Annotated in this window: 57 protein-coding genes and 1 other RNA gene (2 of these 58 cut by a window edge); 31 read left to right on the top strand and 27 right to left on the bottom strand. The window is 31.7% G+C overall.

Annotated elements, in window-relative coordinates; all coding sequences use genetic code 11:
* The 6 genes in view from AAID94_00490 to traF are tightly spaced (each overlapping or abutting the next) and all read left to right on the top strand, a layout consistent with a single transcriptional unit that may run on beyond the window.
* Positions 1–90, top strand: partial view of a Fe-S-containing protein gene (locus tag AAID94_00490; GenBank protein ID XAK24036.1) — the end only. Its footprint begins 1314 nt before the window's first position; the window shows 90 of its 1404 coding nt (coding positions 1315–1404); the start codon falls outside the window, past its left edge; the stop codon is at positions 88–90.
* Positions 77–1375 (top strand): ABC transporter permease, encoded by a 1299-nt coding sequence (locus AAID94_00485; GenBank protein ID XAK24751.1) that lies wholly within the window; start codon positions 77–79, stop codon positions 1373–1375. Before AAID94_00490 ends, AAID94_00485 begins: the two co-directional genes overlap by 14 nt.
* Complete coding sequence (locus AAID94_00480; protein ID XAK24035.1) at positions 1365–2483, top strand: FtsX-like permease family protein; 1119 nt, start codon at positions 1365–1367, stop codon at positions 2481–2483. The genes AAID94_00485 and AAID94_00480 overlap by 11 nt, the downstream gene beginning before the upstream one ends.
* Entirely contained in the window at positions 2483–3130 is a 648-nt protein-coding gene (locus tag AAID94_00475) for an ABC transporter ATP-binding protein (GenBank protein XAK24034.1), read from the top strand. Before AAID94_00480 ends, AAID94_00475 begins: the two co-directional genes overlap by 1 nt.
* Positions 3127–3615 (top strand): TlpA disulfide reductase family protein, encoded by a 489-nt coding sequence (locus AAID94_00470; GenBank protein XAK24033.1) that lies wholly within the window; start codon positions 3127–3129, stop codon positions 3613–3615. The genes AAID94_00475 and AAID94_00470 overlap by 4 nt, the downstream gene beginning before the upstream one ends.
* On the top strand, positions 3576–4079 hold the full coding sequence (traF, locus tag AAID94_00465; GenBank protein ID XAK24032.1) for a conjugal transfer protein TraF: 504 nt from the start codon (positions 3576–3578) through the stop codon (positions 4077–4079). The genes AAID94_00470 and traF overlap by 40 nt, the downstream gene beginning before the upstream one ends.
* Before the next feature lie 102 nt (positions 4080–4181).
* Here traF and obgE read toward each other — a convergent pair whose 3' ends face one another.
* The 10 genes from obgE to aspA all read right to left on the bottom strand — a co-directional run bounded on the left by obgE (position 4182) and on the right by aspA (position 13978).
* Entirely contained in the window at positions 4182–5228 is a 1047-nt protein-coding gene (obgE, locus tag AAID94_00460) for a GTPase ObgE (protein XAK24031.1), read from the bottom strand.
* A 101-nt stretch (positions 5229–5329) separates the two neighbouring features.
* A complete protein-coding gene (gene rpmA / locus AAID94_00455) occupies positions 5330–5584 on the bottom strand; it encodes a 50S ribosomal protein L27 (GenBank protein XAK24030.1) in 255 nt (84 codons plus the stop codon).
* A gap of 10 nt (positions 5585–5594) precedes the next feature.
* Positions 5595–5903 carry a 50S ribosomal protein L21 gene (rplU, locus tag AAID94_00450; protein ID XAK24029.1) on the bottom strand — a complete coding sequence of 103 codons (309 nt, stop codon included), beginning with the start codon at positions 5901–5903 and terminating at the stop codon, positions 5595–5597.
* 157 nt (positions 5904–6060) lie between these two features.
* Positions 6061–7263 carry a CsgG/HfaB family protein gene (locus AAID94_00445; GenBank protein XAK24028.1) on the bottom strand — a complete coding sequence of 401 codons (1203 nt, stop codon included), beginning with the start codon at positions 7261–7263 and terminating at the stop codon, positions 6061–6063.
* Positions 7264–7272: 9 nt separating this feature from the next.
* Positions 7273–8610 (bottom strand): DUF6844 domain-containing protein, encoded by a 1338-nt coding sequence (locus tag AAID94_00440; GenBank protein ID XAK24027.1) that lies wholly within the window; start codon positions 8608–8610, stop codon positions 7273–7275.
* A gap of 89 nt (positions 8611–8699) precedes the next feature.
* A complete protein-coding gene (lpoB, locus tag AAID94_00435) occupies positions 8700–9323 on the bottom strand; it encodes a penicillin-binding protein activator LpoB (GenBank protein ID XAK24026.1) in 624 nt (207 codons plus the stop codon).
* Positions 9324–9350: 27 nt separating this feature from the next.
* Positions 9351–9722 carry a YcfL family protein gene (locus AAID94_00430; GenBank protein ID XAK24025.1) on the bottom strand — a complete coding sequence of 124 codons (372 nt, stop codon included), beginning with the start codon at positions 9720–9722 and terminating at the stop codon, positions 9351–9353.
* Positions 9723–9734: 12 nt separating this feature from the next.
* Positions 9735–11099 carry a hypothetical protein gene (locus AAID94_00425; protein XAK24024.1) on the bottom strand — a complete coding sequence of 455 codons (1365 nt, stop codon included), beginning with the start codon at positions 11097–11099 and terminating at the stop codon, positions 9735–9737.
* Positions 11100–11215: 116 nt separating this feature from the next.
* Positions 11216–12556 carry an anaerobic C4-dicarboxylate transporter gene (locus tag AAID94_00420; protein ID XAK24023.1) on the bottom strand — a complete coding sequence of 447 codons (1341 nt, stop codon included), beginning with the start codon at positions 12554–12556 and terminating at the stop codon, positions 11216–11218.
* A gap of 15 nt (positions 12557–12571) precedes the next feature.
* Complete coding sequence (gene aspA, locus AAID94_00415) at positions 12572–13978, bottom strand: aspartate ammonia-lyase (GenBank protein ID XAK24022.1); 1407 nt, start codon at positions 13976–13978, stop codon at positions 12572–12574.
* A gap of 262 nt (positions 13979–14240) precedes the next feature.
* On the opposite strand from aspA, the gene ung reads away from it, so the two are divergent.
* Positions 14241–14936 carry a uracil-DNA glycosylase gene (gene ung / locus AAID94_00410; protein XAK24021.1) on the top strand — a complete coding sequence of 232 codons (696 nt, stop codon included), beginning with the start codon at positions 14241–14243 and terminating at the stop codon, positions 14934–14936.
* A 100-nt stretch (positions 14937–15036) separates the two neighbouring features.
* A complete protein-coding gene (locus AAID94_00405) occupies positions 15037–15729 on the top strand; it encodes an aspartate/glutamate racemase family protein (GenBank protein ID XAK24020.1) in 693 nt (230 codons plus the stop codon).
* Here AAID94_00405 and AAID94_00400 read toward each other — a convergent pair.
* Positions 15726–15926: a DUF2892 domain-containing protein gene (locus AAID94_00400; protein ID XAK24019.1), complete on the bottom strand. Its 201-nt coding sequence runs from the start codon at positions 15924–15926 to the stop codon at positions 15726–15728. The two genes, AAID94_00405 and AAID94_00400, sit on opposite strands and share 4 nt — an antisense overlap.
* 131 nt (positions 15927–16057) lie before the next feature.
* On the opposite strand from AAID94_00400, the gene AAID94_00395 reads away from it, so the two are divergent.
* Positions 16058–16681, top strand: coding sequence for a Crp/Fnr family transcriptional regulator (locus tag AAID94_00395; GenBank protein XAK24018.1), 624 nt, complete (start codon positions 16058–16060; stop codon positions 16679–16681).
* Between the two features lie 198 nt (positions 16682–16879).
* Here AAID94_00395 and AAID94_00390 read toward each other — a convergent pair whose 3' ends face one another.
* Genes AAID94_00390 through AAID94_00380 form a run of 3 tightly spaced genes read right to left on the bottom strand, consistent with a single transcriptional unit; the run spans position 16880 to position 19796 of the window.
* Positions 16880–18004 carry a cytochrome d ubiquinol oxidase subunit II gene (locus tag AAID94_00390; GenBank protein ID XAK24017.1) on the bottom strand — a complete coding sequence of 375 codons (1125 nt, stop codon included), beginning with the start codon at positions 18002–18004 and terminating at the stop codon, positions 16880–16882.
* Positions 18004–19566, bottom strand: a complete 1563-nt coding sequence (locus AAID94_00385) for a cytochrome ubiquinol oxidase subunit I (protein ID XAK24016.1) — start codon at positions 19564–19566, stop codon at positions 18004–18006. Before AAID94_00385 ends, AAID94_00390 begins: the two co-directional genes overlap by 1 nt.
* Positions 19566–19796 (bottom strand): DUF4492 domain-containing protein, encoded by a 231-nt coding sequence (locus AAID94_00380; protein ID XAK24015.1) that lies wholly within the window; start codon positions 19794–19796, stop codon positions 19566–19568. The genes AAID94_00385 and AAID94_00380 overlap by 1 nt, the downstream gene beginning before the upstream one ends.
* A gap of 486 nt (positions 19797–20282) precedes the next feature.
* On the opposite strand from AAID94_00380, the gene AAID94_00375 reads away from it, so the two are divergent.
* The 7 genes from AAID94_00375 (at position 20283) to AAID94_00345 (ending at position 26658) form a co-directional block, all read left to right on the top strand.
* The gene (locus AAID94_00375; GenBank protein XAK24014.1) at positions 20283–21950 is read left to right on the top strand and encodes an L-lactate permease; all 1668 of its coding nucleotides are present in this window, start codon (positions 20283–20285) and stop codon (positions 21948–21950) included.
* A 152-nt stretch (positions 21951–22102) separates the two neighbouring features.
* On the top strand, positions 22103–22840 hold the full coding sequence (locus AAID94_00370) for a (Fe-S)-binding protein (GenBank protein XAK24013.1): 738 nt from the start codon (positions 22103–22105) through the stop codon (positions 22838–22840).
* The gene (locus AAID94_00365) at positions 22837–24276 is read left to right on the top strand and encodes a LutB/LldF family L-lactate oxidation iron-sulfur protein (protein ID XAK24012.1); all 1440 of its coding nucleotides are present in this window, start codon (positions 22837–22839) and stop codon (positions 24274–24276) included. The genes AAID94_00370 and AAID94_00365 overlap by 4 nt, the downstream gene beginning before the upstream one ends.
* Positions 24269–24925, top strand: a complete 657-nt coding sequence (locus AAID94_00360) for a lactate utilization protein C (protein XAK24011.1) — start codon at positions 24269–24271, stop codon at positions 24923–24925. The genes AAID94_00365 and AAID94_00360 overlap by 8 nt, the downstream gene beginning before the upstream one ends.
* 219 nt (positions 24926–25144) lie before the next feature.
* Entirely contained in the window at positions 25145–25834 is a 690-nt protein-coding gene (locus tag AAID94_00355) for a bacteriohemerythrin (protein XAK24750.1), read from the top strand.
* Complete coding sequence (locus AAID94_00350) at positions 25815–26426, top strand: bacteriohemerythrin (protein XAK24010.1); 612 nt, start codon at positions 25815–25817, stop codon at positions 26424–26426. Before AAID94_00355 ends, AAID94_00350 begins: the two co-directional genes overlap by 20 nt.
* 46 nt (positions 26427–26472) lie before the next feature.
* On the top strand, positions 26473–26658 hold the full coding sequence (locus tag AAID94_00345; protein XAK24009.1) for a hypothetical protein: 186 nt from the start codon (positions 26473–26475) through the stop codon (positions 26656–26658).
* Here AAID94_00345 and AAID94_00340 read toward each other — a convergent pair.
* From AAID94_00340 to AAID94_00330, 3 genes are all read right to left on the bottom strand, one after another.
* Entirely contained in the window at positions 26655–27686 is a 1032-nt protein-coding gene (locus AAID94_00340) for a Cj0069 family protein (GenBank protein ID XAK24008.1), read from the bottom strand. The genes AAID94_00345 and AAID94_00340 overlap by 4 nt on opposite strands.
* Positions 27687–27794: 108 nt before the next feature.
* Positions 27795–28691 (bottom strand): signal peptide peptidase SppA, encoded by an 897-nt coding sequence (sppA, locus tag AAID94_00335; protein ID XAK24007.1) that lies wholly within the window; start codon positions 28689–28691, stop codon positions 27795–27797.
* Positions 28679–29908: a metal-dependent hydrolase gene (locus AAID94_00330; GenBank protein ID XAK24006.1), complete on the bottom strand. Its 1230-nt coding sequence runs from the start codon at positions 29906–29908 to the stop codon at positions 28679–28681. The genes sppA and AAID94_00330 overlap by 13 nt, the downstream gene beginning before the upstream one ends.
* Positions 29909–30000: 92 nt before the next feature.
* On the opposite strand from AAID94_00330, the gene aroQ reads away from it, so the two are divergent.
* From aroQ to mnmA, 12 genes are all read left to right on the top strand, one after another.
* The gene (gene aroQ / locus AAID94_00325) at positions 30001–30489 is read left to right on the top strand and encodes a type II 3-dehydroquinate dehydratase (GenBank protein ID XAK24005.1); all 489 of its coding nucleotides are present in this window, start codon (positions 30001–30003) and stop codon (positions 30487–30489) included.
* A 2-nt stretch (positions 30490–30491) separates the two neighbouring features.
* Complete coding sequence (gene folK, locus AAID94_00320) at positions 30492–30974, top strand: 2-amino-4-hydroxy-6-hydroxymethyldihydropteridine diphosphokinase (GenBank protein ID XAK24004.1); 483 nt, start codon at positions 30492–30494, stop codon at positions 30972–30974.
* Positions 30975–32405 carry a flagellar biosynthesis protein FlhF gene (gene flhF / locus AAID94_00315; protein XAK24003.1) on the top strand — a complete coding sequence of 477 codons (1431 nt, stop codon included), beginning with the start codon at positions 30975–30977 and terminating at the stop codon, positions 32403–32405. It abuts the gene before it with no gap.
* Positions 32398–33264, top strand: a complete 867-nt coding sequence (gene flhG, locus AAID94_00310) for a flagella biosynthesis ATPase FlhG (protein XAK24002.1) — start codon at positions 32398–32400, stop codon at positions 33262–33264. The genes flhF and flhG overlap by 8 nt, the downstream gene beginning before the upstream one ends.
* A gap of 19 nt (positions 33265–33283) precedes the next feature.
* Positions 33284–33640 carry a hypothetical protein gene (locus AAID94_00305; GenBank protein XAK24001.1) on the top strand — a complete coding sequence of 119 codons (357 nt, stop codon included), beginning with the start codon at positions 33284–33286 and terminating at the stop codon, positions 33638–33640.
* Positions 33621–34313, top strand: coding sequence for an RNA polymerase sigma factor FliA (locus tag AAID94_00300; GenBank protein ID XAK24000.1), 693 nt, complete (start codon positions 33621–33623; stop codon positions 34311–34313). The genes AAID94_00305 and AAID94_00300 overlap by 20 nt, the downstream gene beginning before the upstream one ends.
* Positions 34313–35392: a flagellar motor switch protein FliM gene (fliM, locus tag AAID94_00295; protein XAK23999.1), complete on the top strand. Its 1080-nt coding sequence runs from the start codon at positions 34313–34315 to the stop codon at positions 35390–35392. Before AAID94_00300 ends, fliM begins: the two co-directional genes overlap by 1 nt.
* Positions 35389–36225, top strand: a complete 837-nt coding sequence (gene fliY, locus AAID94_00290; GenBank protein XAK23998.1) for a flagellar motor switch protein FliY — start codon at positions 35389–35391, stop codon at positions 36223–36225. The genes fliM and fliY overlap by 4 nt, the downstream gene beginning before the upstream one ends.
* 67 nt (positions 36226–36292) lie before the next feature.
* Entirely contained in the window at positions 36293–37438 is a 1146-nt protein-coding gene (locus AAID94_00285) for a hypothetical protein (protein ID XAK23997.1), read from the top strand.
* 35 nt (positions 37439–37473) lie between these two features.
* Entirely contained in the window at positions 37474–38544 is a 1071-nt protein-coding gene (locus AAID94_00280) for a hypothetical protein (protein XAK23996.1), read from the top strand.
* Positions 38545–38660: 116 nt separating this feature from the next.
* Positions 38661–39266 (top strand): TIGR00730 family Rossman fold protein, encoded by a 606-nt coding sequence (locus AAID94_00275; GenBank protein ID XAK23995.1) that lies wholly within the window; start codon positions 38661–38663, stop codon positions 39264–39266.
* Positions 39266–40282: a tRNA 2-thiouridine(34) synthase MnmA gene (gene mnmA, locus AAID94_00270; protein XAK23994.1), complete on the top strand. Its 1017-nt coding sequence runs from the start codon at positions 39266–39268 to the stop codon at positions 40280–40282. The genes AAID94_00275 and mnmA overlap by 1 nt, the downstream gene beginning before the upstream one ends.
* A gap of 34 nt (positions 40283–40316) precedes the next feature.
* Here mnmA and AAID94_00265 read toward each other — a convergent pair whose 3' ends face one another.
* From AAID94_00265 to AAID94_00240, 6 genes are all read right to left on the bottom strand, one after another.
* Positions 40317–42125 carry a DASS family sodium-coupled anion symporter gene (locus tag AAID94_00265; GenBank protein ID XAK23993.1) on the bottom strand — a complete coding sequence of 603 codons (1809 nt, stop codon included), beginning with the start codon at positions 42123–42125 and terminating at the stop codon, positions 40317–40319.
* A gap of 148 nt (positions 42126–42273) precedes the next feature.
* An RNA gene (ffs, locus tag AAID94_00260) (signal recognition particle sRNA small type) lies at positions 42274–42371 on the bottom strand.
* A gap of 269 nt (positions 42372–42640) precedes the next feature.
* Positions 42641–44278 (bottom strand): flagellar hook-basal body complex protein, encoded by a 1638-nt coding sequence (locus AAID94_00255; protein XAK23992.1) that lies wholly within the window; start codon positions 44276–44278, stop codon positions 42641–42643.
* 3 nt (positions 44279–44281) lie between these two features.
* Entirely contained in the window at positions 44282–45163 is an 882-nt protein-coding gene (locus tag AAID94_00250) for a flagellar basal body rod modification protein (protein XAK23991.1), read from the bottom strand.
* 57 nt (positions 45164–45220) lie between these two features.
* Positions 45221–47293, bottom strand: coding sequence for a flagellar hook-length control protein FliK (locus AAID94_00245; GenBank protein ID XAK23990.1), 2073 nt, complete (start codon positions 47291–47293; stop codon positions 45221–45223).
* A gap of 13 nt (positions 47294–47306) precedes the next feature.
* Positions 47307–47630: a hypothetical protein gene (locus tag AAID94_00240; GenBank protein XAK23989.1), complete on the bottom strand. Its 324-nt coding sequence runs from the start codon at positions 47628–47630 to the stop codon at positions 47307–47309.
* A gap of 128 nt (positions 47631–47758) precedes the next feature.
* Between AAID94_00240 and typA the strand changes: the two genes are divergently transcribed.
* A complete protein-coding gene (gene typA / locus AAID94_00235) occupies positions 47759–49567 on the top strand; it encodes a translational GTPase TypA (protein ID XAK23988.1) in 1809 nt (602 codons plus the stop codon).
* Positions 49567–50217: a poly(A) polymerase gene (locus tag AAID94_00230; protein XAK23987.1), complete on the top strand. Its 651-nt coding sequence runs from the start codon at positions 49567–49569 to the stop codon at positions 50215–50217. The genes typA and AAID94_00230 overlap by 1 nt, the downstream gene beginning before the upstream one ends.
* Here AAID94_00230 and AAID94_00225 read toward each other — a convergent pair.
* Positions 50214–51563, bottom strand: coding sequence for a DUF2130 domain-containing protein (locus AAID94_00225; protein ID XAK23986.1), 1350 nt, complete (start codon positions 51561–51563; stop codon positions 50214–50216). The genes AAID94_00230 and AAID94_00225 overlap by 4 nt on opposite strands.
* A gap of 105 nt (positions 51564–51668) precedes the next feature.
* On the opposite strand from AAID94_00225, the gene AAID94_00220 reads away from it, so the two are divergent.
* A complete protein-coding gene (locus AAID94_00220) occupies positions 51669–52865 on the top strand; it encodes a multidrug effflux MFS transporter (GenBank protein XAK23985.1) in 1197 nt (398 codons plus the stop codon).
* Between the two features lie 78 nt (positions 52866–52943).
* On the opposite strand, the gene AAID94_00215 is transcribed toward AAID94_00220, so the two are convergent.
* From AAID94_00215 to AAID94_00205, 3 genes are all read right to left on the bottom strand, one after another.
* Positions 52944–54305, bottom strand: coding sequence for a biosynthetic peptidoglycan transglycosylase (locus AAID94_00215; GenBank protein ID XAK23984.1), 1362 nt, complete (start codon positions 54303–54305; stop codon positions 52944–52946).
* A 96-nt stretch (positions 54306–54401) separates the two neighbouring features.
* Positions 54402–55943, bottom strand: a complete 1542-nt coding sequence (locus AAID94_00210; protein ID XAK23983.1) for a pentapeptide repeat-containing protein — start codon at positions 55941–55943, stop codon at positions 54402–54404.
* A 31-nt stretch (positions 55944–55974) separates the two neighbouring features.
* Positions 55975–57671: the 3' portion of a pentapeptide repeat-containing protein gene (locus AAID94_00205; GenBank protein XAK23982.1), read on the bottom strand. It continues 211 nt past the right edge of the window; only the last 1697 of its 1908 coding nucleotides appear in the window; the start codon falls outside the window, past its right edge — the gene reads right to left on this strand; the stop codon is at positions 55975–55977.

Raw genomic sequence — 57671 nt, 5'->3', positions numbered from 1 at the left:
AACTATGAGGAATTTAAGAAAGATCCTATGAAATATGTAGAAGATACAGAAGCCTTATTTTTAATCCAAAGGAGAAATAATGCTAGTTAAAATGATAACTCATTCTATCTTTAGAAATAAAATTCAAAAATTTCTAGCTTTTCTTACTTGTTTTTTGGCTACGCTTTTGCTATGTACAATGTTAAATATCACTCTAAGTATAGGCGATGAAGTGACTAAGCAACTTAAAAGTTATGGATCTAATATACTGGTTTTACCTAAAGGCTCAAGCCTTAGCATAGAAATAGGCAATGAGCTTTACGAACCTTTAAAAAACAAAAACTATTTAGAAGAAAAAAATTTATATATGTTAAAAGATATTTATTGGCGGAACAATATCACAGCCTTTGCTCCTTTTTTAGAAGGAAAAGTAGAAATAAAAAGCAATGATTCTTCAAAAAAAGCACTCCTTTATGGTACTTATTTTCAAAAAGCGATTGAAATAAAAGATGATGACGATTTTATCACAGGTATTAAAAGTCTTTATCCTTATTTAAAAGTACAAGGAGAATGGGCCAAAGATGATAGCAATGAAATCATGCTAGGTGAAGATTTTGCTAAAAATAACGATCTTAAAATCAATGATACGATAAAACTCATAGGAGAGAATAAAATTTCAAAAGAAGTAAAAGTCGTAGGAATTTTACTCCATGCCAATCCTAAAATGTCAAACAAAATCATCGCTCCTTTAAATTTAGCTCAAGAATTATTAGAAAAAAAAGGCTTGTATGCAAGTGCTGAAGTAAGAGCTTTTACTATACCTGAATCAGCTCTTTCTGAAAAGGTACGCCGAATGGGCGAGGAAAAACTCGATCAAATAGAATATGATAAATGGTATTGCTCAGCTTATGTAGGATCAATTGCTAGTCAAATTAGCGATGGCTTGCCAGGAGCGGATGCAAAAGCACTCAATGCCATAAGTGATGCACAAAGCTTGGTTGTTAAAAAAATTCAGTCTTTGATGGCTATTACTTGCATTATTTGTCTTATTGTTGCAAGTATTGCTATATCAAGTTTAATGAGTTCTGAAATTCATCGTAGAAAAAAAGAAATAGGACTTTTGAAAGTACTTGGAGCAAATACATTTCAAATTTACTTACTTTTTGCAGGTGAAAATTTGATCATAGCTTTAGTTTCTGCTGTATTTGGATTTATTTTTGGCATAGGACTTTCAGAGCTTATCAGCCTTGGAATTTTTGGATACTTTATAGACATTGCTTTTATAGCCTTGCCTTTAAGTCTTGTATTTGCAGGTTTGATAGCTATACTTGGATGCTTGCTTCCTATAAAAAATATTGCAAATCTTTCTCCCGCAGGAGTTCTTTATGGTAGATAAGTTTTTTTTAAATGAACTTTTTAAAAGCATTGCTTTTTCTTATCAAAGGCTTTTTATTATTGTCTTAAGTGTTTTTATAGGAGCACTAACTTGCTCGGCTTTTTTAAATATTTATTTTGATATTGATACAAAGCTTTCTAAAGAATTAAAAGCCTATGGAGCAAATGTTATCATCGAACCCAAAAATGATAAAGAGCTTATCTTAAATCAAGACTATAAAGAAGCAAAAAAGAATTTAAAAGCTAGAGCCTTAACTCCTTTTTTGTATACATTTTTAAATTTGGGTAGTACTAGTGGAGTGGTTTTGGGTACAGATTTTAGAGCCTTAAAGATAACTAAGCCTTTTATCGAAGTTAAAGAAGGGAGTTTTTCTCTAAGTGATTTTGATGAAAATTCAGCTTTTTTGGGTATCAATTTATCCAAACAACTAGGACTTAAAGTAGGCAATGAGCTTCAAATTTACAACCCAGAAAATGGCAAAACTACCAAGCTTACGATAAAAGGCATACTCTTAAGCAATGATGAATTAGACAGCATAGTTTTAGCGCCTTTAAGCGTAGTACAAAATTTAAGCGACACTTTTGGCATTCAATATGCCAATGCGGTTGTTTATGGAAATTTTGATGAGATAAATACAAAAACAAAAAATATTAGCAATGAAAGCATTAATGCAAAACCTATTTCATCAGTATCCTTAAGCGAAGGCCTAGTTTTAGATAAAATAAAAGCTTTAATGTTTTTAATCATACTTGTTGTCTTAATCATAGTCACAACAAGCGTAAATACCACTCTAAGTTCGATTATATTTTCGCGTAAAAAAGAAATTGCCTTGCGTTTGGCCTTAGGCGCTAAAAAAAGTGAAATTTTCAAACTTTTTGCTTGTGAATATTTTATCATTAGTCTTTTTGCTAGCATTATAGGAGCTTTTTGTGGGATATTTTTAGCAAATATATTTGGATATTTGATTTTTAATGCAAGTATAGATTTTAGATTTAAGGCTATATTTATGGCTTTAATTATTTCTTTATTTTTTGCTTTTTTAGCTGCCTTTTTTCCTATAAAAAAAGCATTAAAAATCAATGTCTGTGAAAATTTGAAAGGTGAATAATGAAAGAACTTATACAAATTAAAAATTTAAGTAAAGAATTTGGTAAAGTAAAAGCACTAGATAATATAAATTTAAATATTTACAAAGGAGAATGGCTTGCCATCATGGGTCCTTCTGGAAGTGGAAAATCAACGCTTTTAAATATATTATCTCTTATGGATAATCCAAGCAGTGGCAAATACATTTTAGATAATGAAGATTTAGAGCAAATCAATGAAGAGCAAAAAATCACTTTGCGCCGAGAAAAAATCGGGCTTATTTTTCAGCAATTTCATCTTATTCCTTATCTTAGTGCCTTAGAAAATGTTATGCTTTCGCAATACTATCATTCTAGCGTAGATGAAGAGGATGCAAAAGCTGTACTTGAAAAAGTAGGACTTTCACATCGCCTTAGCCATTTACCAAGCCAACTAAGCGGTGGAGAACAACAAAGAGTTTGTATAGCAAGAGCATTGATTAACAATCCTGAAATTTTACTTGCTGACGAGCCTACGGGGAATTTAGATGAAGCCAATGAAAAAATCGTCCTTGAAACCTTGCAAAAATTAAAAAATGAGGGTAAAACCATAGTCTTGATCACACACAATCCCGAATTAGCAAAATTTGCAGATCGCACCCTTATCTTACAGCATGGAGTTTTAAAATGAAAAAAGTATTTTTATTTTTCATAAGTCTTTTTTTGCTCAATGCTTGCTCTTTTGATACAAATCAAAACCAAGGTAAAATTGGCCAAATAGGAGCTGAAATTTCAGCTAAAGATACTTCGGGAAAGGCTGTTAAATTAGCCGATGATAAAAGCGATATAAAGGTTTTGGTTTTCTTTCAAAATGGTTGTCCTTCTTGTTTGCAAGAGCTGCCTTCTTTGGATAAATTTATGCAAGAACACCCAAATAAAATCAGCGTTTATGCTATAAATTCGGTAGATAAAGCTGAAGTCGTTCAGGTTTTAGCTGAACAATTAAATTTTAAAAATATCAAAGTTTTAACCGATGATCTTAAAATCACCAATGATCGCTACGCTGTATTTTCAACCCCGACCACCATTATACTTAAAGATGGGATTATAAAAGAAAGAATTTTAGGAGAAAAACCATGGCAAACTTTCGAATCCAAACTTATCTCTTTGCTTTAATTACAGCTTTATTTTTTATAGCTTGCGATAGTGGAGAAAATTTCAAAGCTTTAAATAGTGATAAAATTTATAATTTTTCTTATAATGGTTTTGAAAAAAGTTTAAAATTAGACGAGCAAACACAAAATTTTGCATTAGTATTTTTTACTAAAGATTGTGGGGTTTGTAAAGAACAAATTCCTATTTTGCAAGATTTAGCTAAAAACTATGATTTTAATATTTTTGTGGTTTTAGGTGATGCTAAAGACGCAAAGGACGCTAAAGCTTGGGCGGATGAAAAGGGTTTATCGCATCTAGCTTTGTTTTATGAAAAAAAAGCAGCTAAATATCTCTCAAGTGCAGTTGGGGAAATATATGGGGTACCTGTACTTAGCTTTTTTAAAGAAAGTAAAATGGATGAAAAATTCATAGGCTTAACGCCTTATAGTGTGCTTGAAAATGAGATTAAAAAACTAAAAATTTGATTTTATATTAAAATATTTTTACCGCAAATACCTAAGACTAGCTAGGTATAGCGATAAATAAATCAAATTTTAAACAAATATCTAAAAAAGGTGATTATCTTATCACCTTTTTTCACGCTTTTCTCTTAATTTTTTAATTTCCTCTAGAAGCATAAATTTAAGCTCTTTAAGCCCTGTTTTTTCAAGGCTTGATACCTTGATTAAAAAGCTTTGTGGATTATCAATACTTTTTAAATATTCTTCTAAATTCGCTATATTTTGGGTGATCTGCTCGGCAAAATCTTCACCCAAATTCACACTATCACTTTTTGAAATCATTATGCCAAACTCACGCCCAAAAAGCTCATTTGAAAATTTCTCAAGCTCATTTCTTAGCACTATAAATTGCTCTTTTAGAGGCATTTCTCTCATAGGATCTAACACAAAAAGTAAAAAACTCGTGCGTTCAATATGTTTTAAAAATGCAAGTCCTAAGCCTTTACCTCCACTTGCACCTTCGATAATCCCTGGAATATCAGCCATCACAAAAGAATTATACTCATCCACATCTATAAGCCCTAATTTTGGTGTGAGCGTGGTAAATTCATAATTTGCGATTTCAGGCTTAGCATTTGAAACTACACTTATAAGGGTGGATTTTCCTACATTTGGAAAGCCTACAAGCCCTACATCGGCGATAAGTTTAAGTTCAAGTCTTACTAAACGACTTTCACCTTTAATACCTGGCTGTGCGTAATCAGGGCGTTGGTTGGTAGCGTGCTTAAAGTGTGTATTCCCAAGCCCTCCTTTGCCACCTTTTAGAAAAAGCTCTCTTTGACCCTCTTTTGTAAGATCTAATAAAACTTCATTGGTTTGTGCATCGATAACTTGAGTTCCCTCAGGGACAATAAGCTCTAAATTTTCACCCTTTTTTCCATTTTTATTGCGTCCCATTCCACCTGCGCCATTTTGCGCACGAAGCTCTCTTTTGCCTTTGAAATTTACAAGTGTATGTGTATTGTTATCACAAACAAAGATGATATCGCCACCATTTCCTCCATCGCCACCATCAGGCCCACCGAGAGGAACATGCTTTTCACGACGAAAACTCACCGCACCCTTGCCGCCATCGCCAGAAGCTAAAGTAATCTTAACACTATCAATAAACATTATAATTGCCTTTGATTTTAAATTTATAAAGCTAAATTAGAATAAAAAGAAGTTAAATTTATAAATTTAAAGTTTCTAAGGCGTAAAAACGCCCTAAAAACTTATGCAGGATATACAGAAACTTTTTTTCTGTCTTTGTCTTTTCTTTCAAATTTCACAAAACCATCAATTAAAGCAAAGATAGTGTGATCTTTTCCTATGCCTACATTATTTCCTGCATGAGTTGCAGTTCCTCTTTGGCGAATGATGATATTTCCTGCTCTAACGAATTCACCACCAAATTTTTTAACACCTAAGCGACGACCTATAGAATCGCGGTTATTTTGAGTTGAACCCTGACCTTTCTTGTGTGCCATTCTTTACTCCTTAAGCTTTGATATCTTTTACTACAACGCGAGTGAATTGTCTTCTAAAACCGCGTTTAAGTTTAGAATCTTTTCTGCGTCTTTTTTTATAAATCACAACTTTTTTATCTTTTCCGTGATTAATCACTTCCAAAACAACTTTTGCACCTGCTACGAAAGGCGCACCTACCTTTAATTCTTTATCATTGATAGCAAGAACTTCGCTTACTTCAATATTTGCTTTGCTTTCAGCTTCAAAGTGATCTAGCTTTAACTCATCGCCAACGCTAACTTTATACTGCTTTCCGCTGTGTTTAATAATAGCATACATTGCTTTTTCCTTAATAATTTGGTAAGTACCACAAAGCACCGAAATTCGGATTTGAAAGCTTTAATGGCTAGAAAAGTTTTAATTTTACAAAAATTTTCTTTAATCTTTGATGAATTTAAGAAAGACTTTAGAGTTTGAAACCAAACCCTAAAGTAGTTTAAAAGCCAAGATTAACCCCGCCACCTTCTTCAATTTTATAATTTGCATCACGGCCTATGGTATAGCCATTTCCACTACCACCAATATTCAAAGGCCTACAAATATCTCCTACTTTTACACTTCCTTCTGTAATTTTTGCATAAGAAAGTTTTGGAGTGGTACGTACTATTTCAATAGCTCCTGTTTTAGTTTCAATTCTTCCAGTATTTTCTTTTGTATAAGCATCTTTCACAGTTTTTCCAAGTGCAAAACACTCATAAGTATCACCTTGATTTAAAGTTTGAGAAAATACAACTTCATTATTTTCAACACTGACCACTTTTAAAGGATAAATAGCGTTTAAAATATCCCCTGAAATACGACTTGCTATCTGATCAAGAGCAGATTCGCTAGCACTTAAACTATTATCTTTAAGATTTACTTTCATAGTTAAAGTATTAGAAAATTTAATCTGTCTTGTTGCAAATAAAAGCACGCGATAATCAACCACGACTTCGACTTCTGTTTTGGTTTTTCCTGTTAGATTGCTTGTTTTTTGTTTACCTTCAAGCCCTGAAATAGAAAATAATAAAATATAATCTGTTGCTAACACATTTTTAAGCTTGTAAACTTCATCACTGGTTGCATCACCACTTTTAATTAAAGCTTTTTCCATTTCATAGTATCCACTAGAATCACGGTCTAAAACATTAAATTTTCGACTTTGCAATAAATCAGAAATAATTTTTTGTTGCAATGCTGAACCAATGCCTCTTTTTGTAGGATCTGGAGTGGAATCAAAAACAGTAATGCTTCTTCTATTATCTGCACTTAAACCTGGAGCTTGGTATTTTTTAGTCGTTGTGGTTTTATAAATAGTCACATTAGCTATAAATTTACCGCTTTGATCTTGCTCCACGCTGTTGATTTCATAAGTATCAGCTCTACCTTTGGTTGCTTTTGAAATTTGTTCGCTATAGTTATCCTGTATATTTGATCCTGAGCCATCGGTTGAAACGCTAGTATTAGATTTTTTAAGAGAATTAATGCTTACTCCATTCATTTTTCCAATAGCTTCAATAATGGCATTATTTATTGCATCTTCTCTAGTCAAACCCGTACCTTCACCTGTACTTGATTTAGTAGAAGTTGTGGTAACTACTTTAGCGCTAAGGCTTAGACTTAAAAATAAACACAAAAAAAGAATTTTAATCCATTTCATTTTTCATCCTTAAAAATCATCCATACTATTTACAACATTAGAACTTCTTTGTATGTTTGAAGACTTCTTAGGCTCATTTTTGCTTATATTAGATTTTTGATTTAATGCTTCATTTGTATTGGCTAAATTAGCATAAGAATAAAATCTTACAGCACCTACATGTTCTACACCATTTTCGCTTGTATAGCTCCATTTCTTAAGAGTACGAATACCGCGAATTTTTCCACTTGCACTTGATTTTACTTTAGTATTAATCTTATCAATGATATTTGTAATATTTTTAGTTTCCTCTTCAATTGTTCCATCGTTAACATTTACGCTTTGTTTTATAATCTCTTCATAACTATCGCCTGTAGTTCTTTCATCTTTAAGACTTAAATTTGTATTAATAAATTCAACAATAGCGGCATCCGCCATAGTGATAGCTGTATCTTTGGCTCTATCTTCTAAAATATTTGTTTTTTTGGCATTACTAGGATCAGCCACATAACCCCAATTTCCATAACTTAAAATAATAGGCGCACCATTTTCATCATAGACCAAACGAATACCATACTCATTTAAAAAACCTTTTTGGTCTTTTGGTAAATATTCACTTACTACTTTACCTTTACCCTTGATAACACTTTTCCTTGCTAATGCCATATCTTTAGCAAGTTGTCGTGTTTTATCAGATACTATGGCAATAACACCTACATCATATTCACCCCTTCTTTGAGTTACTATAGTTTGTACAGGAACAAGCCCACTCATTGAGCCTACTGCACTTGTCATAGTTTTACTAATAAATTCTTCTTTTAATAAACTCTTTTTTCTCTCTTCGCTTAAAGCACTTACATCTATACCCAAATCCTTCAAGGCATTATCTAGCTGAGCACCTGCTAATTGGGTTAATTTATTTAAAATTTGATCGACTCTATCGCCTTTTGGAAGTTCATCAAATTCCTTAGCATTTGTAGAATTGTCAGCTTCATAGTTTTGAATTTTACTTGTAGCAATCCTTCCAAAAGCATCTCTTATAAATTCGGTTTGTAAATTTAACATTGCTTTTTGATAAGCATTTTGTAAAGCTTGTGCAAATTGTGGGTCGGTATCATTTACCGCAACGGTGCTTTTTCCAGTATAAAAAGTTTTTCCATCTTTGGTTATGCTATATTCTATACCAAAGTTATCTGCAAACTCTTCAAAAAAATCATCTAAAGATTTTGGAGTGATATCTTTGGTGCTAGCATCAGACATTTCATTTTGTGTACTTATATCTTGTTGTGTAATCTCTATAGGTTGAGAACCTTGTGCATAAAGTAAACTTGCCATAACTAAAGAACTGATAAATAATATTTTTTTCATTTTATATCCTTTTTGTAAATTCATAAAAAAAGCCCAAGCTTGCAATAACAAAACTTGAGCTAAATTTTAAACTATAAATCAAACCCGATTTACCAAGTCACTGATTTACTAGATCCTGTTTTATCGATAGTTTGCTCATCTTCCCAATATACAAGGCCTGAATTTAAGTCAGTAAGTCTTAATAAGAAGAAGTATTCTACTTGAGTTTTACCATTGCTAAGTTTTACATTATCTTGTCTAATTTTTCCCGCAAGAGAAAAATCTGGAGACACTAAAGTGCCTTTTTTGGCTATAGTTTTTTGATTAAATTCATCATTATCTCTTAATTCTCTTACATCTTCGCTCATACTATCAAGTGCTCCACCTGCTGCAACGGCTGAAGTTAAAACAAATTTACCTGATTTTCTTAAAGCTGAAGTAATTTTTGCTGTAAGCTTTTCAGTATCAATTCTTTGTGGAGTATCATTTACTACTCTACCAATAGCAATAACTTTTCTTTGTCCGGGCTTAATATTTGCAAAAGCTGGATCGCTAAGCATACTGGCTATCATAGTTTCAGCAGCATTTTCAAAATCTTGTCTATCAAGACCCAAAGTTAAAGCATCTCCTTTTTTTACCTGAGTAGCTTTTCCGTCTGTATAAGTAGTCTGTACACATCCACCTAAAAGCAAAGATCCTGCAATAATCGCTCCTAAAATTTTTATCTTTTTCATAATTTTTATCCTTTCTGTAAAATAAGATTAATTTTTTGCTTTAATTTCCAATCTAAAATCCTTCGCTCTTATATCAGGTGCAAGCTTACGAAGAATCACCTCTTGTCCCGCCGGAATTCTAAGAACTTGATAATCCTCAGTTAAAACATCTCGGAGTACAAAACCATCTTTATCTAACCAATCCACTTTATAAATTATATCTTTAGCAAAAGTGCTGCGTAAAATCACTTCAAATTCTAAATAACCATTACTATTTAAACGCTTTTGAAACTGCTTTACTAAACTATTTGGCAAAGTTGAACTTAAAACTACACCATTAGGAACACTTGTACCGATTTGATAAGTAGGGCCACAAGCCCCTAAAAAAATTGATACAACAATTAAAAACAATTTATTCATCTATAAAAAACCTTATTTCTGAATTAAGTCTACACTATTTGGCAAATAAGGTGCAAAAGAACGAACAATAATTAAAGCATTTTTGTTTTTTTCAAGAACATGGCTATAAATTTCTTGACCTTGTGGGTTTTTAATGCTTATATTTCCGGAATTTTCTATCATAGCCACTGAAATACTTTTAGGCAAGCCTCTCCACGAGCGAACATCAGCTGAATTTGTTGCCGCAGTTGCCACAGAACTTGCTAAAGTCAACCACCCACCCGTAGAATCGTTATTTGCAACAGCTAAATTTAACGTGGTTTTAGCTATAGTTTGAGCCAATGCTTTAGCGATCATTGCGGGCATATTAATTTTAAATTCAGTAGCTACAATATCGTCTAAATTAACAATCTCTGTTGTATCAACATCATTTACTTTTAGACTAGCAAAAGATGATTCTCTTTTTTTCAAAGTTTGAAGCGCAATACTTGTGCTAACAATTTTTTTATCCACTATAAAAGGCAATGTTAAAGTAAAATCATCTTTTACAACACCCATACCATTTTCATATACAACAAAAACATATTTTTTATCTTTTTTAGTTGCAACTTTTTTTGCACGATCATTAAATACTTTTACTTCTTTTTTGATTTCTTGGTTATGGGGATTAATAATCGCCACTTCTCTAAACAAATCTGCAGCTCTTCTATAATCATTATCCATAAAGAAAAATACCGAAGCAAGATAAGTTGCGTAAGGATTTACAAATTTTTTAGTTGTGTCAAATTCTTTAAATAAATTATCATATTGCTGTGAAATCACTTTCGAATTTTCATTCATATTTTTATCATAATTTGGATCTTTTTTAGCTTCTTCTAAATCTTTACGATTTTTTTCTATTTCTTTAGCAAAATATTCTTTCGCTTTATCTTGTCTCATTAAAGCGCGGTTAAATTCTACTCTAGCGTCAGCATAATTATCTAAACTCATAAAATTTAAACCTTTATAGACATTAACCATAATTCTTTCATACAACGAACCTTCATAATCAACAATGGTATCATTGACCAATGTAGTTGCTACCAATTTAGCACCTTTCTTTCCTACATTTTCCAAATCAACATCATATTTGTAAGATTCTTCAGCGGCATCAAAAAACACATTACTTTTGTTAAAATCTCCACAATTTCTTGCTACCAAGCCTGCATTTAAACCCGTATAGATTACATCATCATTTTTGTTAATTTTGTCCAAATTTTGATTAAAAAAATCATCCCCGCAGTACTTTTGTACTAAAGCATTTTCAAAAGAGCTATTTTGCTTTACTTGATTTGCACAAGCTGCAAAAATTAGACAACTTGCTGTACTTAATGCAATTAGACCAAATTTTACTTTCATAAGCTTTTTCTCCTTAGACGAAATTGAAAAAGGAATTATAGCATATTTTATTCTTAAGTTGATATAAAAAATTTTTATAGTTATTTAATCCCGAGTTAAAAACTCAGGATCAATAACTACATTAACATAGGAGCGGCTACAAAGCCTAAAGCTACAGCGATTGCGATAGCTAAAACTCCTGGTATAAAGAAAGAGTGATTGAAGATAAATTTTCCGATTCTAGTAGTACCTGTATCATCCATTTGCACAGCACCTAATAAAGTAGGATAAGTCGGAAGCACAAAAAGTGCTGAAACTGCCGCAAAACAAGCTACAAGCATATAAGAATCCTGTGGATTTGTTGCGCTAATTCCTAAAGCAGTAACGATTACAGGTACAATAGCCTTTGCAGTTGCCGCTTGAGAATATAAAAGCATACTTGCAAAGAAAAAAGCCACCGCAAGCATAGCTGGGCTTTGTTTTACCCAATCACCTGCTACTTCTTTAATAGAAGCTTCATGCCCTGCAACAAAAGTATTTCCAAGCCATGCTACACCAAAAACACAAATGCAAGCTGTCATACCACTTTTAAAGACGCTTGTATCAAGAATCTTACCAGGTTCAACCTTGCAAAGCCAAGTAATCAAAGTCGCCGCAGTAAGCAAAAAGCTCATGATAGCTGCATCTCTTGGAACAATTACTGGATCAATCCATTTAATATTGCTTGAAATCGCAGTTGCATAAAGCACAACCGCTAAAACAGTAATAAGAAAAATTCCTACTGAAAGTTTAGCACCTGGCTTATCCTCGCCATGTAAGATAGCACCTGCATCTTTAACAAGACCTGCTTTTAAGCGTTCTTGATAAACTGGATCTTTGCTTAAATCCATAGGAGTGATTAAACTCACTATAAAAGCAGTTATCATGCAAGCTATAAAAGTAGTACCTATCCAAATTCCAATCAAGGTTGGATAATTCCATCCTAGTGGTTCTAAAACCCCGCTCATATAAACCACAGCCGCACTTACAGGAGATGCGGTGATACCAATTTGCGAAGATACGACCATCAACGAAAGCGGGGCACTTGGTTTGATATTTTGAGATTTTGCCACATCAACTACAACAGGCATTAAAGAAAATACAGCATTTCCCGTTCCTGCCAAGATAGTAAGCAACCATCCGCAAGCTGGGGCAAGATAATTAATAAATTTAGGCTTAGATCTTAAAATTTTTTCTGTAACCCTAACCATATAATCAAGCCCACCAGCTTGTTGCATCGCAGAAATAGCTGCAATAGCTGCAGCTATGATTAAAATTACATCCCAAGGAATATTTCCTGGTTTCATTCCCAAAACAAGCCCCAAAACAACAACACCAAGTCCTCCTGCATAGCCTATGGCTATACCTCCTAAGCGAATTCCTATAAAAATTGCTCCAAGGAGAACGATTATTTGCAAAATTATCATTATTGTATCCATTGGCTAGCCTTTATATTATTTTTTAGCTTCCATATGTGGATTTAACATATTTGCAGGAGTTAAAATTTCATCAATTTGTTCCTTACTTAAAAGCCCTCTTTCAAGTGCGATATCAGCTACTTTTTTACCTGTACTCATAGCCTCTTTAGCAATGCTGGCTGAATTTTCATAACCTATATAAGGATTTAAAGCAGTTACGATTCCTACTGAGTTATAAACAAAATCAGAACAAATTTTTTCATTAGCACTAATGCCATCTATACATTTATCTGCTAAAGTATGCATTGCTTTTTCAAGCATAACAATAGAATTAAACAAGCTATAAGCAATTACAGGTTCAAAAACATTAAGCTGTAATTGTCCGCCTTCACTTGCAAAAGTAACGGTTACATCTGCTCCAATTACTGCGTAACAAACTTGATTTACAACCTCAGGGATAACAGGATTTACTTTACCTGGCATGATAGAGCTACCTGGTTGCATTTTTGGCAAATTGATTTCATTAAGACCGCATTTTGGACCACTGCTTAAAAGTCTTAAGTCATTACATACTTTAGAAAGTTTTGTGGCAACGCGTTTTAAAACACCTGAAATTTGGACATAAGCTCCTGTATCTTGAGTTGCTTCGATAAGATCTTCTGCCACAGTGTATTCAAAGCCGGTTACTTCTCTTATTTTTCTTTCTACTACTTTTGGATAATTAGGATGAGAATTAATACCTGTTCCTATAGCTGTTCCACCTAGATTGATTTCTAAAATTAGTTTTCTAGCTTCTAAAACTCTTTGTATATCTTCACCCATCATCACAGCAAAAGTTTTAAACTCGCGACCCAAAGTCATAGGTACTGCATCTTGAAGTTGAGTTCTACCCATTTTTAATACATCTTTAAATTCTTCTGCTTTTCTCTCATAAGCCTTTTTAAGATGCTCCATAGCTTTTGCTAAATCACTTAGATAATCATGCAAAGCAAGATGCAAAGCAGTAGGATAAGCATCATTTGTACTTTGGCTTAAATTTACATGATCGTTTGGATGAAGGTATTGATACTCACCTTTTTTATGGCCCATAAGCTCAAGTGCTATATTGGCTATAACTTCATTGGCATTCATATTTGTACTTGTTCCAGCTCCACCTTGTATCATATCAACTACAAATTGATCATAATATCCGCCCTCTAAAATTTTATCGCAAGCTTTAATGATAGCATCTTGGATATCTTTATCTAAAAGACCTAATTCATAATTTGCCATAGCAGCTGCTTTTTTAACCCTTGCTAAAGCTCTTACAAAGCGTGGGAAATCCTTTAACCTCTCGTGTGAAATATTAAAATTTTCCACCGCTCTAAAGGTTTGCACTCCATAATAAACCTCATCAGAAATTTCTAATTCCCCGATAAAATCGTGCTCTTTTCTTGTTCCCATTTGAAACCTTTCTTGTTTAATTTTTTATACAAGCTTTGCTGCTTGTACTCATATCAGTATAATCATATTGTAATTTTGGTTAATAATTGGTTAATAATATTAATTCTTTAAAAATACTATAAAATAGACTTTTAGGACAATTTAACTCTTTTTATATTTAATTTTTATTTATCAATTGATTTTATTTATTTCAGTAAAAATTAATATATTTTTCTTAGCTTATTTGATAAAATATACCTTTAGTTTATTTTTGGAAGTTTTTATGAAAGAAATTACTATAAACATTGACGATATTAAAATAAATAACGATTGGAAAGAATTTTTAAAAGAAGAATTTAGTAAAAGCTATTTTTTAGAAATCAAAAAACATTATATACAAGCTTTAAACAATAAAGCTATCATCTATCCTCCTTCAAATTTGACTTTTAATGCTTTTAATCTTACTCCTTTAAACGAGCTTAAAATTGTACTTTTAGGACAAGATCCTTACCATCAACCCAATCAAGCTATGGGACTTAGTTTTTCTGTGCCTTATGGGATCAAAATTCCGCCCAGTCTTTTAAATATTTATAAAGAATTAAAAGCAGATCTTGATATAGAACCCTCTAAAAGCGGGGATTTAAGTTCTTGGGCAAAGCAAGGGGTTTTACTTTTAAATTCCATTCTTAGTGTTGAAGCAGGAAAACCTGCAAGCCATAGTTCATGGGGTTGGCAAGAATTTAGCGATGCGGTGATATCAAAACTAAGTCTTGAAAAATCAGGACTTATTTTTATGCTTTGGGGAAATTATGCAAAATCCAAAAAAGCTTTAATCGATACAAAAAAACATTTTATTTTAGAAGCAGCACATCCTAGCCCACTAGCTAGAACAGGCTTTTTAGGTTGTAAACATTTTTCAAAAGCTAATGAAATTTTAAAAAATTTAGGAAAAAAACCTATAAATTGGCAGTTGGCTTAGAAAAATTATATAAATATTTTCTTAACAATTTAAAAATAAAACAATTAATATAAATTTGTATAATTTATCGTTAAAATATAAAAAATTTAAGGAGATAAAGGTGAAAACGATAGGTATTATAGGTGGAATGAGTTTTGAAAGCACCATCACTTACTATAAAACTATAAACGAAGCCATTAACAAACAACTAGGCAATTTAAATTCCGCAAAAATTTTACTCTATAGTGTCAATTTTGAAGAAATAGCAAATTTGCAAAAAAATGGCGAGTGGGAAAAAGCTGCACAAATTTTAGGAGAGTGTGCTAAAAAACTAGAACTTGGTGGAGCTGATTTTATACTTATTGCCACCAACACCATGCATAAAATTTTTCATCAAATTCAAAAAAATACAAAAATTCCTCTCGTTCACATTGCTCAAAGTACAGCTAAAATTCTAAAACAACAAAATATACATACCATAGGCTTACTAGGCACTCAATATACTATGATGGAAGATTTTTATAAAAATGTATTAAAAGAAGAAAATATAAAAACAATTACTCCAAATCAAAACGATATGCAAGAACTAAGTGATATCATCTTTAATGAACTTTGTAGGGGGAAAATTAAAGAAAATTCTAAAGAAAAATACCTAAAAATTATCCAAAAACTAAAAGATGAAGGTGCTCAAGGTATAGTTTTAGGCTGCACAGAGATTGGATTGTTGATTTCTCAAAAAGATACAAGCATTCCGATTTTTGATACAGCCCTAATCCATGCCCTTGATGCTGTAAATTTGGCTTTAAAAGATTAATCTTTCTTTTTAGAGATAGGACAAACTCCCAAAGGACAAGCTTGCTTTCCTGTCCAAACCCTTATAGGACATACGCCAAAAATACCTGTAAGCAAAGGAATAAATCCTATCAAAGCCCACCAAGACGCATAATAAACCCCTATACTAAAGATAACCATTGCTAGGATTATTCTTATTGTTCTTTCTAATTTACCCATTTCTTCTCCTTTTTTGTATAATTTAATCAAAGTATAAACAAAAAAAATTTTATTGTCAGTGATAAAAGTCACTAAAAATAATTAATCTAAAAAAGATACAATAAAAATTAAATTCACAAAGGTAGTCTATCTTGGATAAGGAAAAAATTTTAAAAGAATATTTTAAAAACTATAATCTTGAAAACAAAGACTTTGAAGCTATGGTGGAAAAATCATACTTTAAAGAATTTGACAAAAATACAATTTTAGATGATTGTTTAGGATTTGTGATAGTTTTAAAAGGGGGATTTCGTGCATTTATTTTAGGTCAAAATGCTAAAGAAATCACTGTTTTTAAACTGAAACAAAATGAAGAATGTGTCATTTGTTCTCATTGTATCTTTGAAACTATATCTTATAATCTCACCTTAGAAAGTTTTGATGATACTCAAATTTTAGTTGTTCCTGTAAAAATATATTCTCAACTAAAAGATAAATATCCTTTGATAGCAAATTACACTCTTAATCTTATTGCCAAACGCTTTAATTCTTTGATCAATATTTTAGAGCAAGCCCTTTTTACTCCTCTTCATCATAGGGTTAAAATGTTTCTTAAAGAAAATGCAAAAGAAGGAAAAATCACTTTCACTCATGAAGAAATAGCTTTGCATTTAGGTAGCACTAGAGAGGTTATTTCACGAATTTTAAAAACAATGCAAAAAGAAGGTTTTATTCAGCAAAATCGTAAAGAGATTACACTTTTAAAAGCTTTGTGATAAATGCCCATATAAAATATGGGCAAAATTGCAATATTTTGAAAAGATTTAATCCTAAATCGGTTAAATCTTTAAGAACTTTATAGTTTATTGTCTTTTTCTAATTGATTGATATTAAGCATGATAAATTTATAGCTTACATAAATCACCAAAGGCCAAACCAATAAAAACAAAGCGTGTAGCATTTTTTCTCCTCATTTAATATAAGTGTTCGCTGTCTTTCATTTCTTCGCGAGTGATTTTTACTCTATCCATTGCATTCCAAACATAAACAATATAAGCTAAAACAAAAGGCACAAGCAAAGATACATAAGCCATTACACTAAGGGTGTAATAACTCGAACTCGCATTGTGTATGGTTAAAGAACTTTGTAAATCACTAAGCGAAGGATAAAAAGCACTTGATCCAAGCCCTATGCTTAAAAATAAAGCAAAAACAGCTAAAACCGATCCAAAACCTAAAGTAAAAATCGTTTTAGAACATCCCTTTGATCCTTGTATCATACCTAAAAGCACAAATACAACTCCAATGATAAATAAAATAGCAAAAAGAATATTATCTAAAAAATTGTATAAATATACATTTTCAGCCATACTCACAATGCCCTTTTCATCTACTCCAAAACCTTCTTTTATAAAAATCCATGCCAAAAATCCTAAGAAAAAAGGTAAAAATAAAATACTATTTATACTAAGTTTTTTAACAGCTTTTGCTTTAATATTTTCATCTTTGATATTATTCATAAAATAAGCAGCACCCAAAATTCTAGATAAAAACACCAAAGCAATACCCAAAAGATAATTAAAAGGATTAAACAAAAGCTCCAAACCGCGTAAAGGATTTTGCCAAGAAACAAAATTGTGTTCATTTAATACAAAATGCGATCCACTAAAAAAACTGCTTATTGCAACCCCGATTAAAAACACTCCTAAATAACCATTAATTTTAAGAAAAACTTCATAGGTTTTAGAACCATAAACATTGTTTTCTTTTTTACGATACTCATAAGCAACAGCTTGCAAAATAAAGCAAAATAAAATACAAAGCCAAGCCCAATAAGCTCCACCAAAACTTGTGCTATAAAAAAGTGGAAAAGCAGCAAAAGCAGCACCACCAAAAAGCACAAGAGTAGTAAAACCAAGCTCCCATTTACGGCCAAGTGAATTTACAAGCATTGTTTTTTCAAGTTCATCAGAACTTAATTCATCAATTAAGGTTTGACCTCCTTGAACAAAAAACATAAAGACCAAAAGTCCGCCCAATAAACTTAAAATCACCCACCAATAAATTTGTAGTCCCCCAAGTTCTAAACCGAAAAACATTATTTTTCTCCTTTACCCATAAGAGTACTATGTCCTGCATGCGCGTCAAAACCTTTTTTGATTTGAGTAAGCATGATCTTAATCTCTGCAATCAAAAGTGCAGTAAATAAAACTGCAAAAATCCAAAATGAAATTTGAACATTGACTTTTCCAAGCTCGGTTGCTGCTACATGAACAGGCATTAAATCTTGTATAGCCCAAGGCTGTCTACCTACTTCAGCAACTATCCATCCTGCCTCTGCTGCAATATATCCCAAAGGAATACACAGCAAACAAAGCCAAAGAATTTTTCTAAATTTCTCAATATCATTTGCCATAGTAAGATAAAGCGTTGCGATAAAAAGTAAGAAAAATAAACTTCCAAGAGCTACCATGATATGAAAACTATAAAAAGTTAAAGCCACAGGCGGGATAGCATCTGTTGGTTTTTCTAAATAACCATAACCAAAATCTTTAAAATTCGCCTCTAAAATACTTTTGTGAATTGCCATAGCCATTGTATCGTTATTATCTTTAGCCAATCTATAATCTTTTAAGGCCTGTATAGCGATTTTTCCTTTATCGATGCGTTCTTGCATAGGTTCTATACCCCTATCTTCGTTTCCGTGTATTAAATCCTCAATGCCTGGCACAAAAGAATTAGGATCACGATTTCCTAATATAGATAAAGCATAAGGTATAGTAATATCAAATAAAAACACACTTTCGTTATTGTCTATAGTTTTCTTAGGATTTAAAATTCCAAAAGGAACAAGTCCTGCACGGTGCTCACCTTGATAAACCCCTTCCATAGCAGCAAGTTTCATAGGTTGTGTTTGGGTAACACGATAAGCACTCTCATCTCCGCTAAAAAATAAGAAAACCGAACAAACAAGCCCAAAACTTGCACCCACAACTAAACTTTTCTTAGCTTCGATAATATGACGCCCTTTTAATATAAACCAAGCTGAAATTCCCATCACAAATAAAGCAGAAATCACATAACCGCTACCTATGGTATGTAAAAATTTAGAGATTGCTACAGGAGAAAACGCGACTTCAAAAAAGCTTTGCATTTCATTTCTTGCTGTATCGGGATTAAATTGCATTCCCACAGGGTATTGCATCCAACCATTTGCAACCAAAATCCAAAATGCCGATAAATTACTGCCTATAGCCACACACCAAGTCGAAACAAGATGGAATTTCTTAGAAACTTTATCCCAACCAAAAAACATAACAGCAAAAAAGGTAGCCTCTAAGAAAAAGGCCATTATACCTTCAACTGCTAAAGGAGCACCAAAAATATCACCCACAAACCAGCTATAATTTGCCCAGTTGGTTCCAAATTCAAACTCCATAATAATGCCAGTAGCTACGCCAATAGCAAAATTGATAGCAAATAAAGAAAGCCAAAATTTAGTAATTTTTTTCCATCTTTCATTGCCCGTTTTGACATAAATAGTTTCCATAATAGCAATGATAAAAGATAAGCCCAAAGTCAAAGGCACAAATAAAAAATGATAAAGAGCGGTTAATGCAAACTGCGCTCTTGACCAATCCACACTGCTAAGTTCACTCATTATTTCTCCTTGATAAGATTTTCTATGACAAAATTACTTTTTTCATTATCATTTTTAAAGATAGAATTGAAATTTACATCAAAAACAAAAAGTTTAAGTATGACAAGCATTATAAAAAGTTTTATAAAAATGATTTTCCATAAAGTTTTTCCAAGAGTAAGGTTTTTAAACCCTTCTTTGTAAAAGTTAAAAATTCGCATAAAAAAGAAATAAAAACATTTTAAATACATTAAATTAAACCTTATAAAATAATGAAAATTTAAATTGTAAAAAAGCTCAAAATTATAATGAAATTTGTGTTATTAAATACTTAAAAAAATATTATTAAATTTTGATCTTGGAAAAAAATATTGTATAAAAAACACTACAATATATTTTTAAAAATTCACTTTTTAATTGATTAAATCCTTAAAATTTTGCTTTTATCACAAATGAAATTTTTAGTGCTTGTGATTATAAATTCTAAATTTTAGTAATTAACTAACAAAAATATTCTATAAAAATCACAAAACAAAAAGAGATTTTACTCTCATTATAGTTATATTTTTATATTATATTTATATTTTTCTATACTCTATATGTTACCAAATTGCACAAAATAATACATAAGACGCTTTATAATTTTTCTTAAAATTTAATTTCATTATATATATTTTAAGAATTTGTTAGAATGAAAAGAAACTTTAATGAAAATAAAACAAAGGAGAAGACACATTATGTGGCAACAAATTTATGATCCATTCAATAGCATTTGGCTCAGCGCCTTATTTGCTTTTTTACCTATTCTTTGCTTTTTAGCTTGTTTGGTATTTTTCAAGTTAAAAGGTTATCAAGCGGGTTTTTTAACCGTGGTTTTGGCAAGCGTTATAGCTTTATTTGTTTATGATATGCCTTGGAATTTAGTAGGTGCTAGTTTTGTACAAGGCTTTACAAATGGTATGTGGCCTATAGCTTGGATTATTATTGCGGCTATTTTTCTTTACAAACTCTCTATTAAATCAGGCTCTTTTGAGATAATTAAAAAAAGCGTGATGAGTATTACCCCTGATCATCGTATTCAAGTGATTTTGATAGGTTTTTGTTTTGGTTCTTTCTTAGAAGGTGCTATAGGTTTTGGTGGTCCAGTAGCTATCACAGCAGCTCTTTTGGTCGGACTTGGTTTGCGCCCTTTACAAGCAGCAGGACTTTGTCTTATAGCAAATACCGCGCCTGTTGCCTTTGGTGCTGTGGGGATTCCTATCATTGCTATGGCAAATTTAGTAGGAGTTGAAGCTCATTCTGTATCTGCTATGGTGGGTAGAATGCTTGTTCCACTTAGCCTTACTATACCTTTTTTCATAGTGTTTTTAATGGATGGTTTAAAAGGAGTAAAAGAAACTTTTCCTGCTATTTTAGTTGCCGCATTAAGCTTTACAGCGACCCAATTTTGGAGCTCAAATCACCTAGGAGCTGAACTTCCTGATATTATTTCAGCTATTGTTTCTTTAGCGGTTACAACTATCTTTTTAAAATTTTGGAAACCAAAAAACATTTTTAGATTAGACGGAGAAACTCATTTTACTGAAGATAATACCTTAAATTTTGGAGATGTATTAAAAGCTTGGACGCCTTTTATTTTACTTATAATTTGTATTATCATTTGGACTCAACCTTGGTTTAAAGCTATCTTTGATAAGGATGGTTTTTTAAGCTATACAAGCATTACTTTACAATTTAGCAATCTTACAGGCGGTATTTTAAGTCCTTCTATCACAGGTATAGGCGAAGCTAAACCTCTTTCTTTAGGACTTGGAATCGATCTTATCAATGGTAAAACTGTAGCCCAAGCAGGAACTGCGATTTTACTTGCAGCTTTTTTAACCATAGCTGTTTTAAGAATAAAAGCTGAAGATGCTGCTGAATGTTTTTGGGCCACCCTTAAAGAAATGGCTATCCCTTGTCTTACCATAGGTTTGGTTGTAGCCTTTGCTTTTATTTCTAAAAATAGTGGTATGAGTACTACTTTAGGACTTGCTTTTGCTCATACAGGAGATGCTTTTGCATTCTTTTCACCTATTATAGGTTGGATTGGCGTTTTCCTAACAGGATCGGATACAAGTGCTAACTTACTTTTTGGAACCCTACAACAAGTAAGTGCGCAAAAATTAGGCGTTAGCGAAGCTTTATTTTTAGCAGCAAACTCCGTAGGTGGGGTAGTAGGAAAAATGATTAGCCCTCAAAGTATAGCTATTGCTTGCGCAGCTGTTGGACTTGTGGGTAAAGAATCAGATCTTTTCAAATTCACACTCAAATACTCTATAGCTTTTATCATTTTAATAGGAATTTGGACTTGCATTATCGCATTCTTTTTACCAGGAATCATTCCAGAAGTAGTAGCTAAATAAAAATAAACTTGCAAGACTTATTCTTGCAAGTTTAAGCAAATTTTAAATGAAAAAATTTTGAAAATATTTTTATTATTGATTTAATTTTTATTTTATTTTTCTAAAGCTAGAATAATTGTTTATATTAAATCTCTTAAAATCAAGGAGAAAAGATGAAGAAGGTGTATTTTTACGCCACATGCTTAGGAACTGCTGCTATGCAAGAAAGCGTTCTTAATGGTATTAAACTTTTGCGCCGAGAAGGAGTGGAAGTTATTTTTAAAAAAAATCAAACCTGTTGTGCTCAACCCTCTTTTAATTCAGGATATTTTAATGAAAGTCGCGAAATAGCCTTATACAATGTAGATTTATTTGATAAAGACTATCCTATCGTTGTACCTAGTGGATCTTGCGCAGGTATGATGAGTCACGATTATAAGGAACTTTTCAAGGATAGACCTGAATTTTCTAGAGTGAAAGATTTTAGCTCCCGTGTTATAGAGCTTTCGCAATATCTTGATGAAGTTTTAAATGTAAATTATGAAGATAAAGGAGAGCCTATTAAAGTGACTTGGCATTCTAATTGCCATGCTTTAAGAGTTCAAAAAAGCATACAAGCAAGTAAAAACCTCATTAGAAAACTTAAAAATGTTGAACTTGTAGAATTACAATACGAAGAAGAATGTTGCGGTTTTGGAGGGACTTTTTCTGTAAAAGAGCCTGAAATTTCAAATGCTATGGTAAGAAATAAGATTAAAGATATACAAAATACTGGTGTAAAATACCTCATCAGTGGAGATGGTGGCTGTCTTTTAAACATAGATGGAACCATGCGTAGAATGGGTTTGGATGTTAAAGGCATACACTTGTATGAATTTTTATTTAAGCGTTTGGAAGGAGAGAGATTATGAGTCAAAAAATTCCACACGAAGAAATTGTTCATATTAAATTAAACGACATTCAAATGCGTGAAAATTTGATGACTGCTATGCATACTTTGCAAAAAAATAGACTCGGGGTCATCGATGCAAGATTTCAGGATTGGCAAGGATTAAGAGCCAAAGCAAAACAAGCTAAAAACAATGCTTTAATGAGCTTAAAAGATAGACTTTTAGAATTTGAAAAAAACGCTACAAAAAATGGTATACAAGTACATTGGGCAAGTAGCGATGAAGATGCTTGTGAAATAGTCTATGAGATTATGCGTGAAAAAAACATCACCAAGCTTTTAAAAGGCAAGTCTATGGCGAGTGAGGAAATAGGCTTAAATCATTATTTAGAAAAAAAAGGTTTAAAAGCCATAGAAACCGATCTTGGAGAGCTTATTTTACAACTCAATGAAGAACCTCCTTTGCATATAGTTGTTCCTGCTATCCATAGAAATCGCCATGAAATAGGTCAAATTTTTAAAGATAAACTCGGTGCAAAATTAGAAAACGACGAGCCTGAAAGCTTAAATGCCATAGCAAGAGATCACTTAAGAAAAGACTTTGAGGGTTTAAAATTAGGGCTTAGTGGAGTAAATTTTGCAATGTCAAGAGAAGGGGCTTTTTGGCTTATAGAAAATGAGGGAAATGGTAGAATGTGTACCACAGCGCCTGATATTCACATCGCACTTTGTGGCGTAGAAAAAGTTATGGAAAGCTTTGAAGATGCAGCGACTATGGTTTCTTTACTTACTCCTTCAGCCACAGGACAATTTATACCTACTTATAATAACATCATTACAGGCCCACGTAAAAATGGAGATTTAGATGGCCCAAAAGAAGTGCATGTGATTTTATTTGATCACAATAGAACCAAAATGCTAGCTCATAAAGATTATTATGAAGCTTTGCGTTGTATTCGATGTGGGGCTTGTATGAATTTTTGCCCTGTTTATGATCAAATCGGCGGACACGCATACCAAACCACCTATCCAGGCCCTATTGGTGAAGTAATCAGTCCAAATATTTTTGGTATAGATCATACAGGTGACATTTTAAATTTCTGTTCGCTTTGTGGACGCTGCTCAGAGGTTTGTCCGGTGCAAATTCCTTTAGCTGATCTGATTAGAAAACTAAGATGCGATAAAATAGGACAAGGAGAAAATCCACCTATGGGTGCAAAAAATATCCATCATAACGCAATGGAAGCCTTTGCATTCAAACAATTCAAAAAAGCAGCAACAAAAGGCGAAAGGTGGCGTTTTGCACTTTCAAAAGCGCATTATTTTAATTGGTTTGTGCAAAATTTATCAGGAGCTTTACCAGTGATAAAAAAATGGTATGCTTTTAAAGAATTGCCTCAAATCAAAAAAGATCTATATAAAGAAATTCAGGCTATAGAAGGGGTAATTTATGAGTAAAATCAATGAAATTTCTAACAAAAGCAAAGAAAAAATTTTATCAGCACTCAATGAAGCTTATGAAGCAAAAGATTTTACTTATCAAGCTAGTATAGATCCTGTAGAACATATTCAAACAAAAGAAGATGCCTTAGCTGAAATGAAGCAAAAAATGAGTGATAATAAATACATTGTTGAAAATGCCACCAAAGAAACCTTGGAAGAAAAAATCAATGAAATTATCACAAAATACAACTACAAAAAAATGATATACGGCACTGATTTGGGTTTGGATTTAAATAAAATTCAAGCAGAAGAAAAAATTTGCTTTGATAAGGAAATTGAAAATTTACGATATGAAGTTTTTCATAGCGATTTTTCTATAGTCCATGCAAGGGCTGGAGTAAGCTCTCATGGCGTTGCTTTGATACCTTCAAGTAAAGGACAGCCTAGAATGCTAAGTCTTGCACCTAAGCTTTGTATAGTGTTGTTAAAAAAAGAAGACATAGTAAAAAGCCTTAGCGAAGCTTTGAATTTGGTAAAAACAGAAAATGAAATTTTGCCTACAAATATTTTATTTATCGCAGGTCCTTCAAGAACAGCAGATATAGAATTAATCACTGTTTTTGGCGTTCATGGGCCTCAAATTGCTCATATTGTAATTTATTAAAATTTAGCTCTAGTGTTATTTGCTAGAGCTAAAACTGGCTTAAGTTAAATAAATATTATACGAGATAGATTAAAAATTCTATATCTTAAATATAGTTAAATAAGAATATTTATATCCTATTTAATTATATATCATTTTTAATATTTATTTAATATAAAATACGATAACATACCTCAATATCAAAATATGCAAATAATTGAAATTTATTTGGAGAAAACTTTGGATAAATTAATTCCTGCTTGGGATGAAAAATACAGCATAAATGATGAGAAAATAGACGCACAACACCAAAAACTTTTTGAATTAGCTGCTAAAATTGAAAATGCTGTTTACAAATTCGTTCAACGCGATGAACTTAAAGAAATTCTTACCGAACTCTTTAATTATATGAAAGAACACTTCAGTAATGAAGAGGATTATATGCAAGAAATTTCTTATCCTTATTTAAATGAACATAAAATAATGCATAAAAACATTATCCACGATATGTCACATCTTATCCAAAACATAAAGACTACAAATGATTTAAAAGAAAAACTTTATACTATAATGTCAGATTGGTTATTAGAACATATTTTGCATCATGATGTTATGATAGGAAATTGGCTTTCAGAGCAATTATTGGCCAAACAAGAAGAAGAATTAGAAAAACTTCAGCAAGAAGATCTTCAACAAGAAGAAAAACAATATGAAAATAATCCAAATCCAATTCCTCAAGTCAAAACAGAATATGATTTTATCTATTCTTGTCCTTGTAGGACAAATCACTTTCTTTCATATATAGAGCATCTTGATATTATTTGCCATAAAAAACAACTAAGATGTAAAAAATGTCAAAAAAATCTATTTTATGTAAGAAGTGAAATCAAAACTGAAAAAAGGAATAATGATGTTTCCAAAGTGGGATGATAATTATAGCGTTCATAATGCCAAGATTGACGAGCAACACAAAAAACTTTTTGAACTAGCAGGCAAGGTTGAATTTATGTTTGATCGACCCGTGTATAAAGATGATATCAAAGCTCTATTGGCTGATTTTTTTAACTATATGAAAGATCATTTTAATGATGAAGAAAAATACATGAAGCTAATAGGATATCCTGATTTGGAAGAACATAAAAAGATACATAAAGAAATCATCCAATCCATGATAGACCTCATTAAAAACATAAAGTCAACCAACGATTTAAAAGAAAAACTTTATACAGTTTCTAAAAAATGGCTCTTAGAGCATATACTTTATGAAGATATGAAAGTAGAACAATACAGACGCTCTTCTTTATCCTCTGAAGATGACAGCGAAGTCAGTTTTGAAGAAGTAAAAGAAGAAAAAGACGATGAAACGGCTTTGTATTTTTATACTTGCGAATGTGTTGGACAAATTCACGATGTGCCTTTTGGAATTCATCAAAAAATACAACTAAAAGGCGCTAAATTTAAATGCAAAAAATGCAAAATGGCCATACAATTTTATAAAAAACATTCCGAATCTTTTGAATAATAACCATTCTATAGTAGAATAAAATAAAAAAATAATTGGTTCTACTATGAATAAAAAAATAAAATATTATATCTCAAATAAAACAAAGTATTCTTATCCTATTTTAACCAAGGAAGTTCAATGTTTTAATTGTAAAAAATTTTACTCGATCGAATATGCTTCAAATTTAGAAAAAATAGAAAAAGAATGCCCATCTTGCAAAACAAAAATGGACATTAAGCTTAAAGATTAGTTTTTTGCCTTACTTACAATATTGATGATATTTTGAGCAACTTCATCAGCAAGTTCTAAGTGTGAGGTAAAGCCTACGCAAGAACAATTTATCTCACCTAAAACATACTTATCGTTGCCTTTTTCATCATTATCCAAAATAAAATCAGCCGTCCAAATAAGTGGCAAATCATAATTGCCTAATTTTGCACGCACTTTAGGAAGCTCTCCTAAAAACATATCTACCAAATTTTGCCAATCTTCAGGTTTATCATAGCGATATTGCGCCCCACTAAAAAGTGTAGCAGAAAAAGCATCAGCATCTTCGGCTGGTTTTTTATGGACTACATTTACAGGAGTATTATAAAGCATTAAAAGTCTTATCTCCCCTTCTTTGATACGTGGTAAAAAAGTCATATCCACAAGCATACCATTATCACCTATAATGTATTGCTCGCAAAAATCCATAAATTCACCCAATTCTCTGTGCTCTACATGATTGTCTTTTGCTTCGGTGCATTTTATTTTAGTATCTAAAGGTAAAACTTCTCCTTTTATTTCACCCTCTACACTCACACGCCAAATTCCTTCACCTGTAGAGCCACGATTTTGTTTTAAAACTCTTTCTCCCTTAGCTAAACTTTTTGGAAAATTTTCTTTAAAAGTCTTAATATCATAGTATGCATAAGTATCACTTGGCACAAGATCTGTATCTGCAAGTTTTGTTAAAGCATCTTTTGCCCCATAACCTATCATAGCATCAGGATGAGGCATACCAACAAGACCTTCTTGGCAAAGTTTTCTTAACATATCAAAATACTCATTTTCTTCTTTAAGATTGCCAGGATTGATGCGCGAAACATAGCCATCAAAATTTTCTTTCACATAATTGTAAATTTCATCCTTTTTTCCCACTTCAAAAAAAATCACCTCGGCATTCCAACCCTTAGCTTTTAAAGCATTTACCATAGGCATAGTATCTTTTCTGTAGCCATCTTCACCCTTATCGCTACCGCCTCTAACCTCAAAAAAGACTATATTTTTTTTCATTGCACACTGCTCCTTTAAGTTTAAAATATAAACAATTATTTCATAAAAATGTTATAAAAGTTAAACGAATAAGAGCCTTTTTCTCCTATAAAACACAAAAATTTAGAATTATTTTAATTCTAAGGCATTCGCATTCAATCTAAGTATAACATCGCCCATTACTTTACTTAAAAAATTAGAACTTTGGCTTTCTAAACGATTTAAAAATCTATCAATTCTACCCTCTTCTTTCCAAATAGGATTTAAAACTTTAGCAAGTTCTTGAAGTTCTTTTTTTGCATTTTCATAATTGCTTAATTCATCAATAAGCCCTAAATCTTTCGCATTTTGTGCTAAAAATACCCTTGCGTTTGCCCAATCATTTCTTTTGTCTAATTCCAAATTGCGCTCTTTAGCTACAAATTCCGAAAAAAGATCATAACTTTCATTGATTAAATTTTGCAAGAATTCTCGCTCTTTTTCACTCCAAGCCCTTGTCAAAGTTCCTGCGCTTTTAAATTCCCCTGCTTGTATGGTTTGTTCTTTAATTCCTATTTTCTTAGCCAACTCACTCAAATCAGCACCCTGCATAATCACACCTATAGATCCTATAAAACTAGCAGGGTTTGCTAAAATTTTATTTGCTCCTACTCCAGCCAAATAACTCCCACTCGCCATAGTTCCACTTGCATAAGCTATAACAGGTTTTTTAGCTTTTAAATCTTTAATCGCCAAAGCTAGCTCCATACTTGGCGCAAAAGCACCTCCAGGAGAATCTATCACAAAAAGCACGCCTTTGATATTGTCATTATTTTTAGCATTGATAATTTTTTCTAAAACTTCTGAGCTATCTAGTATCTCACCTTTTAAATCAATGCGTTCTAAATTGGCATAAGATGAGTTTGAGTTTGAACTTGGTGTAAAAAGCCAAACTACGATCAACAATAAAACAAAAGTTTTAAAATAGGTGTTGATAAATTTTATCACGCTGCCTAAACCCTTAAAAAATGATTTTAAAATTTGCATTCTTTTCCTTTTATAAATAATTTTTGTACTTCTTTAGCATTTAAAATAAATTGCAATGGTGCTTGCTCCTTGTCACATTCTCCTAGCTCAAATACACTAAAATCAGCTATTTTTCCCTGCTTGATTTCGCCTAAATTTAAATTTAAAGCTTTGGCCGGATAAAGCGTTGCCATTTGCAAAAGCTTAGGAGCTAATTTTAACAAATCAAAATTGGTATGCACAAGCAAATTAGCACGCATTTCATCTAAAATCGATAAAGAAATATTAGAACTTAAGCCATCTGTACCCAAATGGATATTTAAACCGCTCTTTAAAGCCTTTTTTAAATCAAATGTTTTTTGACTTAAAAGACGATTTGAAAAAGCACAATGGGTAATAGAATGTAAATTTTTATCAAGCAAATCCATTTCTTTTAAATACACACAATGAGTAAAAAGCGTCCTAATGCCTTTGAATAATTGGATAAATTCACTAACTTTATAAAGTGGCTTAGGATTTGGTGTAAAGTTTTTAAACCATTCTTTAAACCCTCCTTTTGCCTCTTTAAGCCAAGCATTTTCAGCCTTACTTTCTAAAAAATGCGTGCTGATTAATAACTTTTGCTTTTTAGCAAGATTAATTGCAAATTTTGCAAGTTCGGGATGGGTTGAATAAGCAGAATGCACAGAAATAGCAGGCATAAAAAACTCATCTTTAAATTTTAAAGAATTTTCAAATCTTATTAAAAACTCTTGTTTTTTATCTTGAATTTGGGCTTCATTTATGCCTAAAATTTCATTAAAAAATATAACACGCATTCCATTTTGACTTGCTTTAACACAAGGATTTAAATCACCGCCAAAGCTTGAAATTTCACCTATGGTACCTATACCGCTTTTTTGCATTTTTTGTATATTTGTCAATATAAGCTCTTCTTTAGCTTGCTCATTTAACATAGAACGAGATTTAATCACACTTTTAAGCCAAGTTAAAAACTCTCCAAAATGCAAAGTAGTCGAATTTGCACTGAATTCTAAATGTGTATGTGGATTGATAAAAGCGGGTAAAATAACACAATTAGGACTTGTTTTTATAAGCTTAGCTTTTGGGTATCGTTTTTTTAATTCTTCTAATTCGCCTAATTCTAAAATTTTATCCTCAAAAACAAAGGCTTTGTTTTCTAAAATACTAAATTTCTCATCGCATAAAAAGATATATTTTGCACTGATTATATACATTCTTTTTTCCTTGAATAAAATCACATTGTAGCGAAAATTTATTTTAAAATGTTATAATAAAAGGTTAAAAATAAAAATTTTAAGGTGAAATTATGAAAATAATGGTCATCCAAGGCCCAAATATCAACATGCTAGGCGTAAGAGAAGTTGGAATTTATGGTGCAATGAAAATGGAAGACATTCATACGCAAATGAAAATGGCAGCTTCCCAAAACAATGTTGAATTAGATTTTTTTCAAAGTAATTTTGAAGGTGAAATTGTAGATAAAATTCAAGAATGCCTTGGCACAGTAGATGGTATCATCATCAATGCTGCAGGCTATACCCATACTTCAGTAGCCATCCGCGATGCGATTTCTGCAGTAGCTTTACCTACTATAGAAGTGCATATTAGCAATGTTTATCGCAGAGAAGAATTTCGTCAAAAAAGCCTTATAGCTCCTGTATGCTCTGGATCTATTGTAGGATTTGGTCCTTTTGGTTATCACTTAGCTTTAATGGGTGTTATTCAAATTTGCGAGCAAGTAAATAACTTGCGTGCTGCACAAGCACAGCAAATGCAAGCTGGGGCTCAAAATTAAAAATGCTAAAAATAAAAGGAGCAAGACGACTTGAAACAAGCCGTTTTTTTCCTTATTTTAGCCAAAAGAAAAAAGGGTTTAAATATCTTGCTCTAGTAGGCTTAGGAAGCAATATAGAGCCAGAAAAAAAAAGATTTAACAAGCTTTTTCGCGTGATGATGGAAGATAAAAGGTTTAAAATTCTAGCCACATCTCCATTTTTAATCAATGAAGCTTTTGGCTTTAAAGCTCAAAAAGACTTCACCAATGCAACAATGCTTATGCAAACAAATCTACACGCAAGAGCTTTTTTGAAAGTTTTGCTTTTTTATGAACTTAAATTCAAGCGAAAAAGAACTTTCAAAAACGCTCCTAGAACACTTGATTTAGATCTTTTATATTTTTCACAAAAAGTCAAGCGTGATGAGGGGTGTATGGTGCCTCATACAGGGGCTAATCAAAGAATAAGTGTAATTTTGCCCTTGGGCTTAACAAAAGGATTATAAATGGGACAACTTATCCATACCTTTACTGTAGAAGATACAGAGCAAATTATCCCGAAAGTAAAAGAGGATTATGGCGACAAAGCTTTAATTATTACCAATAAACAAATTCGTCCCAAAACACTTAACCGCGCTGCTCTTTATGAAGTAATGGTTGCCATAGAAGAAAGTGATTATGAAGAGCATTTGAAAAAAATGGGGAAATCCTTACCTCCTAAAAAAACTACCGCTAAAACCCTAGAAAAACAAAATCTTGAAGAAAAAGTCAATGCTTCAATACCACAAAATAATGAAGATGAAGATGTTATCCTTGATTTTTCAAATACTAGAGCAAATTTAGCCAAAACTAAAACCAACGATACTAATTACCAAAGCTTTCCACAAAGTAAAATCAATCCTAATCCCACCATGGGCTTTAATGATTTTAAAGAACGCTTGAGTGAAGTAAGCAATGAAATTTCAAAAGTAACCAATACCCCTTTAGTGGATAATTACGCGCCCAATCCAAACTATAACAAAAAAATAGAGAATTTTGAAAAACAAATCAATAAACTCAATGATAAAATCGATTTACTTGCAGATATGATGTGGGATGAAAAAGCAGAAGCTCGCAACAATCTTATCATTCCTCCTGAATTTGCAACCATTTACAAAAAAGCTAAAGAAAGCGGTATGCTTGAAAAGCATTTAGAAGCTATCATGAAAGCGACTATAGAAAATATGCCTGCGGCTATGAAAACAAACAAAGACGCTGTGCAACGATATTTTTATTCTCTTTTGAGAAATATTTTACCTTGCCGGGTAGAAAGTGAAATCAAAAAACAAAAAATTATGATGCTTGTAGGCCCAACAGGAGTTGGAAAAACTACAACTCTAGCAAAACTAGCTTTTCGCTATGCTTATGGGGATAAGCGTTATAAAACAGGTATAATCACTTTAGACACTTATAGAATCGGTGCCGTAGAACAACTTTTCCAATATGCAAAAATGATGAAACTTCCTATCATTGATAGCATAGAACCAAAAGATTTAGACGAGGCGATTAAGAGTCTTAACAACTGCGAAGTAATTTTAGTCGATACCATAGGAAATTCACAATACGATCAAAACAAACTTGCCAAAACAAAAGAATTTCTCATGCATTCAAATGCTGAAATTGATGTTAGCCTAGTCGTTTCTGCTAATACCAAACACGAAGATTTGATGGAAATTTACAAAAATTTTTCATTTTTAAATATCGACACTCTCATCATCACAAAATTTGATGAAACCAAAGTTTTTGGAAATATTTTCTCTTTAATTTATGAAACTAATATCCCGCTAAGCTTTTTCTCTACAGGACAAGAAGTTCCTGATGATATAGAAGTAGCTAATAGCGATTTTTTAGTTCGCTGTATCTTAGAAGGTTTTAACAAAGGAAAAGATAATGAATAACCAAGCCAATAAACTCCGTAGCCTTATGAATCAAAATGGAGGAAAAAAATCACAAAACACTCATTTTATAGCGATTACAAGTGGAAAAGGTGGAGTGGGTAAAAGCACTATCAGTGCAAATTTGGCAAATGTGCTAGCTAATAATGGATATAAAGTAGGACTTTTTGATGCAGATATTGGCCTAGCAAATCTTGATGTTATTTTAAATGTTCGTATTCAAAAAAATCTTTTACATGTTTTGCGCGGGGAATGCTCTTTAGAAGATATTTTAATCGAAGTAAAACCAAATTTATGGCTCATCCCTGGTGAAAGTGGTGATGAAATTTTAAAATACAATGATAAAAACATTTATGAAAGATTTTTAAATCAAGCAAGCATTTTAGATGAACTTGATTTTCTTATCATTGATACAGGTGCAGGAATAGGAGGAAATATACTGAATTTCTTAGAAATGTCAGATGAGGTTGTAGTAGTAACCGTTCCTGATCCTGCTGCAATTACCGATGCATATGCAACTATTAAAACCACTTCTAAGACAAAAGAAAATTTGCTTATGCTGTTTAATGTTGTCAAAAATGAAAATGAGGCTTTAAAAGTTTTTGAAAATATTAAAAAAGTTGCCGATGCAAATATTAAAAATCATCTAAAATTAGAATTTTTAGGACATTTAAGTGCTTCAAAAGATGTAAGCGGTAGCATTAAAAAACGCACCTTGTTTACAGATGAAAATTCTGCTTCAAGTGATGAGCTTAAAGCCCTAGCTTCCAAGCTTTTATATAGGTTGGAACGGAAAGTGCTTGATAATGTCACGAGTCGAAGTTTTTCAAATTTCTTTAGGAAAATCATCGAACGATTTTAAGCAATAAAGAGAAGATATTATGAGACCTGAAAATTATGTAGCATTTTTTACTGTTTGTGGATTTTTTATAGGATTGGCTTTTAGTGTGATTAGCATTGAAGAAGCTTTTGATATTTTGATTTTTACTTGTTTTATTACCTTTATGTTTTATGTTTTTATACACATTGCTATTATGAATTTTATAGATATTAAAAAAATCAGCGGACGAATTTTCAATAAACATGATTATGAAAAGACTAGCAATAATATCATAAACGATTTAGTCATTCGTGAAAAGAAAATGGATATAATCTTAGAAAAGCTCAACGAAGAAAGAGAAGAGCTTAAGAAAAACGAATCAAAAGAAAGACGCAAAAATGCAAAAAGAGCCGCCTAAAGCTTATGCTCAAATGATAAAAGATGAACAAGATCAGCTAGTTTTATCCTATATGCCTGCACTTCGTGCAATGGCTTTTAGGTTAAAGGAGCGCTTGCCTTCTAGCATTGATGTGAATGATCTTATCAGCATTGGTGTTGAAGAGATGATCAAGCTTTCACGCCGCTACGATAAAGAACAAAATGATAGCTTTTGGGGGTTTGCTAGAAAGCGTGTTAATGGCGCTATGCTCGATTTTTTACGCTCTTTGGATGTAATGAGTCGCAATAACCGCAAAATTATTAAAGATATCGATATTTTAATCGATGAATATTTTAGAGAACACGAAGAAGAGCCTGATGATGAATATCTAGCTCAAAAACTTGGCTTGGATATAGAAAAGATCAAAGAAGTACGCACCGCACATGCTATTAGTTATACTTTATCTATCGATGATCAATTAGAACTTTATAATGAAGATGATACTTTAGAAAAATTAGAAAAAGAACAACTTTTAGAAAAAATTCATGAAGTATTAGAAGATCTTAAAGAGCGTGATCAACTCATTATCCAACTTTATTATTATGAAGAACTCAGCCTTAAGGAGATCAGTGAAATTTTAGAGATTAGCGAGAGTAGAATTTCACAAATTCATAAAAAACTTTTAAAAAAACTTAGAGAAAGGCTAGTGTAATGGCAGAAATACTCTCCCAAGAAGAAATTGACGCTCTACTTGAAGTTGTTGATGATAATACCGATACGCCTACAGCCTCCAATTCAAAAGATGGAAAAGATGAAAGAAATATAGTCGTATATGACTTTAAGCGTCCAAATAGGGTATCTAAAGAGCAGCTTAGAACGATCAAAGGTATACACGATAAACTAGCAAGAAATTTAGCTTCTCAAATTTCATCTATGATGAGAAGTATTGTTGAAACCAAGCTTCACTCGGTGGATCAAATGACTTATGGTGAGTTCTTGATGTCCCTACCAAGCCCTACAAGCTTTAACGTTTTCTCTATCAAGCCTCTTGATGGAAACTGCGTTTTAGAGATTAACCCAAGCATTGCTTTCCCTATGATAGATAGACTTTTAGGAGGTCAAGGCGATAGCTATGAGGCTTCGCGAGAGCTTACCGATATAGAGCTTAATTTGCTTGATTCTATTTTGCGTATTATTATGCAAAGACTTAAAGAAAGCTGGGCTACAGTAACTGAAATTTACCCTAGCATAGAAGCTAAAGAATCAAGCCCCAATGTTGTACAAATCGTATCGCAAAACGAAATCGTTATCATGGTGGTAATGGAAATCATCATAGGAAATTCAAGCGGTATGGTAAATATCTGCTATCCTGTTGTCCATTTAGAAAGTATCTTGAGTCGTTTAGCAAATCGCGATATTATGATGGGTGAAACTTCGGCTAAAAAATCGCGTAACAAAGAGCTTAAAACTCTCATCGGTCGTGCTGAAGTAGTTTATGAAGCGATTTTAGGAAAAACTCTCATCAATGTTCATGAATTTCTAGAACTCAAACAAGGCGATATCTTAAGGCTAGATAGAGAAGCTGATGATAAAGCCATAGTAAGCATAGATAAAAAAGATGTTTTCTTGGCACAAATTGGCTTGCATCGCTTTAGAAAATCTATTAAAATTCTTGAACTTATACGCACTGATAAAGATGAAATTAAAGAAATTCTAGAAAGATATGAAGAGGAGCGTAAGGCAAAAGCTAGCGTTTATGATGAGCCTGAAGAGGAGGAAGAAGAAATATGATCAATGAATTTTTAAAATTATTTACAAACGAATGCACCAGCACGATAGAAGGACTTACGGGAAAAAGTGCAGAATTTAGCGAATATAAAGAATTTGATGTTTCATCGCAAGATACACTTAAGCCCCCTCTTGTTTATGCGGTTTTTAACATCAAAGAAGGTGGTAAAATAGGTATATTAGCAGGTGCTGTGCTTATGAGTGCTATTGGCGAATGGATGATGGGCGAAGAAGAAATTTCTAAAAACGATCAACTAGGGCCTGATGAAATGGACGCTGCTAAAGAAGCAATTCAAAACATCATTTCGGCTTTTTCTACCACTTTAGGCGCACAAAAAGACATACCAAAAATGGATTTTGAAATCAGCTCTTGCGAATTTGTAGCAGAAAATGTTGATTTTAAAGATTTTACAAAACTTTATTTCTTTGATGTCAAAATAGAAGACTTAGAAGAGCAAATTTCTTTGATTGTAGATCAAACCCTTCATAATATTTTAAGCGGCAAAGCTGCAGATGATGGCCATGCACACTCTAGCTCAAATTCCGAAAATAAAGGCTTTGAGATAAGTGAGGAACTTAAAAATATCAATCTCATCATGGATGTGCGTTTGCCTGTGCGTGTAAGAATTGGCAACAAAAAAATGCTTTTAAAAGATGTTTTAACCATGGATATAGGCTCTGTAGTAGAGCTTAATCAACTTGCAAATGATCCACTTGAAATATTAATCGGTGATAAAAGAATTGCCTATGGCGAAGTAGTAATCGTCGATGGAAATTTCGGCGTTCAAATCACAGAAATTGGCTCTAAAAAAGAAAGATTAGAACAATTAAGATAATTTATACTAAACCATCTATCATTTTTGCCGATTTATCTTGTAAATCTTATTTTACAAGGTGGCAAAGATGATTAATGGTATAAATTCTTATTCAAATTATAATTACACAACCACTTTAAACAATAATACTTCAAATACAAAATCATCTAATGTTACAAATGATAACTCAAGCCTTGTAAGCGATAAATCTGGGGCAGTAAGTAAAATACTAGGCTATGGCGTAGATAAAGACGGATACTTTACAAGTGATTTTAACGAAGCTGCAGGCTTACCAAAAGATTATAAGATTTATGCTAAAGATATAGAAAATTTTGTTAATATTCAAACAAAAAGTCTATTATCAAGTTATATTAATATTGATATAGCAAAAAGTATAGGAAATGCTTATAAAGTATTTTCACAACTTTTAAATGATGAGTTAAACAATAAAATCAATTTTACAAAAGAAGACTTAGTAAAAATACCACAAGGTTTCGAATTTAATCAAAATACTTTGGAGATAAATAAAAAATATAATTTAAATGATAAAGAGTATAAAGATTTTATGTCTAATTATCAAAATTACTCTCCGACTTCCCATAATATAAAAATAATGACTTTTTTCTCACTTGATGATAAAAGTGATATTTTTAAATATTCTTTAATAGATCCTACTCCTTATAGTAATAATGATAAAACTATAACAAAAAGTGGTATTTTTATGACTTTCTTTACTGGATTTCAAGCAAAAAACTATTTTATCGAAGGACAAACAAGTATTTTAGGCAAAATGCAAGGATTTGATAAAACTATGAGTCAAAGTGAAATTGATAATTTAAACAAATTCATAAGTGAAAATAGTATGAATTTTAAAGGAAATATTTTTAAGCTTTTTGATTTATTAAATTCAGATATGAGCATTGATGATTTTAAACAAAAAATACTAGAACAAAAAGAAAATTTAAACAATCCTACAAAAAATACAAATAACAAAGAAACTTCAGAAGAAGACAAAGAAAAACCTTTTAAACCTATACAAGCGCAAAGTTCAAGCGAAACCTACAAAGATGATAATAAAATGAATGAGCTTTTAAAAAAGCTACTAGAAACTAAATTTGGCACAAGCGATGAGCTAGAAATTCTTTTTGGTATGAAATTTAGCGATGATGCAGGAGAATTTAATAAAATTCTTTCTTTAAATTCTACACCAAAAAGTATAGATATTAAGGCTTAAAAATATAAAAATTTAAATTATAAAAAGGATTAAAAATGATAGGTATCAACTCAACTTTCAACAACCCCTTTGTCAATCTTAATATTAAAAACAATAACAACTCTTCCTTAAATTCAAATACTAATGTAAAAAATTTACAAGATACAAAACAATACTCTAAAACAAGCAATAAAGTTTTGGATTATGAAATAGATAACGAGGGTTATTTTACAAGTGATTTTAACGAGAAAGCAGGAATTCCAAAAGATATAAAAATTCATTCTAGTACTATGGAAAATTTTATTAAGGCTCAAAATAATGGAAGTTTAAAAAGTTATGCAAATATCAATATTGCAAAAACCGTGGGAAATGCTTATAAAATAGTTTCTCAACTTGTAGAAAAAACTCCCCAATTAAAAGGGAAAAGTAACTTTTCAAAAGAAGATTTAGCAAATTATTTTCCACAAAACTACCTAATAGATAAAAACACTTTAGAAGTAAAACAAACTTTTTCTTACGAAGAAATGAAAGACATTATCGCAAAAGGTGGATTTAAAAATATTAACGAGAATGAAAAATTAAGTCCTAGTTTTTTTAATTTTGACAATACAGATGAAAAATCAGAACTTTTACCTTTCAATCCTGATATTTTACATAGTGCTAAAAACACTGCTTTATCTTGGGATACTAGTGCTGATAAATATACAAATAATGATGGCTCTATTACTATGGGTGGTTTATTAATAGGTTTTTTATCTAACAATGTGAATACTGGAGTAACCGCACAACCTTTAATTGCTGGCGAAACAACCATATGGGGAAAGTTACAAGGGCTTGATAATTCTTTAAGCGAAAATGAAATTAAAGAACTGAATAATAAACTTAGCAATACTTATTTTTCAAATTTAAGCGATGCTTTTGCATTGCTTAATGGCACAAGTGATATTAAAGAATTTGAAAATAAATTAAATAGTTTAAATCAAAATAATAAAACAAATTCAAATAATTTTTTAGAATGGGTGCAACAAATCACCAAGGAACATCAAAAATCTTTATTTGAAATTCTAAAACAACCAGATAATATTAATAAAATATATTTATTGATAAATATAGACATAAGGGCTTAAGGCATTCAAACTTTATGATTTTATATAAATTTAAATGAGCTTATTTGAAACCTACATAAAGAACTTATTATAAATTTTTAGCTAGAATGAAATTTATTTTATCTAAAGGTTGCAAAATGGATACGAAAATAAGCCAAGATTTAGAAAAATTTGCTAATATACCAAACCTAAAAAATGCCATAACTTTTTTTGGTTCTGCAAGATTAAAAGAAGATAGTTTTTATTATCAAGAGGCCAAAAAATTAGCTAATTTATGTGTAGAAAATGGCTTTTGTGTCGTTAGCGGCGGAGGTGGAGGCATTATGCGCGCGGCTAATGCTGGCGCTGCCAAATGTAAAAACGATGCAAATTTTATAAAATCGGTAGGTTTTAATATACTTTTGCCTTTTGAGCAAAAATTAAACGATTTTGTAGAATATAACATAACTTTTGAGAGCTTAGCCATACGCAAAATGGCTCTTATTGAAAAGAGTCTAGCTTTTGTGATTTTCCCAGGCGGCTTTGGAACACTTGATGAATTGTGTGAAGTACTTACACTAAAACAACTTGGATTTAAAAACAATGTTCCTATTATCTTGTTTGGGAGTGAATTTTGGCAAGGCTTTGATGAGTTCGTCAGAAATTCTTTGCTAAAACTTGAAGTCATTTCCAAAGGAGACGAGTTAAAGTATGAAATCACTGACGATTTAGATTATATAATCAATACTTTAAAGGAACTCTAATGAAAATTCTAGTCGCTATGAGTGGTGGGGTCGATAGCACAGTCACTGCTTATAAACTCAAAAATGCGGGGCATGAAGTTATAGGCTGTTATATGAAACTTCATGGCAAACCTAATTATCATGAAGAAAATATCAAAAAAGTAGAAAAAGTTGCCAATTTCTTACAAATTCCTTATCATGTTTTAGACTTGCAAGAAGACTTTAAAAATAAAGTTTATATGCCTTTTGTAGATACTTACAAAGAGGGCAAAACGCCTAATCCTTGTGCTTTATGCAATCGCTTTATTAAACTTGGAAAACTCTTAGAATTTGCTAAAAGTTTGGGCTGTGAAAAGCTTGCTACGGGACATTATGCAAGACTTGAAAACAATCTTATCCGCACAGCTGTTGATGAAAGCAAGGATCAAAGCTATTTTTTAGCCAGTGCGGACAAAGAAGCTTTAAAATACCTCATCTTTCCATTAGGTGAAATGAAAAAAGAAGATGTGAAAAAATTTGCTTCTACCATAGAAGTTTTAAAATCATTTGCAACTCAAAAAGAAAGTTCTGAAATTTGCTTTGTTGAAGATACTTATGTGCAAGTTTTAGATCAATTTATGGATACTAAAATTCCAGGAGAAGTACTAGATAGTAGCGGTAAGGTTGTAGGAAAACACGAAGGCTATATGCACTATACCATAGGCAAAAGACGCGGTTTTGAAGTGCGCGGGGCACACGAACCGCATTTTGTTTTAAAGATCAATCCTAAACAAAATCAAATCATCGTTGGCACCAAAGAAGAATTAAAAATCAATGAATTTAAACTCAAAAATATCAATCTTTTCATCGATGCAAAAGAACTTGATTGCGAAGTAAAAATCCGCTATAGATCAAAATCTACCCCATGTAAAGTCATTATAAGTGATGATAAAAGCGCGAGCATTTCTTTAAAAGAGAGTGTTTATGGCTTAGCAAGTGGGCAAATGGCAGTATTTTACGATGATGACAAAGTCATTGCGAGTGGGTTTATAGAATAAGACTTATCAAAGCTTTAAAAGCTTTGATAAGATTTTAATAAAATCCCAAAAATTTCCACCATACAAGTCCAACAAGTATCATTACGGTTATATCTATCACTGAAATAACAAATCCTACGGACCACCATTTTTTAAGACTTACATAACCTGTTCCAAAAATAACTGGAGCTGTTCCTGTTGCATAATGCGTTAAGGCCATCATAACATTTCCTGATGCTATCATAATAAAAGCATAAAGAAGTGGTGGAGCCCCTAAAGCAAGTCCTGCACTATAAAATACAAAAAACATAGCTGAAATATGTGCTGTGGTTGAAGCAAAGAAATAATGCGTATATAAAAAGGCAAGGCTTAAGAAAATCATAATAGAAATTTCACCAAGTCCCATAGCAGAGGCAAATTCACCCAAAGCTTCAGCCAAAAACTGCGTTACGCCGAGCTTTCCAAGCAAAGTTGCCATCATTACAAGGGCTGAAAACCATACTAAAGTATTCCAAGCAGCTTTTTCTGCTAACACCTCACCAAAAGTCAAAACTCCGCTTACTAAAACCAAAGAAAGACCGAGCAAAGCAACACTTGTAGCATCAAGAGAAATTCCAAAAAGAAAGCCCAAAGCCCCTGCCCATAAAAGCAAAAGCAATACAAAAACACCTAGCATAATCTTTTCACTACCCTTCATAGCACCAAGTTCTTCTAACTTACCCTTTGCAAAAATCTTAGCATTTGGGGTTGATTTAATCTCTGGTGGAGAAAGAAAATAAATCACCAAAGGCATTAAAAGCATAGCCGCTATGCCAGGTAAAAACATACCTAAAGCCCATTGTCCCCAAGTTAAATGTACTTCTAAATTTGTAGCTTGAGCGACCAAATCAACAACTAATGGATTTGGAGCAGTGGCTGTGATAAACATTGCCGAAGAAATAGGATTGGCTTGGAAATTCACCAAAGAAAGATAAGTGCCTATTTTATTTTGTGTTCCATCTTCAGGAGTGGATTTAAAACTTCTTGCGATAGCCTGAACTATAGGATTGATTATCGCGCCCGCTCTTGCTGTATTTGAAGGAGTTACAGGAGCTAAGATAGTTTCACAAAATGCGATCGAATACGCAATACCTAAAGTTTTCTTACCAAAGATACTGATAAAATAATACGCCAAACGCTCTCCAAGTCCTGTTTTAATAACTCCACGAGCTACAATGATAGAAACTACTATGAGCCAAATTAAAGAATTAGAAAATCCACTTAAAGCATCCTTAATACCTGTTTTTGATTTTAAACTTGATATTGCAGTATTAACTTTTTCATCTATATCTTTTTGAGACATAAATTCAAGAGCTAAAGAGTTTAGTGCTGCGATCTTGCTCTCATCAACAAGCTTTTGTGTAGCAACTTTTGAAGTCGCTTTTGCATAAAGTTTGCTTAGGCTATCTATTTGATATTCTATGTTTGAATTAGATTTTAAAATCTCATTTACTTTAGGTTCTAAATTTTTAGCCACATTTGCTTTGATGAGATTTTCCAACACGCTAGCTTGCGATTTTTTATCCATAGCAACTTTATAGATATTGGAATTATCTTTTAAGACAATGGCTTCAAGAGTTTTTATATGCGTAGCACGAACAGAACTTTGAGTAGTCGTGATTCCGCTTAGTGCGACAATAGCAATAGCTATCATACACACAGCTCCTAAAGGCATCACTTGTAAGATGACCGCCATAATCACCGCGATAAAAAGTCCAAGAAAATGCCAAGAATTCTCCTCTAAACCTATAGGAGTAGGGATTATCCAAAATGCAAGTGCGATAAGGATGCACAATATAAGCATGGGAATTTTCTTTTTCTCCATTTATCCTCCTTTGTTGTATTAAAATTGTTAAATTTTAATTCAAAAATTATTAATTAAATCTTAAAAAAATTTTGCCAAAGTCTTGAAATTCTATACCAAGAATAAAAATATTTAAGAGATATAAAAAGGAAGTTTAAATGAAGTAAACCCTTTCCCAGATGGCTGCGGCACACACTACAATCAAGTGCTCTGCTGTGTTCCCACCCTGAAGCGGTGCTTAAAAATAGCATTGCACAGGTCTAAGAAAAGGCGATGAAAATTATATCATACTAGGCTTAAAAAGTCTTGAGTTGTAAAAATTAAAAATTTGTATAAATATGTAACAAATACAAGTTAAATTTAAAAAATTAAACACCATCTTTAAAGACATAAAATAAGTTTTTATAAAAATTTATAAATTCAATGAAAGCTTTAATGCAAATCAAGCAAGATTTAACGCGCTATATAAAAAAGATTTATCGAGTTGAAAATTGATATAAAAATAATAAGCATTAGCAAAAGATAATTCCTAAGAATTATCTTTTCATATTGATAGCTTTTTGTATCATTTGATCACTTGTAGTGATGCTTTTAGAACTTGCATCAAAAGATTTTTGAGTTGCTATAAGATTGGATAATTGAACACTCAAATCAACATTAGATTGTTCTAAAAATCCACCCTTAAATTCAGCTGTATTGATCACTTGTCCATCTTTCATGATAAAACTAGCATCTCCGCTATTGGCTGTTGCAGCAAAGATATTATCACCCATAGCAGCCAATCCTTGCTCATTGATGAAATTATACAAAGCAAGTTTTCCTACTATGGCGGCTTTACCATTGCTAAATTGTGCGACTATGCTACCATCATCTGATATGCTGTATTGATCAAAAAACCCTTCAGCCACACCATCTTGCTGTGTAACTATATTTTTTGCAACCCCTTCTTTGATATAAATTCCACTATAGCCTGAACCTGGTTTGTTTGCGTCATAAGGAGTGCCTAAATCTATATTGATAGTCCCGCCGTTTGGATTTGCAATACTTGTGATATTGTTTTGAAGCAAGGCTCCATTTTTATCAAAAACCATACTTCCTTCAGTTGGATTGCCCACCGCTTCGCCATCAGAATTAAAAATTTGCGCGATAGCTTTATATTGTATATTCTCGCCCTCTTGAGGCAAAATTCTCTCAAGCGTAAGCCTAAGAATACTTTTACTGCCATCTGCATTATAAATGGAAGATTCTAAAATATCTTTATTGGCCTTTTGCTGTTCTGTTGAAATTTGTGCTGTTTCAAGTTTTATACTATTAGGATCTAAACCTTTTAAATCAAGCTCATTACTTGTAAAATTCAAATTTTCATCCAAAGTAGCTTCAAAACTTGTCTTTACTCCATTATCATCGATAAAATTTAAAAGTATTCTATCGCCTGCCTTAGCGCTAAATACATCTTCTTTACTTACGCTACCGCTAACTATATACTTTCCATCTTCAGTCTTTTGGACATTAAATTTCGCAGGATCAAGATCGACTTTAACCACTTCTGTTGTTGCATTCGTATTTAAACTTCCACTCCATTTTACATTTTGAGTTACTTGCGGAGGCAAATACATATTAACAGGAACTTTAATCACTCCTTGTGAAGCCGTTGTCCCTATATTAAAAACGTCATTTGAATTTACAGTAAAACCACTATTTACAGGAGTTCCTGTGTTAAGATAATCCCCCATAAGTCCTGCAACTCTATCACTATAACTCACTCCAGCAAAAGCAGGATTCATAGTTCCTAAAACAAAATTCCCATAAGAATCCACTAAATTGCCAGCAGCATCTCTTCTAAAGGCTCCATTTCGAGTATAATAAGCCTCTCCATCAGCTCCTAAAACACCAAAAAACCCTTTTCCTTGAAGCGCTACATCAAATTCGCCCTCACTTGCCACAGGCGAACCTTGCTCAAAAACAATCTGAGAAGAAGCCGCTCCCGTTCCATAGCCCCCTTGAGTAGGATTGGTGGATTGAGATGTGATCGTGCTATAAAAAATATCCTTAAATTGAGTAGTAGAATACTTAAAACCCATAGTATTGACATTTGCGATATTGTTAGCAGCAACATCTATATCAAAACTATTAGTTTTAACTCCTGAAAGTCCGTTATAAAATGAAGTCATCATGGCTTATGCCCTCTCTTCGCTCTCACTATCTTCTGTAGTTCCTGATGAGCCTCCACTTGAATCACTTCCTGAACTACCACTTCCAGTGCTAGAAGAAGAGCTTAATTTATAATCAGTAATTTCTGTTATAGCGTCAAAAGGAACTTCTTCGCCTGCCATCTTTGCATAAGCTAAACCTTCTTTAAAAATGATTCCTTCGATAGGGTAAGTACCATAATTTGCAGTGATTTTTTCGCCATTTTTATTGTTATAAACCATTTTAACAGTATACTCGCCATCGCCTGCATAAACGCCATCATTATTTCTTCCTGGCCATTCCATTGTAAAAAGTCCTTGAGAAACAGATTGCTCGCCACTTTTTTCGCTAAATACTAGCTTGTTATTGCTGTCATATACTTCCAAAGTAACTCCATTTTCATCAGAATCTTCAGGCAAATACATTTTAAGCGCGATAATCTCATCTGAACCCGTAAGCTTGATTTTATTATCCGAAACAGTTGCCATCTTTCCTATGGCTCCGATAGCTGAAGTACTCATACTTGTGCTAAAAGAATTTGAAAGCAATTGCATAGTTTCAACCATTTTTTGCATAGTGGTATTTGTATTTTGCTGCATCTCAAGTGCTGATAATTGAGAAGTTTGCGTAAGCATTTTATCACTATCCATAGGATCAGTTGGATCTTGATGCTGAAGCTCGATTAAAAGAAGTTTCAAAAAGGCATCTTTATCAAGAGTTGCATTTGGATTAGAAGCAAGACCTGAACTACTAGTTGAACTTGTATCTGAAGTAGTGTTTGTGCTAGTGGTAGTAGCGGTATTGGTATTTGTGTTTGTATTTGTGTTTGTATTTGTGTTTGTCATAGTCCAATCTGATGAAGTTAACATTATAAACTCCTTTTTATATTAAGTCTTTTTTTTAATAAAAGCAATAAGTGTTCCAATTTAGAAATACTTAGCCAAAACAAGCTCTAGATTTACCTTTTCATTTTCGGTTTTCCCTTCTAAAGCATCTTTAAAACCATATCCACTTCGATTTTTACCTTGATTTTGATTTTGCTCTCTTTTTCCTTGATCGCTAAAATTCATTTCAAGTCCTGTAAATCCCATATTTACAAGAGAATTTTTAAATTCAGCTTGATTTTGGATAAATAAATTCATTGCATTGGTATTGGAATTAAAATTGATATGAAGATTATTTCCTCTTTGTACCAAAGTCACCTCAACTTCTCCAAGGTTGTGAGGATTTAGCGTGATACTAAGCTTGGTGATTGGGGCTTTGTATTGCTCCATTGCTGCTTTTAAATCCTGCGAAAAATGTTGTAAGGTTTCCTTAGGAGTGATATTTTTAGTATTGTTTTGTGAAATTTTATTTAAATCCTTTACTAAAGAATTTAAATCATCTAAAGGATTTTTTTCGGTATTCTCACTCTGTATTTTACCTTGCTCTTGTGTATAATTTTCTTTATTAGTGTAGTGAGTGAAATTTGTATTATCTTTATTGGATACAAATTGAGTTTTGTTTAAATTTTCAAAACTAACTTTTTGCTCTGTGAAATTTTGCTTGATGTCTTTTAAGGTATTGTCTTTAACGCTCGATTTATTGTCTTTATTGAGATTAAGATCCTTTGGATTTAAATTTAAACTCAAATTTTGAGAATCCCTTATATTTTCTTTATTGGAAGTTTTGTTAAAATTTGTATTTTCATTCTTAACTTGTTCTTTAGGATTTTCACTTAGATTATTATTTTTATCCAACGCTTGATTTAAATCTTTTGTATTTTTGATATTGTTTGTTTCTTGATTTAAACCCTCTTTGTTATTAAGAGGCTTTTCTTGCACTGATGCCTTATTATCTTGCAAGATTGTCTTTTCTTGTGTCGATACTTTCTCTTGTGGCATTGTCTTTTCTTGTGTTGATACCTTCTCTTGCATTGGCAATTTATCTTGTGTGGTATTATTTTTACTAGGTGTCAAATCTTGCGCATTAGCTTTATTTGTATTTTTTAATTCTTTATCATCTTTTTTTAAAGGTTCATTTAAAAGTGTATTTTTATCATTTTTAAGTTCTTTGGTGTGTTCTTTGTTTTGCACCTCTTGATTTGGAAGTTTTTTATCATTATTGGTTAAATTTTCTTGATCAAGTTCTTTTAAAGACTCGCTATGGTTTAAATTTTTAGAAGTATTTTTTAATTCTGTTGTTTCGCTATCTGTTTGAATTTTAACATTATCATTTTTGATTTCGGCTTTGTCTTTTTTTTCATTTTTACTTGAAATGATAGCATCTAAATTTTTTAAAGTTTGAGAAAGCAAAGAAGTATCATCTTTGGATTTTATATTTTTAGAATTTTGATTAAGATTAGCGTGCGAAGTGTGATTTAAATTTTGCACATTTTGATTTAAATTTTTACTGATATGGGCAAGTTTATTGTTTATAATCTCTTTAAAAACATTATCCACTGCACCCTTAAAGAAATTAGCCTTATCTAAATTTGGAAAAGTAGCCTTAAGATCTAGCAAACGATCTACTTTGATATTTTTTACATTCAAACCCAAATCTTTAGCTATATTCAAAAGCTCGCTAAGATTGCTTGCACTTTTTAGGGCATTAAAATTAGCTTCTGTTTTTACAAGTTGAGAAAGCTGGGTGGAAAGATTGGCAAGTTTGATATCGGCTGTATCTGCTTTTAACTTATCAAGCAAAGATAAAATTTGCATAAAAGAGGCGGATTCAAAAATACTTATTTTATCACTCTCGCTAAAAACCCCATTTTGTAATTTATCCATAGCTTCATTAACAACTTCTTTTTGACTGATTTTCATATGATCAGGCAAAAACTCATTTGTTTCTTCGATAGAATTGAGTAAAGAATTTAAAAAACTCTCTGTATCATCTTGTGTTGTATTGTCAGATTTTTTTAAATCTTGCTCTTTAGTTTTACTCGATGAACTATGGGTTGTATTTGTCTTACTTGGAGTAAGATTTAAGATGTCATTACTTGGGGTCAAATTTGACATGATTGTTCCTTAATTATTTTAAAAATTGACTTGACGCTAAATGAGGAAATTTTTCTTTCAAATAAGCATTCTCATATACTTTGATCATCTTATCTTCATTTAAAGCAACTAAAATATCCAAAAGCTCTTCTAAATTTTGAGCATTGGTAATTTTTTCAAGATTTTCTTCATTTTCCAAAAGCTCTGTAAGCTCGCTTGATATTCTTGCCATTTTTTCATTTTGATTAGATTTTAAAGTTTCTAAAAGATCTAAAACTTGAAGCAATACTTCACTTTTTCTGTTGATTAATTGAGTATCAAGCTCTATAAAAAACTCTGTATTTAATGGTTTTGACATTTTAACTTCCTTTTTAAAAATGATATCTAAGCAAATTAGAAGCAAGAAGCGTTCCAACTTTTGCTTTTTGAAAAATTAAGCAAAAGTTCTATATAATTTTGGCTTTGAATTTAAATTTGGAGAGTATCTTGGAAAATATTAGAAATATCGCAGTTATAGCCCACGTTGACCATGGTAAAACTACTATGGTAGATGAACTACTGAAACAATCAGGTACTTTTAGTGAAAGAGAACAAATTTCAGAACGCGTTATGGATAGTAACGATATAGAAAAAGAACGCGGTATCACCATACTTTCAAAAAACACAGCTATCAATTATAAAGGCACAAAAATCAACATCATAGACACTCCAGGCCACGCCGATTTTGGTGGAGAAGTAGAGCGTGTTTTAAAAATGATCGATGGGGTTTTACTCTTAGTCGATGCACAAGAAGGCGTTATGCCACAAACTAAATTCGTAGTTAAAAAAGCCCTATCTTTAGGACTTAAACCTATAGTTGTAATCAACAAAATCGACAAACCAGCTGCTGATCCTGAAAGAGTAATCAACGAAATTTTCGACCTTTTTGTAGCCTTAGATGCAAACGATGAGCAACTTGACTTTGCTATCGTTTATGCTGCAGCAAAAAATGGTTATGCTAAGCTTGATCTAAACGATGAAAGCGACAATATGGAGCCTCTTTTTAAAACCATACTCGAACGCGTTCCAGCACCAAGCGGTACAAATGAAAATCCTTTACAACTTCAAGTCTTCACTTTAGGATATGATAACTTCGTAGGTAAAATAGGAATTGCTAGAATTTTCAACGGCGTTGTGAAGAAAAATCAAAGCGTAATGCTTGCAAAAGCCGATGGCACTAAAGTAAATGGTAGAATTTCAAAACTCATCGGTTTTATGGGTTTAGAAAAAATGGATATAGAAGAAGCAGGCAGTGGCGATATCGTTGCGATCGCAGGTTTTGAAGCTTTAGATGTGGGCGATAGCGTTGTAGATCCAAACAATCCTATGCCACTTGATCCTTTACACATCGAAGAACCAACCTTAAGCATAGTATTTTCAGTAAATGATGGTCCCTTAGCAGGAACCGAAGGAAAGCATGTAACTTCAAACAAAATCGCTGAACGCTTAGAAGCTGAAATGAAAACCAATATCGCGATGAAATACGAAAGCACAGGCGAAGGCAAATTTAAAGTAAGCGGTAGGGGCGAACTTCAAATCACTATTTTAGCTGAAAATATGCGTCGTGAGGGCTTTGAGTTTTGCATGGGAAGACCTGAAGTTATCGTAAAAGTTGAAGATGGGGTTAAGACAGAACCATTTGAACATTTAGTTATCGATGTGCCTGAAGAATTTAGTGGTGCAGTGATAGAAAAGCTTGGAAAAAGAAAAGCTGAAATGAAAACTATGGCACCTACAGGCGATGGACAAACAAGACTTGAATTTGAAATTCCTGCACGCGGACTTATAGGCTTTAGATCTCAATTTTTAACCGATACCAAAGGCGAAGGCGTAATGAACCATAGCTTTTTAGAATTCCGCCCTTTCAGTGGTGCAGTTGAAAAGCGTAACAATGGTGCTTTGATCTCTATGGAAAATGGCGTGGCTTTGGGGTATTCTTTGTTTAACCTTCAAGAACGCGGCGTGCTTTTCATAGAACCTCAAACCAAAGTATATACAGGGATGATTATAGGTGAGCACTCTCGTCCAAACGACTTAGATGTTAACCCTATCAAAGGAAAAAATCTTACCAATGTAAGAGCAAGTGGAAGCGATGATGCGATCAAGCTTGTACCGCCTAGAAAATTAAGCCTTGAAAGAGCTTTAGAGTGGATAGAAGAAGATGAACTTGTAGAAGTTACACCTCAAAATGTGCGTGTTCGCAAACGCTATCTTGATCCAACTCAAAGAAAAAGAATGGAAAAAGCAAAATCTTAATGGACTTAAAAAGCTTAGAAAATAGAAGACTTTATATACTTAAACGCTTAGGAATTTTAAAATTCTTAAGCATTATAGAAGCTTTACTTGTAGGCTTTTTAGCCTTTGTTTTTACAAAAGATATTTTAATAGCCATCATCCTTGCTGTGTTTGTAGGCATTTTTTTCTTTCGCTTTACAGCTAAAAAACTCAAACTTGCAAAAAAAGAATTAGAATTTGATGCTTTGAATTTATTTTTGCGTCGTTTTGGGGCTAAATTTAGAAAAGAAAGTTTAAGCCAAAAAGATTTTTTAAAACTAGAACTTAGCGAAAATTTAAAGGACTTTAAAAGCCAAAATTGCTTTGAATTTAAAGAATTTAAAATTTATGATATCCATTTCATCGATGAAAACAAACGCTTTTTTTGTGGAATTTTGCTTGAAATTTTAAAGCCTAGCAAAAATCCTAGTTTTGAAGATGAAGAGAAAATTTATGTTAAATTACAAGATAAAAATTTCACTCTAAATCATATCTTTTCTAAGGACAATCACTATCTCATCGCTACCCTAAAAAACCCTTTTTTCATAGACTTAAAAGAAAGCCTAGAAAAAAATTTCAAAAATTTAGAAAACAATCTCAAGCTAATAGAAGAAAAAATCATCAAAATTTAATCCTCATCTTTTGCCAAATTTTCCAAGCTTTTAAGTCCTTCTTCGCCTATCAAATTCCCGCCTTGCAAGTCGCTAAATATAGCATTTAAAGAACTCACTATGGCAGTAGAATTAAAGCTTAAATTTTCTATGGCTCTTTCTCTTTTTTTCCATATATTTTGCAAGGCTCTTTTTTCTGCTTCTAGCTCTTCTTTCATATTTTGATAAGTTTTGAGTATAAAGGTGATTTGAGTGTTAAATTCCTTAGAATTTAGGTATTCGTATAAGATATGGTTTTTCTCATCTTTGTTTTGCAAAGCATTTTTGAGCTTGTAAGCATTGACTATGCTTTCTCTAAGCACCGCCAAAACACCTTTAAATTCAGCAAAAGTGCAGATTAAAATCCCCTCTTTAAAATGCGTTTTTTGCTTTTCTTTAGGCATGGTTTTGGTGATTAAAACCGCTATATCACTCTTAGCAGCTATGCTGTCAAGCTTAAGCTTGTCAATCCATTCTTTATTAAACTCTTTAGTGCGTTTGCTCTCATACAAAATACTACCGCAAATATTGCCAAAGCTGTCTTTTACGATATGCAAACAATCCGCCCCATTTACACCCTTTGGCACTTCTTTTACCTCATCGCCGATGTATTCGTTTTGGATGTATTCTTCTATGAGTAGTTCTGCTGCTTCTCCTTGGAGTTGCTGTGAGCCTTGCTCTATCCTGCGTTGTGCGTCCTCTAGCTTTTGAGCTACGCTTTTAAAATTTGTTTCTAATTCTTTGTATTTTAACTCCTGCTCTTGAGTGCTTTTTTGAAATTCAAGACGCATCTTATCTCTTTCAAATTCCAAATTTTTACTTTCTTGCTCTTTAAATTCTTTAAAAGCTTCTTCTTTAGCTTGAAATTTCAGTCTTTCTTCGTTTTCTTTTTGCTCTCTTTTTAGTCTTTCATTTTCAGCTTTTACGCTTAAGAATTCGGTGAGTTCTTTGCTCTTTTTTTCTAATTCTTCTTGCATGATTTTCATCTCATTTTCATGCTCTTTATTAAATTTTTCGCTGAATTCTTTTTGGAAATTTTGCCTTTGTGTTAGCAATTCTTGCTCGAATTTTTGTTTTTCTAAAAGAAGTTTTTGGCTTACTTGCTCGCTTATGAGTTTTTCTTGCTCTAGCTTTTGGGCTTTTAAGTCGTTTAAGGCCTTGATGTACTCGGCTCTTTTGGCATTTACCTCATCTTCAAATTCTTTTTTTTGCTTGAGCATTTCTTGCTTGGCTTTGTCTAAAATTTGAGCATATAAAGCAGTGCTAATATCGATAAAACTTCCACAACTTGGGCATTTGATTTGCTCGTTTTGATTAAAATTTGGCATAAAGACTTCCTTGAGAATTTTTCTATAAATTTAACATAGAAAAACAAAGATTATTCTAAGATTGACTTGTTAAAATCCTTGTTTTAAAAATAATTAGGATTACAAATGCAAAAACACACCAAAATTCACGGCTTTTCAAAGCTCAAACTCATCATCATCCTTGCTTTGATGTCAAGCATAGCACCACTTTCTACAGATATGTATTTACCTGCGCTTAGCCATGTAGAGCAAAGTTTTAACGCCTCTAAGGCGCTGACCCAACTTAGCCTTGCAAGCTTTTTCATCGCCTTTGCCTTAGGACAACTCATATATGGGCCTTTAAGCGATATCTTTGGGCGTAAAATTCCCGCTTTGGTAGGAATTTTCTTCTTTATCGTTTCAAGCTTGTTTTGTGTGATCATCGACAATATCTATGCCTTTATCGCTTTGAGATTTTTTGAAGCACTAGGAGGCTGTGCGGGAGTAGTGATCGCAAGAGCTATAGTAAATGACTTGTTTGAGATCAAAGAGGCTGCGGGGATCTTTGCTTTGATGATGGTATTTACCTCCCTTGCTCCTATGCTTTCGCCGACTTTTGGAAGCTTTTTGCTGGAGTATTTTTCATGGCATAGCATTTTTACGACTTTGTTTGCTTTGGGAATTTTGCTTTTTTTGATGATACTTTTTGGCTTAAAAGAATCCGCACCACACCTTAAAAATAAAAAATTCTCCCACGAAGAAGCGATGAAAAGCTATAAATTTGTTTTAAAAGATAAACGCTTTTTAACCTATGTCTTTTGTGCTGCTTTGGCTTTGGCTGCGATGTTTGCTTATATCACGGGTTCGAGTTTTGTATTTACACAATTTTTTGGCTTAAGCGAGCAACAATTTGGCATACTTTTTGGAGTAAATGCCCTAGGCTTTGTCATCTGTGCAAATATCAATGCAAGGCTAGTGCGTAAATTTGAAAGTGAAAAAATACTTTCAAAAGCCTTGATAATCATGTTTGTATCAACTTTGATCTTGCTTATCAATGCCTTTTTGTATCCGAATTTATTTCTTTTTGAAGCAAGCATTTTTACAAGTATCGCTATGCTTGGCTTTATCGCACCCAATACCACGACTTTGGCTATGGCGAGATTTAAAGACCATAGCGGAACCGCTTCTGCGGTGCTTGGCTTTATACAATTTGCCCTAGCAGGACTCATCTCCTCTGTAGTCAGTGCTTTAGATGCCAATACACCGATAATCCTTGCTTGCGTGATGTGTGCTTGTGTCTTGATAGCAAATGGAGTGTATTTTCAAGCTAAGCGTAAGGCTTAGCTTGGCACTATGGAATTCTTTCGTGCGGTTTTTTGGAGTGAGAAAATACAAAGCAAAAGGATAATGCTGTATAAAACACTAGTTTTGATGCTCGTATTTTTTGGATAATTCTTCTAGAATATTTCTATTGTTAAAAATTACTGTAATTTTATTATCTTGCTGAGCTTTAGTATATATTTTAATAATATCTTTAATATCCTCTTTGTTTAATTTTTTTTGTTTTTCTAGTCTTACGATAGTATCAATCACTTTTGGAAGCATTGTTCCACTCGTAACAGAAACACGTTCAATAAGAAAAAATGATTGAGCTTTTGAAAGATTTTTATTATTATCACCACCGTAAAAATGGCGCATTGCTTGCATTATTCCAAATATTTTTTTATCGAAGCGTACAGCACTCAGATAAATTTCAAGTTGCTCTTCTTTATTTAAAATTTTATTAAACCAAAAATAACTTAAAAGAATTTCAGCCATCTTTCTTCGATATCTTTTTTTATTCATATTTTCAATAAACAAAGTCCTGAAAAGCTGCTGAGTAATAGTAGAACCACCGGTAAATGGAATATTTTTAATAAAAGATATTTTATTAAAAAAAGGTATTTTTCTACCGCGAGATAACAAAGCTCTACATAATGCTTTAAAATCTACTCCTTTATGTTGATAAAATTTTTGATCTTCAATCGCAACTAGCATTTTTTTAAGGTTATTTAAATCAATTTTTTGTCTTCTGCATTCATAAGCTGATAATTTAGCCCTATATAAAACGTGTTCAAAATTATCTACAAATTTTATTCCTAATTTTGAAAATAATATTCTAATAATAACCAAAAGCATTGTTTCATTTATATCTAAAATACAATAAATATAAAACAAATACAATGCTATAATCATTATGCTATTAAAAACAATGGCATGCATTAAAGAATATCCTAAAAAAATACATATTATAAGCAATAATGCTACAAAACATAGAATAGGAATAATATGATATAAATAATTGAATTTTAGTTTAATGCTAAAAGGCATATTGGCACCTTCGAGCATGCCTTTTTTAAATAAAAATTCTTGAGTTCCATAGTCCATTCCAAGCATTCTTCTTAGTATGATAATTTTTCGTTTCGAAAAAATAATAGACTTTTGCTTTTCTGCAAAATTTTTTGTCATAAAGATAAAAAATAGCAATACCAAAACAGTAATAATCCATATAATATAGTTCGGATTTTCTGCTATACCTTTAAATATTACTTTTATTTTTTCACTTGCACCCGATAAAAGAGAGATAATAATTGTCCCAAATGTAAGCATATATTTGATTAAATTATCGAAAATTCTTTCTTCACTTTCAAGAATCTTACAACAAAATTTATATTCCTCTAAAGCAATATCTCTATTTTTTTTATGATCAAAATGATACGTTGGAAAATATTGTTGCCAATTCACTATTTATTCCTCATAGTTCTTATTGCTACTAAAATTTTCTATTTCTTTGGTTCTTAGCGTTTTGCTATAAATTTTCATCACAATACCTTAAATTTTTCAGCTTGGCACTATGGAATTCTTTCGTGCGGTTTTTTGGAGTGAGAAAATAACTAAAGCCAAAAGTATGGTATATAGTATGTTTAACACCATCAAACTTGGATAATTAAAACCTTTATCAGCTTCATTTGCGATTTTTCCAATCAAAGGGTGAATTATACTAGGTTGTTTTATCAATATTATAAAAAATTCTATATACGATAATACAAGCACCACATATCTACCAAAGAGCAAAGATTTGGTATAAACTAAACAAATATATAAACTAACAAACAAAGTATTTATAAGTAGTGAATATCCAAAATCTTTGTCTAAATTTAAGAAAAATCCAATAAATTTAAACAATAATATATAAAACATACAAGAAATAAAGATTGCGAAAAATAAACTTTTAATCAAATTCCAAAAATCATTAATAATATATATAAAATTTATTTTTTGTTTTTTTGAGGTATTATTTTTTGCTTCATATGATTTTAATTTGTAAACAAACAAACCACAACCAAAAATTACACAAATGACACTTCCTATTTCAAAATAAGATTTAAACCTATCAAAAAATTCAAATAAAGTTAAAATTTTTCTTGTGTCTTTTAATTCATCATCATGAAGCCAAACAAAGCCTGAAAAAAACAAAGCATATAAAACAATTAACAATACAAGATTATTAAAAACTTTTAAAAAGTCTGTGTGATGATCGCAAAGCTTTCTATAAAATCCTAAAAGTAAAAAATCCACAAAATCCCGAATTCTCCAAATATTTTTTTCTAAATCTGTCATATTTTTTATATTCTCACCTTTTTTATTCCAACTTTCTTTTAACTCTATCTCTTTGCAATAAAGCTCACATTTGTGAAAATTTGAAGCGTCCAAGGCATTGTTATCTTTTATCAAAGCACTTTTAAAAGTCCTAAAAGAATCTCTAAAATCATTTGCAATTTCATCTAAAGGTTTTTCATCTTGCTCATTTTTTTTGTTAAAATTGTTGCATTCTTGTTTGATTTTTTCTTCTAAATTAGAAAAAGTAAAATTTAATTTTGCATTAACCATATTTAAATTTTCATTGAAAACTGCTTGTGAAAAATTTAAACCGTTAAAAGTAGAATTGTAAAAAGTTGTACTTTTTTCAAAATGGCTTTTTTCAAAACTAGCATAATTATAAAAATTTCTTTCAAAATTAGAAGAATTACAAAATGTATTTGCCTCAAAATAAAGCTTTTTATTAAAGTTACAACGAGCTATAACCACATTGCTTTTAAATTTGATATTATATGAAATAACATTTTCTTCAAAAGTACAATCATAGATATAAACTGGATTTTCTATCTCAAAAAAACCAGGAGCTTCGTTTATTTCACACAAAAATGTGCATTTGAAAAATGATAATTTATACTCATTAAATAATTTAAAACTAAAATTCTTTATAACGGCATTATTAATTTGTATACATTGCAATCTAGCATTATGGTAAATACATGTATTGTCTATTTTTAAATAATTAGCTAACTCTAAAATCTTGTCATTGATTTGTGTATTTGTCATTTTTAACCTTTCGTTTTTTTATTATACCATTTTAACTTGGCACTATGGAATTCTTTCGTGCGGTTTTTTGGAGTGAGAACAATATCAATACCACAAGTATAAAATACACCACAGACAAGCTAAGCAACAAAGGATAAGTAGCATTAGAATCTTTATCTAAAAAACTTCCAAGTGCGGGTAGCAATAAGCTAGGTTTAACCAACAGTGTAAAAATACAAACTGTATAAGAAATAGCGACAACAATACCTCTTTTGTATCTTTGTCTGTCATCAAGTAAGATAAATTTTAAAGCAAACAGTACAAAAAAAACAATAACAGCAATATGGGTATACAAAGCTAGCAAATCTAAAAAACTAAATATCAAATATAAAATTGAACCAAAAATATATATGCTTGTAAAAATATTAAAAGAAAGTAACAATAAAACCAAAATTAAAAAAACTATCATATAAACAAAATCATTCTTTATAAATTTATCGCTTTCTTTCTCTATATTTAAAGATAAGAGATTGTAAGTGGTTTTGTTGTGTTCTTTAAAAATATAATTTTCATTAGAATCTACTTTAACGATGTTATATTTTATATCATTTTCTATATGACTAGGTTGTTTAAATTTATCAAGTGCAAAAGAAAACATACCAAAAAGCATAACGACTATAAGTAAGTTATGAAATGCTTTGAGTAAGTCTGTATGATGATCACAAAGCTTGCGATAAAAGACAAGTTGATATCTGTCTACTATATCTTTAAAAGTTGTAGCTTTTTTATTTTTTAACTCTAGCTCTTTACAATAAAGCTCGTATTTGTGAAAATTTGAAGCATCTAAAAGATTGTTATCTTTTATCAAAGCACTTTTAAAAGTCCTAAAAGAATCTCTAAAATCATTTGAAAATTTGTATAAAGGTTTTTTATCTTGTTCTTTTTTATCTTTATTAAAATTTTCTTGTTCTTTCTTTATTTGTATTTTTAAATCATCAAATACAAAATTTGAAGTTATATTTAAAGCATTCAAATTACCTTTTAAAACTACTTGAGAAAAATTCGGAGCCTTATAAAACTTCACTCCATAAAAACAAGCTATATTGTCAAATTTACACTCGTGAAAATCAGCATAATTATAAAATTCAGAGTTGTTAAAATAAACTTCGTCTTCAAAATGAGCATTTGAAAAATTTAATTCTGCTTTATTCACTTTATCCTTATATCCAAAATTAGAATCTACAAAATAACACCTATTTTTAAATTTATTTTTCCACAAATTTATATTTTTTATGGTGCAATTTTTTATAAAAAGATATCCTTCAAATTCGTTTTCTTGCAAATCTAAGGATATGATTTTTTTATCATTTTGCTCATTGGAGCAATTTATAAAAACCAAATGATCTAAAAATTGGTTTTGATATATTTTTAAGTCATTATAAAACGCACACTGATTAAAAGTTAATGTTTTTTCAAAAATAATATTTTTCAAATTTAATGACTTTTCAAAAGTACAATTGTAAAAGTATAGATTGGTTTTAACAATGCGATTATTCTCTGATTGCTTATCACTTAAGCTAATATTACATTCGCTAAAAATAATATTACACTGGGCAATAGCATTATACTGGATATTGTTCATATTATCACATAATGAAGATAAGTCTAGTGTTGCCTTGCGAATCAAATACCATTTTCCATCATCAGAAAATAACTCATCTCCTTGCCTAAAGTCTCCTTTTGCTTTTA

The sequence above is a fragment of the Campylobacter coli genome (assembly GCA_039516895.1).
In the GTDB taxonomy this organism is placed as follows: Bacteria; Campylobacterota; Campylobacteria; order Campylobacterales; family Campylobacteraceae; genus Campylobacter_D; species Campylobacter_D coli_B.
Note: the sequence above shows the minus strand (reverse complement) of the source record. Positions and strands in the feature narration are given on the sequence as shown.

Bases quoted from the DNA above. Each gene is read 5' to 3' on its own strand.
- AAID94_00480 (XAK24035.1), top strand. From the start codon at position 1,365: ATGGTAGATAAGTTTTTTTTAAATGAACTTTTTAAAAGCATTGCTTTT.
- AAID94_00475 (XAK24034.1), top strand. From the start codon at position 2,483: ATGAAAGAACTTATACAAATTAAAAATTTAAGTAAAGAATTTGGTAAA.
- AAID94_00470 (XAK24033.1), top strand. From the start codon at position 3,127: ATGAAAAAAGTATTTTTATTTTTCATAAGTCTTTTTTTGCTCAATGCT.
- traF (XAK24032.1), top strand. From the start codon at position 3,576: ATGGCAAACTTTCGAATCCAAACTTATCTCTTTGCTTTAATTACAGCT.
- obgE (XAK24031.1), bottom strand. From the start codon at position 5,228: ATGTTTATTGATAGTGTTAAGATTACTTTAGCTTCTGGCGATGGCGGC.
- rpmA (XAK24030.1), bottom strand. From the start codon at position 5,584: ATGGCACACAAGAAAGGTCAGGGTTCAACTCAAAATAACCGCGATTCT.
- rplU (XAK24029.1), bottom strand. From the start codon at position 5,903: ATGTATGCTATTATTAAACACAGCGGAAAGCAGTATAAAGTTAGCGTT.
- AAID94_00445 (XAK24028.1), bottom strand. From the start codon at position 7,263: ATGAAATGGATTAAAATTCTTTTTTTGTGTTTATTTTTAAGTCTAAGC.
- AAID94_00440 (XAK24027.1), bottom strand. From the start codon at position 8,610: ATGAAAAAAATATTATTTATCAGTTCTTTAGTTATGGCAAGTTTACTT.
- lpoB (XAK24026.1), bottom strand. From the start codon at position 9,323: ATGAAAAAGATAAAAATTTTAGGAGCGATTATTGCAGGATCTTTGCTT.
- AAID94_00430 (XAK24025.1), bottom strand. From the start codon at position 9,722: ATGAATAAATTGTTTTTAATTGTTGTATCAATTTTTTTAGGGGCTTGT.
- AAID94_00425 (XAK24024.1), bottom strand. From the start codon at position 11,099: ATGAAAGTAAAATTTGGTCTAATTGCATTAAGTACAGCAAGTTGTCTA.
- AAID94_00420 (XAK24023.1), bottom strand. From the start codon at position 12,556: ATGGATACAATAATGATAATTTTGCAAATAATCGTTCTCCTTGGAGCA.
- aspA (XAK24022.1), bottom strand. From the start codon at position 13,978: ATGGGAACAAGAAAAGAGCACGATTTTATCGGGGAATTAGAAATTTCT.
- ung (XAK24021.1), top strand. From the start codon at position 14,241: ATGAAAGAAATTACTATAAACATTGACGATATTAAAATAAATAACGAT.
- AAID94_00400 (XAK24019.1), bottom strand. From the start codon at position 15,926: ATGGGTAAATTAGAAAGAACAATAAGAATAATCCTAGCAATGGTTATC.
- AAID94_00390 (XAK24017.1), bottom strand. From the start codon at position 18,004: ATGTTTTTCGGTTTAGAACTTGGGGGACTACAAATTTATTGGTGGGTG.
- AAID94_00385 (XAK24016.1), bottom strand. From the start codon at position 19,566: ATGAGTGAACTTAGCAGTGTGGATTGGTCAAGAGCGCAGTTTGCATTA.
- AAID94_00380 (XAK24015.1), bottom strand. From the start codon at position 19,796: ATGTATTTAAAATGTTTTTATTTCTTTTTTATGCGAATTTTTAACTTT.
- AAID94_00375 (XAK24014.1), top strand. From the start codon at position 20,283: ATGTGGCAACAAATTTATGATCCATTCAATAGCATTTGGCTCAGCGCC.
- AAID94_00370 (XAK24013.1), top strand. From the start codon at position 22,103: ATGAAGAAGGTGTATTTTTACGCCACATGCTTAGGAACTGCTGCTATG.
- AAID94_00365 (XAK24012.1), top strand. From the start codon at position 22,837: ATGAGTCAAAAAATTCCACACGAAGAAATTGTTCATATTAAATTAAAC.
- AAID94_00360 (XAK24011.1), top strand. From the start codon at position 24,269: ATGAGTAAAATCAATGAAATTTCTAACAAAAGCAAAGAAAAAATTTTA.
- AAID94_00350 (XAK24010.1), top strand. From the start codon at position 25,815: ATGTTTCCAAAGTGGGATGATAATTATAGCGTTCATAATGCCAAGATT.
- AAID94_00345 (XAK24009.1), top strand. From the start codon at position 26,473: ATGAATAAAAAAATAAAATATTATATCTCAAATAAAACAAAGTATTCT.
- AAID94_00340 (XAK24008.1), bottom strand. From the start codon at position 27,686: ATGAAAAAAAATATAGTCTTTTTTGAGGTTAGAGGCGGTAGCGATAAG.
- sppA (XAK24007.1), bottom strand. From the start codon at position 28,691: ATGCAAATTTTAAAATCATTTTTTAAGGGTTTAGGCAGCGTGATAAAA.
- AAID94_00330 (XAK24006.1), bottom strand. From the start codon at position 29,908: ATGTATATAATCAGTGCAAAATATATCTTTTTATGCGATGAGAAATTT.
- aroQ (XAK24005.1), top strand. From the start codon at position 30,001: ATGAAAATAATGGTCATCCAAGGCCCAAATATCAACATGCTAGGCGTA.
- folK (XAK24004.1), top strand. From the start codon at position 30,492: ATGCTAAAAATAAAAGGAGCAAGACGACTTGAAACAAGCCGTTTTTTT.
- flhF (XAK24003.1), top strand. From the start codon at position 30,975: ATGGGACAACTTATCCATACCTTTACTGTAGAAGATACAGAGCAAATT.
- flhG (XAK24002.1), top strand. From the start codon at position 32,398: ATGAATAACCAAGCCAATAAACTCCGTAGCCTTATGAATCAAAATGGA.
- AAID94_00305 (XAK24001.1), top strand. From the start codon at position 33,284: ATGAGACCTGAAAATTATGTAGCATTTTTTACTGTTTGTGGATTTTTT.
- AAID94_00300 (XAK24000.1), top strand. From the start codon at position 33,621: ATGCAAAAAGAGCCGCCTAAAGCTTATGCTCAAATGATAAAAGATGAA.
- fliM (XAK23999.1), top strand. From the start codon at position 34,313: ATGGCAGAAATACTCTCCCAAGAAGAAATTGACGCTCTACTTGAAGTT.
- fliY (XAK23998.1), top strand. From the start codon at position 35,389: ATGATCAATGAATTTTTAAAATTATTTACAAACGAATGCACCAGCACG.
- AAID94_00285 (XAK23997.1), top strand. From the start codon at position 36,293: ATGATTAATGGTATAAATTCTTATTCAAATTATAATTACACAACCACT.
- AAID94_00280 (XAK23996.1), top strand. From the start codon at position 37,474: ATGATAGGTATCAACTCAACTTTCAACAACCCCTTTGTCAATCTTAAT.
- AAID94_00275 (XAK23995.1), top strand. From the start codon at position 38,661: ATGGATACGAAAATAAGCCAAGATTTAGAAAAATTTGCTAATATACCA.
- mnmA (XAK23994.1), top strand. From the start codon at position 39,266: ATGAAAATTCTAGTCGCTATGAGTGGTGGGGTCGATAGCACAGTCACT.
- AAID94_00265 (XAK23993.1), bottom strand. From the start codon at position 42,125: ATGGAGAAAAAGAAAATTCCCATGCTTATATTGTGCATCCTTATCGCA.
- AAID94_00255 (XAK23992.1), bottom strand. From the start codon at position 44,278: ATGATGACTTCATTTTATAACGGACTTTCAGGAGTTAAAACTAATAGT.
- AAID94_00250 (XAK23991.1), bottom strand. From the start codon at position 45,163: ATGTTAACTTCATCAGATTGGACTATGACAAACACAAATACAAACACA.
- AAID94_00245 (XAK23990.1), bottom strand. From the start codon at position 47,293: ATGTCAAATTTGACCCCAAGTAATGACATCTTAAATCTTACTCCAAGT.
- AAID94_00240 (XAK23989.1), bottom strand. From the start codon at position 47,630: ATGTCAAAACCATTAAATACAGAGTTTTTTATAGAGCTTGATACTCAA.
- AAID94_00230 (XAK23987.1), top strand. From the start codon at position 49,567: ATGGACTTAAAAAGCTTAGAAAATAGAAGACTTTATATACTTAAACGC.
- AAID94_00225 (XAK23986.1), bottom strand. From the start codon at position 51,563: ATGCCAAATTTTAATCAAAACGAGCAAATCAAATGCCCAAGTTGTGGA.
- AAID94_00220 (XAK23985.1), top strand. From the start codon at position 51,669: ATGCAAAAACACACCAAAATTCACGGCTTTTCAAAGCTCAAACTCATC.
- AAID94_00210 (XAK23983.1), bottom strand. From the start codon at position 55,943: ATGACAAATACACAAATCAATGACAAGATTTTAGAGTTAGCTAATTAT.